Annotated in this window: 55 protein-coding genes (2 of these 55 running past the window's edge); 32 read left to right on the forward strand and 23 right to left on the reverse strand. The window is 66.2% G+C overall.

Annotated elements, in window-relative coordinates; all coding sequences use genetic code 11:
* Both M2282_RS05695 and M2282_RS05700 read right to left on the reverse strand, forming a co-directional pair.
* Positions 1–378: the 5' end (the start) of a helix-turn-helix transcriptional regulator gene (locus M2282_RS05695; RefSeq protein ID WP_280807816.1), read on the reverse strand. Its footprint begins 534 nt before the window's first position; only the first 378 of its 912 coding nucleotides appear in the window; it begins with the start codon at positions 376–378; its stop codon lies off the left edge, out of view.
* Between the two features lie 36 nt (positions 379–414).
* Entirely contained in the window at positions 415–2,745 is a 2,331-nt protein-coding gene (locus tag M2282_RS05700; RefSeq protein WP_280807817.1) for a xanthine dehydrogenase family protein molybdopterin-binding subunit, read from the reverse strand.
* A gap of 199 nt (positions 2,746–2,944) precedes the next feature.
* On the opposite strand from M2282_RS05700, the gene aat reads away from it, so the two are divergent.
* The 3 genes from aat to M2282_RS05715 are packed head-to-tail and all read left to right on the forward strand — an operon-like array spanning position 2,945 to position 5,310.
* Positions 2,945–3,700: a leucyl/phenylalanyl-tRNA--protein transferase gene (gene aat, locus M2282_RS05705; protein WP_280807818.1), complete on the forward strand. Its 756-nt coding sequence runs from the start codon at positions 2,945–2,947 to the stop codon at positions 3,698–3,700.
* Positions 3,697–4,446, forward strand: coding sequence for an arginyltransferase (locus tag M2282_RS05710; RefSeq protein WP_280807819.1), 750 nt, complete (start codon positions 3,697–3,699; stop codon positions 4,444–4,446). The genes aat and M2282_RS05710 overlap by 4 nt, the downstream gene beginning before the upstream one ends.
* A gap of 30 nt (positions 4,447–4,476) precedes the next feature.
* Positions 4,477–5,310 carry an IclR family transcriptional regulator gene (locus M2282_RS05715; protein ID WP_280807820.1) on the forward strand — a complete coding sequence of 278 codons (834 nt, stop codon included), beginning with the start codon at positions 4,477–4,479 and terminating at the stop codon, positions 5,308–5,310.
* 84 nt (positions 5,311–5,394) lie between these two features.
* Here M2282_RS05715 and M2282_RS05720 read toward each other — a convergent pair whose 3' ends face one another.
* The 8 genes from M2282_RS05720 to M2282_RS05755 form a co-directional block, all read right to left on the reverse strand.
* Entirely contained in the window at positions 5,395–6,600 is a 1,206-nt protein-coding gene (locus M2282_RS05720; RefSeq protein ID WP_280807821.1) for a serine hydrolase, read from the reverse strand.
* A 117-nt stretch (positions 6,601–6,717) separates the two neighbouring features.
* Positions 6,718–8,256: a 2-isopropylmalate synthase gene (locus M2282_RS05725; protein ID WP_280807822.1), complete on the reverse strand. Its 1,539-nt coding sequence runs from the start codon at positions 8,254–8,256 to the stop codon at positions 6,718–6,720.
* Positions 8,257–8,307: 51 nt separating this feature from the next.
* Entirely contained in the window at positions 8,308–10,011 is a 1,704-nt protein-coding gene (leuA, locus tag M2282_RS05730; RefSeq protein ID WP_280807823.1) for a 2-isopropylmalate synthase, read from the reverse strand.
* Positions 10,012–10,196: 185 nt separating this feature from the next.
* Positions 10,197–11,021, reverse strand: a complete 825-nt coding sequence (gene pssA, locus M2282_RS05735; protein ID WP_013540986.1) for a CDP-diacylglycerol--serine O-phosphatidyltransferase — start codon at positions 11,019–11,021, stop codon at positions 10,197–10,199.
* A 184-nt stretch (positions 11,022–11,205) separates the two neighbouring features.
* The gene (ilvC, locus tag M2282_RS05740) at positions 11,206–12,222 is read right to left on the reverse strand and encodes a ketol-acid reductoisomerase (RefSeq protein WP_280807824.1); all 1,017 of its coding nucleotides are present in this window, start codon (positions 12,220–12,222) and stop codon (positions 11,206–11,208) included.
* A gap of 53 nt (positions 12,223–12,275) precedes the next feature.
* On the reverse strand, positions 12,276–12,539 hold the full coding sequence (locus M2282_RS05745; RefSeq protein ID WP_280807825.1) for a DUF4282 domain-containing protein: 264 nt from the start codon (positions 12,537–12,539) through the stop codon (positions 12,276–12,278).
* A 53-nt stretch (positions 12,540–12,592) separates the two neighbouring features.
* Complete coding sequence (ilvN, locus tag M2282_RS05750; protein ID WP_124458099.1) at positions 12,593–13,084, reverse strand: acetolactate synthase small subunit; 492 nt, start codon at positions 13,082–13,084, stop codon at positions 12,593–12,595.
* 133 nt (positions 13,085–13,217) lie between these two features.
* Positions 13,218–15,002 carry an acetolactate synthase 3 catalytic subunit gene (locus M2282_RS05755; RefSeq protein WP_280807826.1) on the reverse strand — a complete coding sequence of 595 codons (1,785 nt, stop codon included), beginning with the start codon at positions 15,000–15,002 and terminating at the stop codon, positions 13,218–13,220.
* Between the two features lie 284 nt (positions 15,003–15,286).
* On the opposite strand from M2282_RS05755, the gene M2282_RS05760 reads away from it, so the two are divergent.
* Genes M2282_RS05760 through M2282_RS05785 form a run of 6 tightly spaced genes read left to right on the forward strand, consistent with a single transcriptional unit; the run spans position 15,287 to position 18,716 of the window.
* Positions 15,287–15,853 carry an RNA polymerase sigma factor gene (locus M2282_RS05760; RefSeq protein ID WP_280807827.1) on the forward strand — a complete coding sequence of 189 codons (567 nt, stop codon included), beginning with the start codon at positions 15,287–15,289 and terminating at the stop codon, positions 15,851–15,853.
* Positions 15,850–16,272: a DUF3619 family protein gene (locus M2282_RS05765; protein WP_280807828.1), complete on the forward strand. Its 423-nt coding sequence runs from the start codon at positions 15,850–15,852 to the stop codon at positions 16,270–16,272. The genes M2282_RS05760 and M2282_RS05765 overlap by 4 nt, the downstream gene beginning before the upstream one ends.
* Before the next feature lie 56 nt (positions 16,273–16,328).
* On the forward strand, positions 16,329–17,123 hold the full coding sequence (locus tag M2282_RS05770) for a DUF3106 domain-containing protein (RefSeq protein WP_280807829.1): 795 nt from the start codon (positions 16,329–16,331) through the stop codon (positions 17,121–17,123).
* 13 nt (positions 17,124–17,136) lie between these two features.
* Complete coding sequence (locus M2282_RS05775; protein WP_280807830.1) at positions 17,137–17,697, forward strand: RDD family protein; 561 nt, start codon at positions 17,137–17,139, stop codon at positions 17,695–17,697.
* Positions 17,694–18,101: a diacylglycerol kinase gene (locus M2282_RS05780; protein ID WP_280807831.1), complete on the forward strand. Its 408-nt coding sequence runs from the start codon at positions 17,694–17,696 to the stop codon at positions 18,099–18,101. Before M2282_RS05775 ends, M2282_RS05780 begins: the two co-directional genes overlap by 4 nt.
* 24 nt (positions 18,102–18,125) lie before the next feature.
* A complete protein-coding gene (locus tag M2282_RS05785) occupies positions 18,126–18,716 on the forward strand; it encodes a TIGR00730 family Rossman fold protein (protein WP_280807832.1) in 591 nt (196 codons plus the stop codon).
* A gap of 46 nt (positions 18,717–18,762) precedes the next feature.
* On the opposite strand, the gene M2282_RS05790 is transcribed toward M2282_RS05785, so the two are convergent.
* Positions 18,763–19,101 carry a P-II family nitrogen regulator gene (locus tag M2282_RS05790; RefSeq protein ID WP_013540975.1) on the reverse strand — a complete coding sequence of 113 codons (339 nt, stop codon included), beginning with the start codon at positions 19,099–19,101 and terminating at the stop codon, positions 18,763–18,765.
* Positions 19,098–20,795, reverse strand: coding sequence for an NAD+ synthase (locus tag M2282_RS05795; RefSeq protein WP_280807833.1), 1,698 nt, complete (start codon positions 20,793–20,795; stop codon positions 19,098–19,100). Before M2282_RS05795 ends, M2282_RS05790 begins: the two co-directional genes overlap by 4 nt.
* A gap of 18 nt (positions 20,796–20,813) precedes the next feature.
* Here M2282_RS05795 and M2282_RS05800 point away from each other — a divergent pair, with 18 nt between their 5' ends.
* Positions 20,814–21,968 (forward strand): GNAT family N-acetyltransferase, encoded by a 1,155-nt coding sequence (locus tag M2282_RS05800; RefSeq protein ID WP_280807834.1) that lies wholly within the window; start codon positions 20,814–20,816, stop codon positions 21,966–21,968.
* Positions 21,969–22,050: 82 nt separating this feature from the next.
* Here the strand turns inward: M2282_RS05800 and ppa are convergent, their stop codons facing one another.
* Positions 22,051–22,578 carry an inorganic diphosphatase gene (gene ppa / locus M2282_RS05805; RefSeq protein ID WP_280807835.1) on the reverse strand — a complete coding sequence of 176 codons (528 nt, stop codon included), beginning with the start codon at positions 22,576–22,578 and terminating at the stop codon, positions 22,051–22,053.
* 254 nt (positions 22,579–22,832) lie between these two features.
* On the opposite strand from ppa, the gene M2282_RS05810 reads away from it, so the two are divergent.
* From M2282_RS05810 to M2282_RS05875, 14 genes are all read left to right on the forward strand, one after another.
* Positions 22,833–25,346, forward strand: a complete 2,514-nt coding sequence (locus M2282_RS05810; protein WP_280807836.1) for a sodium-translocating pyrophosphatase — start codon at positions 22,833–22,835, stop codon at positions 25,344–25,346.
* Between the two features lies 1 nt (position 25,347).
* A complete protein-coding gene (locus tag M2282_RS05815) occupies positions 25,348–25,716 on the forward strand; it encodes a nuclear transport factor 2 family protein (RefSeq protein WP_280807837.1) in 369 nt (122 codons plus the stop codon).
* Positions 25,717–25,789: 73 nt separating this feature from the next.
* Positions 25,790–26,518, forward strand: coding sequence for a MerR family transcriptional regulator (locus M2282_RS05820; RefSeq protein ID WP_280807838.1), 729 nt, complete (start codon positions 25,790–25,792; stop codon positions 26,516–26,518).
* A 4-nt stretch (positions 26,519–26,522) separates the two neighbouring features.
* Entirely contained in the window at positions 26,523–27,944 is a 1,422-nt protein-coding gene (locus M2282_RS05825) for a TolC family protein (RefSeq protein ID WP_280807839.1), read from the forward strand.
* Positions 27,944–28,948 (forward strand): HlyD family secretion protein, encoded by a 1,005-nt coding sequence (locus M2282_RS05830; protein WP_432422868.1) that lies wholly within the window; start codon positions 27,944–27,946, stop codon positions 28,946–28,948. The genes M2282_RS05825 and M2282_RS05830 overlap by 1 nt, the downstream gene beginning before the upstream one ends.
* Positions 28,949–28,958: 10 nt before the next feature.
* Positions 28,959–30,143, forward strand: a complete 1,185-nt coding sequence (locus M2282_RS05835; RefSeq protein ID WP_280807841.1) for an ABC transporter permease — start codon at positions 28,959–28,961, stop codon at positions 30,141–30,143.
* Positions 30,143–31,303: an ABC transporter permease gene (locus M2282_RS05840; protein ID WP_280807842.1), complete on the forward strand. Its 1,161-nt coding sequence runs from the start codon at positions 30,143–30,145 to the stop codon at positions 31,301–31,303. Before M2282_RS05835 ends, M2282_RS05840 begins: the two co-directional genes overlap by 1 nt.
* Before the next feature lie 125 nt (positions 31,304–31,428).
* The gene (locus M2282_RS05845; protein ID WP_280807843.1) at positions 31,429–32,562 is read left to right on the forward strand and encodes a saccharopine dehydrogenase family protein; all 1,134 of its coding nucleotides are present in this window, start codon (positions 31,429–31,431) and stop codon (positions 32,560–32,562) included.
* Positions 32,563–32,641: 79 nt separating this feature from the next.
* Positions 32,642–33,895, forward strand: a complete 1,254-nt coding sequence (locus M2282_RS05850; RefSeq protein WP_280807844.1) for an NAD(P)/FAD-dependent oxidoreductase — start codon at positions 32,642–32,644, stop codon at positions 33,893–33,895.
* A gap of 228 nt (positions 33,896–34,123) precedes the next feature.
* Positions 34,124–34,957, forward strand: coding sequence for a transporter substrate-binding domain-containing protein (locus M2282_RS05855; protein WP_280807845.1), 834 nt, complete (start codon positions 34,124–34,126; stop codon positions 34,955–34,957).
* 12 nt (positions 34,958–34,969) lie between these two features.
* Complete coding sequence (locus M2282_RS05860) at positions 34,970–35,764, forward strand: amino acid ABC transporter permease (protein WP_280807846.1); 795 nt, start codon at positions 34,970–34,972, stop codon at positions 35,762–35,764.
* A 1-nt stretch (position 35,765) separates the two neighbouring features.
* Positions 35,766–36,548: an amino acid ABC transporter ATP-binding protein gene (locus tag M2282_RS05865; RefSeq protein ID WP_280807847.1), complete on the forward strand. Its 783-nt coding sequence runs from the start codon at positions 35,766–35,768 to the stop codon at positions 36,546–36,548.
* Between the two features lie 61 nt (positions 36,549–36,609).
* Positions 36,610–37,071 (forward strand): Lrp/AsnC family transcriptional regulator, encoded by a 462-nt coding sequence (locus M2282_RS05870; protein WP_280807848.1) that lies wholly within the window; start codon positions 36,610–36,612, stop codon positions 37,069–37,071.
* A 12-nt stretch (positions 37,072–37,083) separates the two neighbouring features.
* Positions 37,084–37,767, forward strand: coding sequence for an aspartate/glutamate racemase family protein (locus tag M2282_RS05875; RefSeq protein ID WP_280807849.1), 684 nt, complete (start codon positions 37,084–37,086; stop codon positions 37,765–37,767).
* Between the two features lie 10 nt (positions 37,768–37,777).
* Here M2282_RS05875 and M2282_RS05880 read toward each other — a convergent pair whose 3' ends face one another.
* Positions 37,778–38,407, reverse strand: coding sequence for a TetR/AcrR family transcriptional regulator (locus M2282_RS05880; protein WP_280807850.1), 630 nt, complete (start codon positions 38,405–38,407; stop codon positions 37,778–37,780).
* Between the two features lie 120 nt (positions 38,408–38,527).
* Between M2282_RS05880 and M2282_RS05885 the strand changes: the two genes are divergently transcribed.
* Positions 38,528–39,373 carry a metal-dependent hydrolase gene (locus M2282_RS05885; RefSeq protein ID WP_280807851.1) on the forward strand — a complete coding sequence of 282 codons (846 nt, stop codon included), beginning with the start codon at positions 38,528–38,530 and terminating at the stop codon, positions 39,371–39,373.
* Here the strand turns inward: M2282_RS05885 and M2282_RS05890 are convergent.
* The 8 genes from M2282_RS05890 to M2282_RS05925 form a co-directional block, all read right to left on the reverse strand.
* Positions 39,367–39,957 carry a hypothetical protein gene (locus tag M2282_RS05890; protein ID WP_280807852.1) on the reverse strand — a complete coding sequence of 197 codons (591 nt, stop codon included), beginning with the start codon at positions 39,955–39,957 and terminating at the stop codon, positions 39,367–39,369. The genes M2282_RS05885 and M2282_RS05890 overlap by 7 nt on opposite strands.
* A 226-nt stretch (positions 39,958–40,183) precedes the next feature.
* Positions 40,184–40,435 (reverse strand): hypothetical protein, encoded by a 252-nt coding sequence (locus M2282_RS05895; RefSeq protein WP_280807853.1) that lies wholly within the window; start codon positions 40,433–40,435, stop codon positions 40,184–40,186.
* Positions 40,422–40,781 carry a hypothetical protein gene (locus M2282_RS05900; RefSeq protein WP_432422869.1) on the reverse strand — a complete coding sequence of 120 codons (360 nt, stop codon included), beginning with the start codon at positions 40,779–40,781 and terminating at the stop codon, positions 40,422–40,424. Before M2282_RS05900 ends, M2282_RS05895 begins: the two co-directional genes overlap by 14 nt.
* 26 nt (positions 40,782–40,807) lie before the next feature.
* A complete protein-coding gene (locus M2282_RS05905; protein WP_280807855.1) occupies positions 40,808–41,719 on the reverse strand; it encodes a DUF6999 family protein in 912 nt (303 codons plus the stop codon).
* Entirely contained in the window at positions 41,716–43,674 is a 1,959-nt protein-coding gene (locus tag M2282_RS05910) for an iron-containing redox enzyme family protein (protein ID WP_280807856.1), read from the reverse strand. The genes M2282_RS05905 and M2282_RS05910 overlap by 4 nt, the downstream gene beginning before the upstream one ends.
* A gap of 3 nt (positions 43,675–43,677) precedes the next feature.
* The gene (locus tag M2282_RS05915) at positions 43,678–44,619 is read right to left on the reverse strand and encodes a fatty acid desaturase (protein ID WP_280807857.1); all 942 of its coding nucleotides are present in this window, start codon (positions 44,617–44,619) and stop codon (positions 43,678–43,680) included.
* Entirely contained in the window at positions 44,603–45,385 is a 783-nt protein-coding gene (locus M2282_RS05920) for a sterol desaturase family protein (protein ID WP_280807858.1), read from the reverse strand. The genes M2282_RS05915 and M2282_RS05920 overlap by 17 nt, the downstream gene beginning before the upstream one ends.
* Before the next feature lie 9 nt (positions 45,386–45,394).
* Complete coding sequence (locus tag M2282_RS05925) at positions 45,395–46,969, reverse strand: phospholipase D family protein (protein ID WP_280807859.1); 1,575 nt, start codon at positions 46,967–46,969, stop codon at positions 45,395–45,397.
* Positions 46,970–47,100: 131 nt separating this feature from the next.
* Here M2282_RS05925 and M2282_RS05930 point away from each other — a divergent pair, with 131 nt between their 5' ends.
* On the forward strand, positions 47,101–47,664 hold the full coding sequence (locus M2282_RS05930) for a peroxiredoxin (protein ID WP_280807860.1): 564 nt from the start codon (positions 47,101–47,103) through the stop codon (positions 47,662–47,664).
* A gap of 54 nt (positions 47,665–47,718) precedes the next feature.
* Positions 47,719–49,152, forward strand: a complete 1,434-nt coding sequence (locus M2282_RS05935; RefSeq protein ID WP_280807861.1) for an aldehyde dehydrogenase family protein — start codon at positions 47,719–47,721, stop codon at positions 49,150–49,152.
* A 123-nt stretch (positions 49,153–49,275) separates the two neighbouring features.
* Here M2282_RS05935 and M2282_RS05940 read toward each other — a convergent pair whose 3' ends face one another.
* Positions 49,276–50,175, reverse strand: coding sequence for a ZIP family metal transporter (locus M2282_RS05940; protein WP_280808227.1), 900 nt, complete (start codon positions 50,173–50,175; stop codon positions 49,276–49,278).
* A 288-nt stretch (positions 50,176–50,463) separates the two neighbouring features.
* Between M2282_RS05940 and M2282_RS05945 the strand changes: the two genes are divergently transcribed.
* From M2282_RS05945 to moeA, 5 genes are all read left to right on the forward strand, one after another.
* Complete coding sequence (locus M2282_RS05945; RefSeq protein WP_280807862.1) at positions 50,464–51,165, forward strand: hypothetical protein; 702 nt, start codon at positions 50,464–50,466, stop codon at positions 51,163–51,165.
* Positions 51,166–51,241: 76 nt separating this feature from the next.
* The gene (locus M2282_RS05950; protein WP_280807863.1) at positions 51,242–52,525 is read left to right on the forward strand and encodes a serine hydrolase domain-containing protein; all 1,284 of its coding nucleotides are present in this window, start codon (positions 51,242–51,244) and stop codon (positions 52,523–52,525) included.
* Between the two features lie 58 nt (positions 52,526–52,583).
* Positions 52,584–53,738 carry a GTP 3',8-cyclase MoaA gene (moaA, locus tag M2282_RS05955; protein WP_280807864.1) on the forward strand — a complete coding sequence of 385 codons (1,155 nt, stop codon included), beginning with the start codon at positions 52,584–52,586 and terminating at the stop codon, positions 53,736–53,738.
* Positions 53,735–54,391 (forward strand): molybdenum cofactor guanylyltransferase MobA, encoded by a 657-nt coding sequence (mobA, locus tag M2282_RS05960; protein WP_280807865.1) that lies wholly within the window; start codon positions 53,735–53,737, stop codon positions 54,389–54,391. Before moaA ends, mobA begins: the two co-directional genes overlap by 4 nt.
* Positions 54,388–55,701 carry the 5' portion of a molybdopterin molybdotransferase MoeA gene (gene moeA / locus M2282_RS05965; protein WP_280807866.1) on the forward strand. Its footprint extends 15 nt past the window's final position, so 1,314 of the gene's 1,329 nt are visible here — the first part of the coding sequence; it begins with the start codon at positions 54,388–54,390; its stop codon lies beyond the right edge, outside the window. Before mobA ends, moeA begins: the two co-directional genes overlap by 4 nt.

Here is a 55,701-nt window from a genome sequence, read left to right on the forward strand (position 1 = left end):
CTCGGCGGCGACCTGCGCAAGTTCGCCGAGCACCATGAGTTCGGGCAGCGGCGGGAGCCCTGCGGTGCGCCAGGTCTGCCTGTCGCCGCCGATCAGGTCGACGAAGCCGGGCGACAGGTGGAACGCCAGGCACTCGTCGCCGCAGATGTGGTGGTCATGTGTGCAGACGTACTCGTCGCCCGGGCAACCGACCAGCACCGAGCCGGCCACCAACTCATACGCGTTGCCGCGCGTGCGATAGCCGAAGCTGCCCTTGCGCACGTACGAGACCGAGTAGTCCTCGTGCATCTCGGTGAACGACGGCGCACCCGGTCCCGCGTCGCAGCGGTAGCTGGACACGCGGATCGGGTCGGTCTGCAGTTCGGTGGTGATGAGCATGCGAGATGTGCCCTTCGAACACCTGTTGGCGGATCTTCAGTCCACTGTGTGCATCGCTGCCCATACCCGCGATGGGCTCAGCGGCATGTGCAGGCGCGGCGCGGTCGCGGCGAGCCCGTTGCGCGCGAAGGCATCGGCCACCGCATTCACGATGGCCGGCGTGGCACCGATGGTGCCCAGCTCGCCCACGCCCTTCACGCCCAGCGGGTTGTTCGTGCAGGGCGTCGATTCGTCCATCTCCATGTGGAACATGGTGTCGACGATGTCGGCGCGCGGCGCGGCGTAGTCCATCAGGCTGCCGGTCACGGGCTGGCCGGTTTCCTGGTCGTACACCACCTGCTCGTACAGCGCCTGGCCGATGCCCTGCACCGCGCCGCCTTCGAGCTGGCCGCGCACGATCATCGGATTGATCACGCGGCCCACGTCGTTCACCGAGCTGTAGGCCACCACGCTGATTTCGCCGGTGGGCGGATCGAGTTCGATCTCGCAGATGTGGCAGCCGTTGGGCCACGTCGGGCCGGCCACGGTGCTGGTGGAGTCCACGAAGATCTCGCGCTCGGGCTGCTTGCCGGCGAGCGTGAACAGGTCGAGTTCGAGGTCGGTTCCGGCCACGGAGAAGGCGCCGCGGCTGTAGACGATGTCGTCGATGGCGGCTTCGAACTCCTGCGCAGCGAGTTCGCGCGCCTTGTCGATGGTGCGCTCCGCGCCGATGCGAACGGCGGAGCCGCCGGTGAAGAGCGAACGCGAACCGGCGCTGCCGAAGCCGTCGCCGCGGTCGGTGTCGCCGAGCACGACGCGGACCTTCTCGATGGGCACGCCGAAGGCGTCGACCGCCAGTTGCGCAAGCGAGGTGGCAATGCCCTGCCCCATGGCGTTGACGGCGGAGAACACCTCGATCACCCCATCGGCCTGCACCGAGACGGTGACGCGCTCCTCGAACACGTTGCCGCCGGTCCATTCGAGGAAAGTGGCGATACCGAGGCCCCGGTGCTTGCCGTTCTTCGCGGACTCGGCGGCACGCGACTCGAAGCCTTGCCAATCGGCCAATGTGAGTGCCTGGTCCATCACCGACTCGAACTGGCCGGTGTCGTAGGTCTGCGCCATCGGGTTCTTGTAGGGCATCTGCTCGGGGCGGATGAAGTTGCGGCGGCGCAGCGCGATGCGATCGATGCCGGTCTGGCGCGCGGCCTCGTCCATCAGGCGCTCGATGGTGAAGATGGCCTCGGGGCGGCCCGCACCGCGGTAGGCGCCGGTGGGCGCGGTGTTGGTGAGCACCGCCTTGAAATGGAAGTCGATGGTCTGGATGTCGTAGACGCTGGTCTGCACCCAGGGACCGATGAGCAGTTGGATCGCGACGCCGGTGCCCGTGGCATAGGCGCCCACGTTGGCCAGCGTCTTGATGCGCAGCGCGAGGATCTTGCCTTCGGCATCGAGCGCGAGTTCGGCACGCGCCTCGATGTCGCGGCCGTGCGCGCTCGAGAGGAATTCCTCGCTGCGGTCGGCGACCCATTTCACGGGGCGCTTCACTTGCAGTGCGGCAAAGGCGACCGCGATGTCTTCGGGGTAGGCGCCCGTCTTCATGCCGAAACCGCCGCCCACGTCGCCTACCACCACGCGCACCTTTTCCTTGGCCAGGCCAATGGCGGCACACACCGAATCGCGCACGCCCGACGGCATCTGGGTGCTCATGCGGATCGTGAGGCGGTCGGTCTTGGCGTCGTGCGCGGCGAGCACCGAGCGCGGCTCGATGGTGAGCGCGACCACGCGCTGGTTGATGACGTCGAGCGCCACCACGTGGCTGGCCTTGGCGAAGGCGGCGGTGGCGGCCTCGCTGCTGCCGTGGCGCATTTCGGCGGCGATGTTGCCGGTGGCCTCTTCACACAGCTGCGGCGCGCCTTCGGCGGTGGCGCTGGCGAGATCGACCACCATGGGGAGGTCTTCGTAGTCGACCATCAACGCCTCGGCAGCATCGCGCGCCTGCTGGACGGTTTCGGCGACCACGGCCGCCACCGCCTCCCCCACGAAGCGCGTGCGTTCGCTCGCCATGGCGTAGCGCGGCGGACTGGCGCTGTCGCTGCCGTCCGCGCGCTTGAACCCTGCTGCGCCCGGCATCGGCTTGACGCCCGCGGCCACCAGTTCGGCACCGGTGATGACGCGCAGCACGCCGGGCATGGCGGCGGCGGTGCCGGTGTCGATGGAAACGATGCGTGCGTGGGGATGCGGAGAGCGAAGAAAAACAAGATGCGCCTGGTCGGGGAGCGTGACGTCGTCCGTATAGCGTCCGGCACCTGCCAGCAGGCTTTCGTCCTCGAGGCGGCGTACCGCCTGGCCGCTGCCAAAGCGGGTGGGGTTGGGTTCAGTGATCAACGTGGTCCTCTTGTGCTGATCCCCGGCGGGCAACGCTGGCCCACTGGATCCGCTTATGGGGGGCAAATAGAAGCAGCACTATATGGGCTTCGGGGGTTCTTGTCCGCATCGACCGCAATCGTTTGCGACAACCGGCGGCCGGGCCGCCATTTTCCCCCATCCCGGAGGGGACGCGAGCGAAGCCGTGTATACCTATGGCATGCGACAACTCCCCTGGCTCGAACCCGGCGACACCCTGCCCGACCCCTCTTCGGCATGGGGCGCGGCCGACCCGGTTCCCGGACTTCTCGCAGCGGGCGGGTCCCTCGACGTCGATACCTTGGTGCAGGCCTACAGCCACTGCGTCTTCCCGTGGTTCAGCGACGACCAGCCGATCCTGTGGTGGAGCCCCGACCCGCGGATGGTGTTGCAGGTGGCCGAGTTCAAGCTGCACCGGTCCCTTCGCAAGACGCTGGCCCGATTCGCGGAAACGTCGGGCTGCGAGGTGCGCATCGACCACGATTTCGCGTCGGTCATCAAGGCCTGTTCGCTCTCGCCGCGGGTGGGCCAGTCGGGCACCTGGATCGTGCCGGACATGGTGGATGCCTATACGCAATTGCACGCGGCCGGTCATGCGCACAGCGTGGAAACCTGGATCGACGGCGAGCTCGCGGGCGGACTCTACTGCGTGGCGCTGGGCCGCGCGGTGTTCGGCGAGTCGATGTTCACCCGCCGGCCGGACGCCTCGAAGATCGCGCTGGCAGCGCTGGTGAGCCTGTGCCGGCGCGCCGGCGTCCAGATGATCGACTGCCAGCAGAACACGCCCCACCTCGCCAGCCTCGGCGCCCACGAGATGCCGCGCAAGCGCTTCGTCGCCCACGTGGCCAAGGCCCGGGAACAGGAGGGGCCACGGTGGCATTTCGAGCCCGTATACTGGGCCGAACTCCTTTCCGCGCGACCTCTTTCACCGACGTGACGCACCTCAAGGACCTCCCGCTTCACACGCTGCAGTTCTATGCGACGGCGCCCTATCCCTGCAGCTATCTGCCGGATCGCCAGGCCCGGTCGCAGGTGGCCACGCCCAGCCACCTGATCCACAACGACGCCTACTCCGACCTCGTGCTCAGCGGGTTCCGGCGCAGCGGGATGTTCACCTACCGGCCCTACTGCGACGGCTGCCGCGCCTGCATTCCGCTGCGCGTGCTGGCCAACAGCTTCCAGCCGACGCGCAGCCAGCGGCGCGCCGTGAAGCAGCACTCCGACCTGCAGGCCCGCGTGCTCAAGCTGTGCTTCGTGCCCGAGCACTACCAGCTCTACCTGCGCTACCAGAACGGCCGCCACGCCGGCGGCGGCATGGACCACGACAGCATCGACCAGTACACCCAGTTCCTGCTGCAGAGCCGGGTCAACTCGCGGCTGGTCGAATTCCGCGAGACGCTGCCCGACGGCAGCGCGGGCGCGCTCAAGATGGTGTCGATCCTCGATGTGCTGAACGACGGCATCTCGGCTGTCTATACGTTTTACGAGCCTGATACGAGCGCGGGCTATGGGACCTACAGCGTGTTGTGGCAGATCGAACAGGCGCGCAAGCTAGGCCTGCCGCACGTCTACCTCGGCTACTGGATCGAGCGCAGCCCCAAGATGCACTACAAGGCGCGCTTTTCCCCGCACGAAGTGTTGGTGGATGGACACTGGCAGCCGCCGGGCGATTTCACAAGATAAAATGGCGCTCGGTCATCACCGCACAGCGCCATGAGAAAAAACCAATCCGACGTTCCTGCCGTTCCCGTGATCCAGGTGATCGAGCGGATGTTTTCGCTCATCGACGTCCTGGCGTCGCGCGAAGAGGCCATTTCGCTGAAGGAAATCAGCGAGAAGACCGGCCTTCATCCTTCGACCACACACCGAATCCTGAACGACCTGGCGGTCGGTCGCTTCGTCGACAGGCCCGAGGCGGGCAGCTACCGGTTGGGCATGCGCTTACTGGAACTTGGCAATCTGGTGAAGGGCCGGCTCAACGTGCGCGATGCGGCGCTGGGTCCGATGCGCGAGCTGCACAAGCTCACGCAGCAGCCGGTGAACCTCAGCATGCGACAGGGCGACGAGATCGTCTACATCGAACGCTCCTACAGCGAGCGTTCGGGCATGCAGGTGGTGCGTGCCATCGGCGGCCGCGCGGCGCTGCACCTCACCTCGACCGGCAAGCTCTTCCTGGCGGCCGATGACCCGGCACGGGTGCGCAGCTACGCCACCCGCACGGGCCTGGCGGGCCACACCCGCAACAGCATCACCCAACTGCCTGCGCTCGAGCGCGAACTGTCGAAGGCGCGCCAGTACGGCATTGCGCGCGACAACGAAGAACTCGAACTGGGCGTGCGCTGCATGGCCGCGGGCATTTACGACGACCAGGGCAAGCTAGTAGCGGGGCTGTCGATCTCGGCACCGGCCGATCGGCTGGACGAAGGCTGGCTGCCCAAGCTTCAGGCCACGGCCAATGAAATTTCGAGCGCGCTGGGGTTCAAGGATGGTGTGGCCGTGGCACCACCCTCTGCACAGGCCGGCAACACGCCTCCAGCGAGCGCCTGACCCCTTCGCGGAACGCCAAAAGACAAAGCGGGCTCCAGGCCCGCTTTGTCTTTTTGTCGGCCGCTGTTGCGGCGCTGCTGCTGATCAGCCCGCGACCTGGTAGCTCACAGTGCGCGAAGCGGCCGGCGAGCCCGGCACGGCGTGCGTCGCCTCGACCCAGCGGCGGACCCGCTCGGCATCGGCGATACGGCTGAACTTGCCGGCCGAATCCAGGAACACCATGATCAGCTTGCGGCCGGCCACCTTGGCCTGCATCACGAGGCATTGACCGGCTTCGTTGATGAAGCCCGTCTTCTGCACGCCGATTTCCCAGTCAGGGCTCTTCACCAGGCGGTTGGTGGTGTTGAACTGCAGCACGCGGTTGCCGACTTCGACCTGATATTCAGGCGACGTGGAGAGCGAGCGCACGGTGGCGTCTGAATAGGCTGCGTTGACCAGCAGCGCCAGGTCTTGCGCGCTTGACTGGTTGCGGCTCGACAGGCCCGTGGGCTCCACGTAGCGCGTGTCCTTCATGCCGAGCATCTTGGCCTTGGCATTCATGATGCTCACGAAGGTCGTGAGGCCGCCCGGATAGGTGCGGCCCAGCGCGTGCGCCGCACGGTTCTCGCTCGACATCAGGGCCAGGTGCAGCAGTTCGCCGCGCGAGAGCGTGGTGCCGATGGTCAGGCGCGAGCGGCTGCCCTTTTCGGTGTCGACGTCGTCCTGGGTGATGGTGATCAGTTCGTCGTTCGGCAGATGGGCCTCGCTGATGAGCAGGCCCGTCATGAGCTTGGTGAGCGACGCGATCGGCAGCACGGCATGGTCGTTCTTGCTGAACAGCACTTCGTGCGTGTCCTGGTCGATCACGAGGGCAACGCTCGACTTCAGGTCGAGCGCGTCATCGGTGCTGTGCAGGCCGGCCATCTGGCCGAAGGACTGGCGCGCGGGCGCCTCGACGCGCACCACCGAGCGGCGCTGGACAGCCACCACGGTCTTGCCATTCTTCTTGCGGATGGTGGCCACCACATTGCGGCCACCGCGAACGACCTTGTCCGCCTTGTCGTCGCCGCGCTTGGCGGCAACACGCTGCCCCTTGCCGGAGGCGGCGCTGCGCTTGACTTCGACCGGCACCGGCCCCTTCGCCTTCTTGGAGGCGGCGGCATTGGCGGTCTTGGCGGCGGTGGGCTTTTCTTTCTTTGCGGCCTGGGCGCCAGGCAGCAAAAACGCCGTGGCGCAGAGCGCGACGGCGATGAATTTGAATGCGGGTAGGAACCGCTGGCTGGAAACTCGGCGGAGACGGGCTTCGGGCATTAATAAATCTCCAGCGGCGACAAACGAGGACCGCAGTGTATCGAATTCAAAAAAGACACGCAATATCAGTTACTTGCATCCTCTTCTTCATTCGAATACCAAGGAACGCCTGAAAACCTAACCTTGCGCTGCAACTCTCTCAGCTTGGCTCTGTAACTTATTGAGCGCACTCAAATAAGCCTTTGCCGAAGCAACCACGATGTCGGGGTCTGCACCCACGCCATTGACCACCCGCCCTGTGTTTTGTAACCGAACTGTAACTTCACCTTGGCTCTCTGTCGAGCCGCTGATGGCATTCACCGAGTAAAGAACCATCTCGGCGCCGCTCTTGACGTGCGACTCGATGGCTTTCAGTGAAGCATCAACCGGGCCATTGCCGTCGGATTCTCCGGTCACTTCCTTGCCCTGGACGGTGAAGACGACTTTCGCCTGGGGGCGCTCGCCGGTTTCGCTGTGCTGGGAGAGAGAGACAAATGCAAACTGTTCGTCAACGTTCGAGAGCTCTTCCGCGCTGACGAGCGCGAGGATGTCTTCGTCAAAAATTTCGGACTTGCGATCGGCCAGTTCCTTGAAGCGCATGAAGGCCGCGTTGATGTCGGCCTCGCCGGCCATCGTCACGCCCAGCTCCTGCAGCCGCTGCTTGAACGCGTTGCGGCCGCTGAGCTTGCCCAGCACGATCTTGTTGGCGGCCCAGCCCACGTCCTCAGCCCGCATGATTTCGTAGGTGTCGCGCGCCTTGAGCACGCCGTCCTGGTGGATGCCCGAGGCGTGCGCGAAGGCGTTGGCGCCCACCACGGCCTTGTTGGGCTGCACCACGAAGCCGGTGGTCTGGCTCACCATGCGGCTTGCGGCCACGATGTGCTGGGTGTCGATGTTTAGGTCGAGCCCGAAATAGTCTCGACGGGTCTTGACCGCCATCACCACTTCTTCGAGCGAGCAGTTGCCCGCGCGCTCGCCCAAGCCGTTGATGGTGCACTCCACCTGACGCGCGCCGCCGATCTTCACGCCGGCCAGCGAGTTGGCCACCGCCATGCCCAGGTCGTTGTGGCAATGAACCGACCAGATCGCCTTGTCGCTGTTGGGAACGCGCTCGCGCAGCATCTTGATGAAGTTGCCGTAGAGCTCGGGAATGGCATAGCCGACGGTGTCGGGCACGTTGATGGTGGTGGCGCCCTCGTTGATCACGGTTTCGAGCACACGGCACAGGAAGTCCGGGTCGCTGCGGTAGCCGTCTTCGGGGCTGAACTCCACGTCGCTCACGAGGTTGCGCGCGAAGCGCACGGCAAGCTTCGCCTGCTCGTGCACCTCGTCGGGCGACATACGCAGCTTCTTTTCCATGTGCAGCGGCGAGGTTGCGATGAAGGTGTGGATGCGACCGCGCACCGCACCCTTGAGGGCCTCTGCAGCGCGCGAGATGTCGCGGTCGTTGGCGCGCGAGAGGCCGCACACGGTCGAATCCTTGATCGCGTTGGCAATCGCCTTGACCGCCTCGAAGTCGCCGTTCGAGCTGGCGGGGAAACCGGCCTCGATCACATCGACCTTCAGCCGTTCGAGCTGCTTGGCGATGCGCATCTTCTCGTCGCGCGTCATGGAGGCGCCTGGCGATTGCTCGCCGTCGCGCAAGGTGGTGTCGAAAATTATGAGTTGGTCAGCCATCGTGAATCTCCTTTTGTTCGTTTCCCACCTCGCGCGTCCGGCAGGACAGCGTCAGGCGACTTCAACCGCCGATTGTGCGCTGTGCGCGCCCCGGGTCCGCGCACGCTGCACGCCCGAGACGATGGCCTTCAGCGATGCCGTGATCACGTTCGCGTCGATGCCGACGCCGAACAGCGTCTGGCTCTCGTCCACGCGCAGCTCGAGGTAGGCCACCGACTTCGCATCGGCACCGGCGCCGATCGCGTGCTGGTGGTAGTCCATCACGCGCACTGTGTGGCCGGTGGCCTTGCTCAGCGCCTGGGTGAAAGCGTCGATCGGGCCGTTGCCGCGGCCTTCGATGGCGCGGGTTTCACCGTCCCATGGCAGATCGCCGCGCAGGACGACGGAGGCGTTGACGCCCTCGCCTTCTTCCTCGATCACACGGTGCTGCAGCGACTGCGCAGTCTCGATGCCGTACTCGCTCACGAAGAGCTGCCAGAGGTCGGCCGCGGTGAGTTCCTTACCGGCAACGTCCATCACGCGCTGCACGCTCTGCATGAATTCCATCTGCAGACGGCGCGGCATCTCGAGGCCGTATTCGCTCTCGAGCAGATAGGCCATACCGCCCTTGCCCGACTGGCTGTTCACGCGAATCACCGCCTCGTAGCTGCGGCCCACGTCCTTCGGATCGATGGGGAGGTAGGGCATGTCCCAGATGTCGCCTTCCTTGCGCGCGGCGAAGGCCTTCTTGATCGCATCCTGGTGCGAGCCGGAGAACGAGGTGTAGACGAGATCACCGACGTACGGATGGCGCGGATGCACGGGGATCTGGTTGCAGTGCTCGACCGTGGCGCGGATCTCGTCGATGTTCGAGAAGTCCAGTTCGGGCGAGACGCCCTGCGTGTAGAGGTTGAGCGCGACATTCACGAGATCGAGGTTGCCGGTGCGCTCGCCATTGCCGAAGAGGCAGCCTTCGATGCGCTCGGCACCAGCCATCAAGGCCAGTTCACCGGCAGCGGTGCCGGTGCCGCGGTCGTTGTGCGGGTGCACGCACAGCACGATGGAATCGCGGCGCGCGAGGTTGCGGTGCATCCACTCAATCATGTCGGCAAAGATGTTCGGCGTGGAGTGCTCGACCGTCGTGGGCAGGTTCACGATGCACTTGTGCTCGGGCGTCGGCGCCCAGACTTCGGTGACCGCGTCGACCACGCGCTTGGAGAACACGACGTCGGTCCCCGAGAACATTTCGGGCGAGTACTGGAAGGTCCACTTCGTGGCCGGCTGCTTCGCGGCGAAGTCGTTGAACATGCGCGCGTGGCTGCTGGCGAGTTCGACGATCTGGTCCTCGTCCATGCCGAGCACCACGCGGCGCATCACCGGGGCGACGGCGTTGTAGAGGTGAACGATGGCACGCGGCGCGCCTTGAAGCGATTCGAAAGTGCGGGCGATGAGGTGATCGCGCGCCTGCGTCAGCACCTGGATCGTCACGTCGTCGGGAATGCGATCTTCCTCGATGAGCTTGCGCACGAAGTCGAATTCGATCTGCGATGCGGAAGGAAAGCCGACTTCGATTTCCTTGAAGCCGATCGCCACGAGGGTCTCGAACATGCGCATCTTGCGTGCGATGTCCATCGGCTCGACCAGGGCCTGGTTGCCATCGCGCAGGTCGGTCGACAGCCAGATCGGGGCCTTGGTCAGCACGGCATCGGGCCAGGTGCGGTCTTTGAGGCCGATCGGGGCGAATGCGCGGTATTTGGCTTGAGGTTGCTTGAGCATGTCGATTTCTCTGTGATGGTTGGGAATCAACCAGCAACCCCAAAAACAAACGGCCCGTTGCTGGTGCGAACGGGCCGTGGTGAGGGATTTGCGCGTGCGCTACCGTCTCCGCCCGTGAGGGAGGGCTAGTAGGGCCAGCAGCGAAATCTTGGTCATGAGGGTTGCGAATGTAGCACAGGCCACAGTCAGTTATGCAAGCCCCGCTCGTCGGGCTCCTCGGTCGAGGTGCTGATCACGCTGACCGGCTGGCCCTTGGCCTTGCGCCATGCGTAGACCACATAGCCGCTCAGACCGTAGGCCACGAAGAGGCCGAACAGCACCGTCGGCGGATGGATGTTGATGACCGCGATGCCCAGCGCAATGAGCACGATCACGACGAATGGCACGCTCTTTTTCATCTGCACGTCCTTGAAGCTGTAGAACGGCGCGTTCGTCACCATCGAGAGACCCGCATAGAGCGTGAACGCGAAGGTGACCCAGGTGATCTGCGTCCACGAGAGGTACAGCACCTCACCGCCGCGCTTGCCCCATTCGTTCACGAGCCAGATGAAGCCCGCCACGAGCGCAGCCGCCGCCGGCGATGGCAGCCCCTGGAACCAGCGCTTGTCGACCACACCGGTGTTCACGTTGAAACGCGCAAGCCGCAATGCAGCACAGGCGCAATAAACGAAGGCCGCGATCCAGCCCCAGCGCCCCAGGCCCTTGAGGGACCATTCGTAGGCGATGAGCGCTGGCGCCGCGCCGAACGACACCATGTCGGACAGCGAATCCATCTGCTCGCCGAACGCGCTTTGCGTGTTGGTCATGCGTGCGACGCGCCCGTCCAGGCTGTCGAGGATCATCGCGGCGAACACGCCGAGCGCAGCGAGGTCGAAGCGCGCGTTCATGGCCATCACGACCGAATAGAAGCCGCCGAACAACGCCGCCAGCGTGAACAGGTTCGGCAGGATGTAGATGCCCTTGCGACGTTTGCGCGGCTGCACATCGTCGGGGAGCGTGTCGTCATGCATTGAATTTGCCTCCATCCCTCATGGGCACTGCGCTGGCAGCTATCCATTCGATAGCATTTTGATCTGTGAGTCGCATGGTTCGCAGTGTAGTTCAGGGGGCGCTGCGCCCCCCGACAAACAAAAGGGCCACCGCAACGGGTGGCCCTTGGAAAAGAGTGCCGAAGCACCCTTCCTGTTTCGAAGATCAGTTGCGGGTCTGGTCGACCAGCTTGTTCTTCTTGATCCAGGGCATCATCGCGCGCAGCTTTTCGCCGACGACTTCGATCTGATGCTCTGCACCCAGGCGACGGCGGCTGATCAGCGTGGGCTGGCCGGCGGCGGCTTCGAGCACGAAGCTCTTTGCGTATTCGCCGGTCTGGATGTCCTTGAGCACCTGCTTCATGACCTTCTTGGTCTCGTCGGTCACGATGCGCGGGCCCGTGACGTACTCGCCGTATTCGGCGTTGTTCGAGATCGAGTAGTTCATGTTGGCGATGCCGCCTTCATAGATCAGGTCGACGATCAGCTTGAGCTCGTGCAGGCATTCGAAGTACGCCATTTCGGGCGCGTAGCCCGCTTCCACCAGCGTTTCGAAACCAGCCTTGATCAGCTCGACCGTGCCGCCGCACAGAACCGCTTGTTCGCCGAACAGGTCGGTCTCGGTTTCTTCGCGGAAGTTGGTCTCGATGATGCCGGCCTTGCCGCCGCCGTTGGCGGTGGCGTAGCTCAGCGCGAGGTCACGCGCCTTGCCGGTCTTGTCCTGGTGCACGGCCACGAGGTGGGGCACGCCGCCACCCTGGGTGTAGGTGCTGCGCACGGTGTGGCCCGGGGCCTTGGGAGCGACCATCCACACGTCGAGGTCGGCGCGCGGCTGCACGAAACCGTAGTGCACGTTGAAGCCGTGCGCGAAGACGAGCGAAGCGCCTTCCTTGATGTGCGGGGCCACGTCGTTCTTGTAGACGTTGGCGATCTGCTCGTCGGGCAGCAGGATCATGACCACGTCGGCAGCCTTCACGGCGTCGGCGACTTCTGCGACCTGCAGGCCGGCCTTGCCGACCTTGTCCCAAGAAGCGCCGCCCTTGCGCAGGCCCACCACGACCTTGACGCCGCTGTCGTTCAGGTTTTGCGCATGCGCGTGACCTTGCGAGCCGTAACCGATGATTGCGACCGTCTTGCCCTTGATGAGGCTGAGGTCGGCGTCCTTGTCGTAGTAAACCTTCATATGCGTCTTTCCTAATTAATCTCGAGCACCCCCTGAAGCGGGGGTGCGTTCACTCACAGTTGACCGGAGGAATTCCGGTCCTTCATTTGCTGGTTGATGGACACGAGGTTGTCGTGAATGCGGAACAGCAGGATCAGCAATTCGCTGTAGACGCGAACCATGATCGCGCCGAAAACAAGAATACCGATGGCAGCCAGGATGCGGCCTTGGAACAACGAGATGACCGTTGCCGCGAGCACACCCAGCAGTCCGAGGAAATACAGAATCCGAATGATGATCGGGGTCACCATCTTCTCGAAACCCAGCAAGTCTTGCATTACCTTCTCCTCATGTTGATTTGAAACAGTGAAACTGGAGGATCTTCGCCCCCCTACACGCGCAGGATGCGCTCGCCGCGCCCGATGCCGCTGGCGCCGGTGCGGACAGTCTCGAGGATAGCGCTACGGTCGATCGCTTCCAGAAAAGCGTCGTTTTTGCCGTGATCGCCGGTGAGTTCGATGGTGTAGCTCTTGTCGGTGACGTCGATGATGCGGCCGCGGAAGATCTCGGCCATGCGCATCATTTCTTCGCGCTCCTTGCCCACCGCGCGCACCTTCACCATCATGAGCTCGCGCTCGGTGTAGGCGCCTTCGGTGAGGTCGACGACCTTCACGACCTCGATCAGCCGGTTCAGATGCTTGGTGATCTGCTCGATCACGTCGTCCGAACCGGTGGTGACGATGGTCATGCGCGAGAGGCTCGGGTCCTCGGTCGGCGCGACGGTCAGCGATTCGATGTTGTAGCCACGGGCCGAGAACAGGCCCACCACGCGGGAAAGAGCACCCGGCTCGTTTTCCAGCAGCACTGCAATGATGTGTTTCATGTTTGCGCGACTCCTCTTTTCGCCAGCGCGGAAGCTTTCGCTTTCGCCGCCCTCCCCCGCGCACGGTAATGCGCGGGCTCGGCGGGCAATAGATTCGTCAGTAAAGAGTTAAGCGAATGCGCCGAAGATCGGGTTAAAGATCTTCGGAGCCCAACAGCATCTCGGTGATGCCCATGCCGGCCTTCACCATCGGGAACACGTTCTCGGTGGGGTCGGTACGGAAGTCCATGAACACCGTGCGGTCCTTGAGCTTGCGTGCTTCGCGCAGCGCGGGCTCCACGTCTTGTGGACGCTCGATCAGCATGCCGACGTGGCCATAGGCCTCGGCAAGCTTCACGAAGTTGGGCAGCGCGTCCATGTAGCTGTGGCTGTAGCGACCGGAGTATTCGATCTCCTGCCACTGGCGCACCATGCCCAGGTAGCGGTTGTTGAGCGAGCAGATCTTGATCGGCGTGTTGTATTGCAGGCAGGTGGAGAGTTCCTGGATGCACATCTGCACCGAGCCTTCGCCGGTGATGGTGAACACTTCCGAATCGGGCTTCGCGAGCTTGATGCCCATGGCGTAGGGAATGCCCACGCCCATGGTGCCCAGGCCACCCGAATTGATCCAGCGGCGCGGCTCGTCGAAACGGTAGTACTGGGCGGCCCACATCTGGTGCTGGCCGACGTCCGACGTGATGTACGCATCGGCGTCCTTGGTCATGTTCCAGAGGGTCTCGACCACGTACTGCGGCTTGATCACGTCCTTGTTGCCGCGGTCGTACTTGAGGCAGTCGCGCGAGCGCCAAGCCTCGATGGTCTTCCACCAGTCGGCCAGCGCGCCGGCGTCGGGCTTGGTGGTGCTCTCGCGGATCATCGAGATCAGCTCGGTGAGCACGTCCTTCACGTCGCCGACGATCGGGATGTCGACCTTCACGCGCTTGGAGATGCTCGACGGGTCGATGTCGACGTGGATGATCTTGCGTTCGTTCGTCGCGAAATGCTTGGGGTTGCCGATCACACGGTCGTCGAAGCGCGCGCCCACGGCCAGCAGCACGTCGCAGTTCTGCATCGCGTTGTTGGCTTCGATGGTGCCGTGCATGCCCAGCATGCCGAGGAACTTGCGGTCGCTCGCCGGATAGGCACCCAGGCCCATCAGCGTGTTGGTGACCGGGTAGCCGAGCATGTCGACCAGCGTGCGCAGTTCGTTGCAGGCATTGCCCAGCAGCACGCCGCCACCGGTGTAGATGTACGGGCGCTTGGCTGCCAGCAGCAGTTGCAGCGCCTTGCGGATCTGCCCGCCGTGGCCCTTGCGCACCGGGTTGTACGAGCGCATCTCGACCTTGTCGGGGTAGCCGGCATAGGGCGTCTTCTTGAAGGAAACGTCCTTGGGCACGTCCACCACCACCGGGCCCGGACGGCCGCTGCGTGCGATGTGGAAGGCCTTCTTCATCGTCATGGCCAGATCCTTCGGATCCTTGACGAGGAAGTTGTGCTTGACGATGGGGCGGGTGATGCCGACCGTGTCGCATTCCTGGAAGGCATCCAGGCCGATGGCCGCCGTCGGCACCTGGCCCGAGATGATCACCATCGGGATCGAGTCCATGTACGCCGTCGCGATGCCGGTGACCGCATTGGTCAGGCCGGGACCCGAGGTGACCAGCGCCACGCCGACTTCGCCAGTGGCGCGCGCATAGCCGTCGGCTGCGTGCACTGCGGCCTGCTCGTGGCGCACCAGCACGTGCTGGATGGTGTCCTGCTTGTAGAACGCGTCGTAGATGTACAGAACCGCGCCGCCGGGATAGCCCCAGACGTACTGGACGCCTTCGGCCTGCAGTGCCTTGATCAGCACTTCAGCGCCCATGAGTTCTTGAGTTGGGTTGCCAGCGCCAGAGGACGCGGCTGCCGCGGAGATGAGCTCCGCCTTCGAGATTTCCATGATCAACCTTTGTGTTTTTTCGGGAACGAAAAACCTTGGGTGCCCCTTGCCAACCCTTGTGGGGTCGCGCCAGGACTTGAGGCCATGGCCATGAGCGGACTGATGTTCCGCCGGACCTTGACCCGTTTGCCTTTTGACTTGCAGCGCGGATTATGACACTACCGGCCGTTCAGATTCGCTTCAGGTCGCCTGTAAAGACGACGGGGCATAATCCGCGGCAGAAAACATAAGCGTTCGCTAGACATCCCTTCCCACCCGGCGCACCTTCGCGCGCCCTCTCTCGCTTGGCCACTGAACAAGAACTCTCCGACTTCCTGAAAAGCGTCGAACGGCGCGCTTTCAAGCGCTCGGTCTACCACGTGCGGGACGAAGAAGCGGCGCTCGACATCGTGCAGGACAGCATGATGAAGCTGGCGCAGCACTATGGCGACAAGCCGGCCAACGAGTTGCCGATGCTGTTCCAGCGCATCCTGTCGAACTGCACGCTCGACTGGTTCCGCCGCCAGAAAACCCGGCGCGCACTGTTCTCGAATCTCAGCGATTTCGAATCGATCGACGACGACGGCGATTTCGATCTTCTGGAGAACTTCGTCTCGCCAACCGACTCCAGAGAGACGGAGAGCGCCGAAGACACCACCCGCCGAGCCCAGGTCTTCCACGAGATCGAGGAACAGATCGCCGCATTGCCGGGCCGTCAACGCGAGGCTTTCCTGATGCGTTACTGGGAGGAAATGGACGTCGCAGAGACGGCCGCTGCGATGGGCTGCTCCGAAGGCAGTGTCAAAACCCATTGTTCGCGCGCCGTTCACGCTCTGAGCAAGGCGCTCAAGGCCCAGGGAATATCGCTATGAACACTAAGGTTCCAACCTCTTCTATCACCGCCGAAGATCAGTTCGGTCGGCGTCTGGCTGCCCGGCTATCTGCCGGCAACCAGGATCTGTCGCACGACATCGGCGAGCGGCTGCGCGTGGCGCGCGCGCAGGCCGTGGCCGCGCGCAAGCAAGCGCCGCAGTTGCGGACCGCGCCCGAGGCGATGAAGTCCGGCAACACGCTCACGCTGGGCGGCGGCTGGTGGACCCGCATCGGATCGGTGGTGCCGCTGATCGCCCTCGTGGCCGGCCTCATCACGATCAGCGTGATGCAGGACGACGACCGCGCCAGCGAGCTGGCCGAGGTCGACTCCGCCCTCCTCACCGGCGATCTGCCCCCCGCCGCCTACACCGACCCGGGCTTCGCCCAATTCCTGAAGGCCGACGGCGCCTCCGACTGACCCTTACCGACCGAATGCGACGCCGCTCCAACTCCCGCGCGAAGACATCCCGTCCCTTGCGCCCGCTCACGGCGGGCGCATTCGTTTGGGCGGGCGCGCTGGCCGTCGCAGCCTTCGGCTTGACGCTCGCCAGCGCCCAGCCGCCGTCCGAAGCCAATAAGGCGACCGCCGGCCAAGCGGGAACCACGAACTCCGCCGCGGCCGGCGCCAAGGCAGTCCCGGCGACCAAGCCGCTCTGGAGCGAACTCACCGCGGAGCAGCAGCAGGCCTTGAAGCCGCTGGTCCAGCACTGGACCACGATGTACACGGGGCAAAAGCGGAAGTGGCTGGCACTGTCACGAAACTTCGCGAACATGTCGCCCGATGACCAAGTCACCCTGCACAGCCGCATGATCGAATGGGCCGCCCTGAGCAACCAGCAGCGGGCCCAGGCGCGCCTGAACTTCGCCGAGGTCAAGCGCGTGCCGGCCGACGAACGCAAGGCCAAGTGGGAGCAATACCTGGCCTTGAGCGAGGAAGAAAAGCGCAAGCTCGCCGAACGCGCCCCGGCCAAGCCGCGCGGCGCGGCCATTCCGGTGCGCCCCGTCTCATCGCAAAAGCTCGTGCCGGTCCCGACCGTCACGCCGCCCGGCCAGCACACGCCCCGCATCGTGCTTGCGCCGCTGCCAACGCCGCCGGCCGCTTCTGCAGCCGTCCTGGTGACAACGCCGCTGGAGCGCGCGCCCGCCGCAGCTCCCACGATGGCGCCCGCCCCCGTCAACGTTGCCTCGCCGCCAGTTCCCGCCGAGGCGCAAGTCCCGGCGCCCTCGCCGACGCCAGCGGCGAGCGAGCCGCCCCCTGCCGCCCCCTGACACCAAGGTTTCGATGGTTTCCAGCTCTCCCGAGGCCTCGGGGCCCGATCAGCCTGCCTCCTCGGCAACCAGCGTTTCGCCTTCGACTGTGCCCGGCCTCTGGCGCCGGATGGCCTGCTGGCTCTACGAGGGCATGCTCCTTTTCGCGGTCGCGATGACGGCCGGATGGCTCTTCAGCGCGCTGAGCCAGATGCGCAACGCCGTGGATGAGACACGCCGTCCGCTGCTGCTGGCCTATCTCTTCGTGGTGTTCGGCATGTATTTCGTCTGGTTCTGGTCCAAGGGCCAGACCCTGGGCATGAAAACCTGGAACATCCGCATCGTCGACCGTCAAGGCCGCCCCGTCACGCAAGCGCGCGCCTTCGTACGCTACCTGCTGAGCTGGATCTGGCTGCTCCCGCCACTGGCCCTCCACCCGCTGCTGGGCGTACCCGTCGTCGAGACGCTGGTTCTGCTGTTCGGCTGGATTGCCGTCTGGGCCGTTCTGGCACGTTTCCACCCCGAGCGCCAGTTCTGGCACGACGCCTGGGCCGGTACACGGCTCATCACCTCCAAGCCCATGAGCCGCCGATGAGTGCCCCGCACCAGCTTCCCGATTCCGCCGTCAATCCGCAGAAGGCCCGCAAGGGATTCGAGCGTGTCTTTCATGCCACCCTGATCTCCCTGCACGGGCTTCGTGCCGGCTGGAGCGAACCCGCTTTCCGGCAGGAAGCGATCCTCTCGATCGTGATGATCCCGGCGGCCTTTTGGCTCGGGCGCAACTGGGTCGAAGTGGCGCTGCTCGCCGGCAGCGCCATCCTGGTGATGATCGTGGAGCTGCTCAACACTGCCGTCGAGGCCGCCATCGACCGCATCGGCCCCGAATGGCACGACCTCTCCAAGCGCGCCAAGGACATGGGCAGCGCTGCCGTGCTGTTGTCGCTCACGTTGTGCGGTGGCATCTGGGCCGCGGCGTTGTGGGCGCGCTTCGTGTCATGAGCGGTCCCGAGGCATGATGGCGAGATGAATCCTGAATTTTCGATCTGTGTGTATTGCGGCTCGCGCCCCGGCGAGCGCCCCGAGTTTTCCGAGGCCGCCAGGGCGGTCGGCCAGTGGATCGGCCAGCACGGCGGCCAACTGGTCTACGGCGGTGGCCGCACCGGCCTGATGGGCACGGTGGCCGAAGCCACCCGCCTGGCCGGCGGCCGCGTCGTCGGCATCATTCCCAAGGCCCTGGTCGACAAGGAACTGGCCAACACGCTGTGCGACGAGCTGCACGTGGTGGACACCATGCACGAGCGCAAGGCCATGATGGGCGAGCGCGCCGACGCCTTCATCGCCTTGCCGGGCGGCATTGGCACCTTCGAGGAACTGTTCGAGATCTGGACCTGGCGCCAGCTCGGCTACCACGACAAGCCGACGGGCATTCTCAATACCGCCGGCTACTACGACAAGCTGCTCGACTTTCTCGCCCACAGCGTGCGCGAAGGCTTCATGGGCGACTGGCAGATGCAGCTGATCCGCACCGGCACCGATACGACCGAACTGCTCACGGCGCTGCGCGCCGAAGTGCCGCTCCATCCGCGCGAAGACAGGCTGTCGGAAAACCTCTGACGCCCGCCTCGAAAGAAAAAGCCCCGGTCGACGGGGCTTTTTTGATTCAGACGGCGTTTTCGTTCTCTTCGCCGGTCCGGATGCGCACGATGCGCTCCACGGCGGTGACGAAGATCTTGCCGTCGCCGATCTTCCCGGTGCGCGCCGAATTGACGATGGCCTCGATGCAGCGCTCCACGTCGCCCTCGTTGACGACGACTTCGACCTTCATCTTCGGCAAAAAGTCGACCACGTATTCCGCTCCGCGGTAGAGCTCGGTGTGGCCCTTCTGGCGGCCGAAGCCCTTGACCTCGGTCACGGTCAGGCCGGTGACACCCACTTCGGCCAAGGCCTCGCGCACGTCCTCGAGCTTGAAGGGTTTGACGATGGCGGTGATCTGCTTCATGGTTTTCGTGCTCCGGCGGTTTCGTTGAATTTGCTGGTGATAGGGTAACGCCAATCCTTGCCGAAGCTGCGGTGGGTCACCCGGATTCCTACCGGCGCCTGGCGCCGCTTGTATTCATTGATCTTGACGAGCCGCGCAACCCGCTCGACCACCGCGCGTTCGTAGCCCGCGGCAATGATCTCGTCGATGCCCTCGTCGTCCTGCATGTAGCGTGCCAGGATTCCATCGAGGATGTCGTAGGGCGGCAGGCTGTCCTGGTCGGTCTGGTCCGGCCGAAGCTCCGCGCTCGGGGGCCGCGTGATGATCCGCTCGGGAATTGGCTCGGTGCCGGTGCCGTACGGGTCGTGGGCGTTGCGCCAGCGCGCGAGCGCGAACACCGTCGTCTTGAGCAGGTCCTTGATGACCGCGAAACCGCCGGCCATATCGCCGTAGAGCGTGCAGTAGCCGGTGGCCATTTCGCTCTTGTTGCCCGTGGTGAGCACGATGGCGCCGAACTTGTTCGACAGCGCCATCAGCAGCGTGCCGCGGATGCGGGCCTGGATGTTCTCCTCGGCGGTGTCCTCGGGCAGGCCCGTGAATTCCCCGGCCAGGGCGCCCCTGAACGACTCGAAGGTGTGCTTGATCGAAATCTCGTCGTAGCGCACGCCGAGGCGGTCCGCCACCTCCCGTGCATCGATCCAACTGATGTCGGCGGTGTAAGGCGAAGGCATCATCACTGCGCGCACCTTGTCCCGACCGAGTGCATCGACCGCGATGGCGAGCACCAATGCGGAGTCGATGCCGCCCGAGAGCCCCAGGATGGCGCCCGGGAAGCCGTTCTTGCCGATGTAGTCGCGCACGCCGAGCACCAGGGCGTCCCAGAGCTGCGCTTCGGCGTCGCGCGGGGCGACCACCGCACCGGGCTCGGCCACGAAGCCGATGCCACCTTGGGGTGCGCGCTCCAGCTGCGCAAATACCAGTTTTTCCTGGAAGCTCTCGGCCTGTATCACGAGCGCACCGTCGGCCTGCAGCGCGAAGGAAGCGCCATCGAACACCACTTCGTCCTGCCCACCGACCAGGTGCGCATAGACCAGCGGCAGCTCCACGGCGCGTGCGCGGTCGGCCATGCGCGCAACGCGCTCACCCTCCTTGCCCACGTGATAGGGCGAGGCGTTGATCACGGCGAGCACCTCGGCGCCGGCCTCGCGGGCCAGATCGGCCGGCTGGTCGAACCACGCGTCCTCGCAGATCAGCAGCCCGACGGAAACCCCACCCACCTCGAACACACAGGTGCCCTGCCCCGGCGTGAAATACCGTCGCTCGTCGAACACCTGGTAGTTCGGCAACTCGCGCTTGGCATAGGTCTGGAGGATGCGGCCTTCCTTGATGGCGCTGGCCGCGTTATGGCGCATCTGCACTTCCACGGACCGGCTGCGCAGGCTCCCGCCAGTCGGATGCCCCACCACCACGACCATGTCTTTGAGGTCGGCCAGCGCAGCGGCAATGCCTTTCACGGCATCATCACAGGCTTCGGTGAAGGCGGGACGCAGGAACAGGTCCTCCGCTGCATAGCCGGCAATCGAGAGTTCGGGCGTCAGCAGCAGGCGCGCGCCTTGCGCATGGGCGTCGCGTGCGGCATCGACGATCTTTTTCGCGTTGCCGGCGAGGTCGCCCACCACAAAATTGAGTTGCGCGATGGCGAGCTTGAGCGTCATACAAAGGAAGAAAAAGGCTTGAACGATTATGTCATTCGGGTTCTGGCGTCACCGTCGGACGTGAGCGCCAAAGCCTGGAACGCGCTGCTCGCGGCTCAGGCCGAGCCCTCGCCTTTCATGCGCCACGAATACCTCGCGGCGCTGCACGAAAGCGAAAGCGCATCGCCCGCGAGCGGATGGACGGCGCGGTTCGTCACGCTCTGGCGCGGCAAGCAGCTCGAAGCCGCCTGCCCGGTGTACATCAAGGACCATTCGTACGGCGAGTACGTCTTCGACTGGGCCTGGGCCAATGCCTACGAGCAGCACGGGCTCGCGTACTACCCCAAGGCCGTGGTCGCGGTGCCCTTCACGCCGGTGCCGGGCACGCGTCTCCTGGCGCGCGATGCGCAGAGCCGCACACTGCTGGTGCAGGCGCTGGTCGCCTGGTGCAAGCAGGAAGAACTTTCGTCTCTGCACCTGCTGTTCGGGGCCGACGAAGACATTGCCGCATGCACCGATGCCGGGCTCATGCTGCGCAACACGGTGCAGTTCCACTGGACGAATGCCGCGTATTCGGATTTCGACACCTTCCTCGCCAGCCTCGCCCACGACAAACGCAAGAAGATCCGCCAGGAGCGCCGCAAGGTCGCCGACGCCGGCGTGAGCTTTCGCTGGTCGCGCGGCAAGGACATCGCGAAGGCCGACTGGGACTTCTTCTACCGCTGCTACGAGCGCACCTACCGCGAGCACGGCAACCCGCCCTACCTCACGCGCGACTTCTTCCAGCGCATGGCCGACACCTTGCCCGAGGCCTGGGTGCTGTTCGTCGCAGAGCGCGACGGCAAGCCCATGGCAGCCAGTCTGATCGCCCTCTCCACGCAGCCGGACGCACCGCTCGTCGCCTACGGCCGCTACTGGGGTGCGCTGGATCGCGTCGACTGCCTGCACTTCGAGGCCTGCTACTACCAGCCCCTGGCCTGGTGCATCGAGCACGGCGCCCAGCGCTTCGAAGGCGGCGCACAGGGCGAGCACAAGATGGCGCGCGCGCTGATGCCGGTCAAGACCACCAGCGCCCATTGGCTCGCGCACCCGGCGTTCTCGGATGCGGTCGAGCGTTTTCTGGAGCGCGAGGGCGCCGGCATCGAGAACTACATGGACCACCTGGGCGAGCGCAGTCCCTTCAAGACGGCCTGAAACGCACCTCTCAAAGGCGCCTGCGTGCGCGATCGGCGCCGCTCGCCCTTCGAGCTCGAGGGCGCGAAGTGAATGATCTGGATTACTTCTTGTAAGCGGCGATGCCGTCGACGACTTCCTTCTTGGCCGCGTCGATGCCTTCCCAGCCCAGCACCTTGACCCACTTGCCTTCTTCCAGGTCCTTGTAGTGCTCGAAGAAGTGGCTGATGGCCTTCAGGCGCATGGGGTTCACGTCGTCGACCGACTTCCAGTGGCTGTAGATCGGCAGCACCTTGTCGGTGGGCACGGCCAGCACCTTGCCGTCGACGCCTGCTTCGTCCTCCATCAGCAGGATGCCAAGGGGACGGCACGGCACCACCACGCCCGGGAGCAGCGGGTACGGCGCGATCACCAACACGTCGACCGGGTCGCCGTCGCCCGAGAGGGTCTGGGGCACGTAGCCGTAGTTGGCGGGGTAGTACATGGCCGTCGTCATGAAGCGGTCCACGAAGATCGCGCCCGATTCCTTGTCGACTTCGTACTTGATCGGGTCGGCGTTCATCGGGATTTCGATCACGACGTTGAAGGCATCGGGGACGTTCTTGCCGGGGGAGACTTTGTCGAAGGACATGACGTTTTTCGAGTAGTTGAAAAGTATTGGGAAGACCGGGACAAACCCTGAGTTTACTTTCCGTGTCACCGCACGGTCGCACACGCCCGCGTTTTTGCCTGTAAATTGCAACCGTTGGCCAATCGGCTCCGCACCTCGGTGCAGCGAGCTTCGAGGAAGCAACGCGACGGAAAACCTGGGTCCCGTACGCGTTGCGCGCAGGATCCATGCTGTCCGTCTCCACAAGTCACAACGAACGAATGGAGAAGCAAAGCATGATCGGCAACACCCCCCTGATACTCGCCATCGTCTGCGGCCTCGTGGCCGTCGGCTACGGTTTCTGGGCCCGAAGTTGGATTCTCGCCAAGGACCCGGGCAACGCCCGGATGCAGGAAATCGCCGCGGCCATCCAGGCCGGCGCCTCGGCCTACCTCGCCAAGCAGTACACGACCATCGCGGTGGTCGGCGTGATCCTGGCGGTCCTCATCGCCCTCTTCCTGGACCTGACCACGGCGGTCGGTTTCATCATCGGCGCGGTGCTCTCCGGCGCCTGCGGCTTCATCGGCATGAACGTGTCGGTGCGCGCCAACGTGCGCACGGCGCAGGCCGCCACCAAGGGCATCGGCCCGGCGCTGGACGTCGCATTCCGCGGCGGCGCCATCACCGGCATGCTGGTAGTCGGGCTGGGCCTGCTGGGCGTGACCGGCTTCTACTGGTTCCTCGCCGGCAGCGCGCCCAAGGCAGACCACACCCTCGCGGCGATCCTCAACCCGCTGATCGGTTTTGCCTTTGGCTCCTCGCTGATCTCCATCTTTGCGCGGCTGGGCGGCGGCATCTTCACCAAGGGCGCCGACGTCGGCGCCGACCTGGTGGGCAAGGTCGAGGCCGGCATTCCTGAAGACGATCCGCGCAACCCCGCGGTGATCGCCGACAACGTGGGCGACAACGTGGGCGACTGCGCCGGCATGGCGGCCGACCTGTTCGAGACCTACGCGGTGACGCTGATCGCCACCATGGTGCTCGGCGCGCTGATGGTCACCACGGCGCCCGGCAATGCGGTGCTGTACCCGCTCGCGCTGGGCGGCGTGTCGATCATCGCGTCGATCATCGGCTGCTTCTTCGTGAAGGCGTCGCCGGGCATGGTCAACGTGATGCCGGCGCTCTACAAGGGCCTGGCGGTCGCGGGCATCCTGTCGCTGATCGCGTTCTGGTTCGTCACGGCCTGGATCATTCCGGACAACGCCATCGCCGCGAGCGGCAGCCAGCTGAAGCTCTTCGGCGCCTGCTTCGTGGGCCTTGCACTCACCGCTGCGCTGGTGTGGGTCACCGAGTACTACACCGGCACGCAATACAAGCCTGTGCAGCACATCGCGCAGGCTTCGACCACGGGTCACGGCACGAACATCATTGCGGGCCTGGGCGTCTCGATGCGCTCGACCGCCTGGCCGGTGATCTTCGTGTGCATCGCGATCCTGGCTTCGTACTCGCTGGCCGGCCTGTTCGGCATCGCGGTCGCCGCGACGTCCATGCTGAGCATGGCGGGCATCGTCGTTGCGCTCGACGCCTACGGCCCCATCACCGACAACGCCGGCGGCATTGCCGAGATGAGCGACCTGCCTGCCAGCGTGCGCGCCGTGACCGACCCGCTCGACGCGGTCGGCAATACGACGAAAGCCGTGACCAAGGGCTACGCGATCGGCTCGGCCGGCCTTGCCTCGCTGGTGCTCTTTGCCGACTACACCCACAAACTGGAGAGCTTCGGGCTGAACATCAGCTTCAACCTGAGCGACCCGATGGTGATCGTGGGCCTCTTCATCGGCGGGCTGATTCCGTATCTCTTCGGCGCGATGGCGATGGAAGCCGTGGGCCGCGCAGCCGGTGCGGTGGTTGAAGAAGTGCGCCGCCAGTTCCGCGATATCCCCGGGATCATGGAAGGCACCGGCAAGCCCGAATACGGCAAGGCCGTGAGCATGCTGACCGGCGCGGCCATCAAGGAAATGATGATCCCGTCGCTGCTGCCGGTGGTGGTGCCGATCGTCGTGGGCCTCGTGCTCGGGCCGAAGGCACTGGGCGGCCTCCTGATGGGCACGATCGTCACGGGCCTGTTCGTCGCCATCTCGATGTGCACGGGCGGCGGCGCCTGGGACAACGCCAAGAAGTACATCGAGGACGGCCACCACGGCGGCAAGGGCTCCGAGGCGCACAAGGCGGCCGTCACCGGCGACACCGTCGGCGACCCCTACAAGGACACCGCCGGCCCGGCCGTGAATCCGCTGATCAAGATCATCAACATCGTGGCGCTGCTCATCGTGCCGCTGGTGGTGAAGTTCCACGCCGGCGATGCGGCGGCGGCGGTGCCCGCCAAGGTCGAGACGCCGACCGCCGTGACGGCGCCTGCAGCCACGGCACCGGCGACGCCGGCTGCGGCCGTTGCCTCGGGTGCGGTGGCTGCGGTCGAAGCCGCTGCGGTGAAGGTCGAGAACGGCGTGGTGAAGTTCTACTTCGCGAGCGCCAGTTCCGAAGTCGCGCCTAACGCCAAGGAGGCGCTGGCCGATGTCATCAAGGCGGTGCAGAGCGGCAGCACCGTGCTCGTGAGCGGCTACCACGATGCGAGCGGCGACCCGGCCAAGAATGCCGAGCTGGCCAAGCAGCGCGCCATGGCCGTGAGCGATGCGCTCAAGGCCGCGGGTGCGCCCGAAGACAAGATCGAGCTGGCCAAGCCCGAGCAGTCGCAAGCCGACGGACCGCCTTCGGAGGCGCGCCGCGTCGAAGTCAAGGTGAAGTCCTGAGATGCCCACGCCCGCACGGCTCGAAGCCTTCATCGCCGCTGTAGAAGGCGGCGCGCATGCGCAGGTCATCGAGGACTACTACACCGAAGACGCCACCATGCGCGAGAACCAGGCCGAGCCGCGGCGGGGGCGCAGCACGCTGGTCGCGCAGGAAAGCGCCGTGCTCGCCCGCACCGAATCGGTCACCTCCACCTGCGTGCGGCCCGTGCTGGTGAATGGCGACCATGTGGCGATTCACTGGATCTTCGAGTTCGCCTTCAAGGGCGGCAGCAAGATGCGCATGGAAGAGATCGCCTGGCAGCGCTGGGAAGGCGAGCGCATCGCCGAAGAGCAGTTCTTCTACGACCCGGCACAGAAGAAGCCGGGCTGAAGCATGCGCTGAGTTCCGCGCTACCGGCTACAGGAGTTATGCAACATTTTCGATGTAACATAAACTCTGTCACATGAATGTTTCCGCCGTGCCCCCTCCTGCCGCTGTCCAGGACCTCTCCATCGAGGTGGTGGCCACGCGCACGGAAGTCACGGTGCGCAACATCCGCGCATACACCACCGCCGGGCTGTTGCCGCCTCCCCGTCTCAAGGGACGCCTCGGCCTCTACGGCGACGAGCATGTGCAGCGCCTGACGCTCATCCGCGCACTGCGCGACCAGGGCTTCGGCATCGAGGCGATCCGCCGCATCTTCGGGCGCGCACCGGCCTCGGCATGGCCCGAACTCCTGGCCGTGGCGCGCTCGGTCTCGGGCAGCCTCTTCGCCGAGGAAACGCCGGTGGTCGTGCCCGCCCAGGCGCTCGCGGCCAAGTGGAAAGGCCAGATGACGCCCGCCCTGCTCGCCCGTGCCACCAAGGCCGGCCTCATGCGCGAACTGCCCGACGGCCAGGTGCAGATGCTCAGCCCCGCGCTCGGGCAGATCGCCGAAGAACTCGCCGCGCTCGGGCTGCCGCTCGAAGCGGTCATCGGCATGCAGGAGACCATGGCCCGCACGCTGCGCACGGTGGCGCGCCATTGGCTGCGCACGCTGGCCGACGGCCTGTTGTCGGGCGAGAGCGGCCATGCCGAACGCGCGGCGCAACTGCTCGAAAAGGCGCGGCCGCTGGCCACCGGTGCAGTGCAGGCCGCGTTTCCCGTGATCCTGCAGCAGGAACTCGACGCCCTGCTGCGCAAGACCACCTGAACCGATGAAAAGCTCCCGCCCCCTTCTGCACGCCTTGTTGCTGTCGCTGCCCGCCGTGGCTGCGCCCCACGCGTTCGCGCAAGCCCGCACGGACGCCCTGCCCCTGAGCTTCGAAGCAGCGCGCACCCGCATGCTCGAGCGCTCCGACAAGCTGGCCGCCGCGCGCTCGGCCGTCGAATCGAAGGAGCTGCAAAGCGAAGGCCTGAAGCGCCTGGGCGGCCCGGTCGTCAGCGTCTCGGGGCTGGCCTATGCGTACAACGCCAACCTGAACCTGGACCTCGATCCGCTCAACCAGAAGCTCGGGCAGATCGGCCAGTCGCTGCCGCCGTCGATCCAGAGCTTCATCTCGCGCGTGCCGATTCCGCAACTGCCCAACAGCTACACGCTCAACCGGCACGACACGGGCACCAACACCTCGATCTCGGCGGTCTGGCCGATCTACCTGGGCGGCGCGACCGATGCGGTGCGCGGCTTCGTCTCCGCGCAGGCGCGCGAGGCGCAGGCCGATGCCGAGCAGGCCGGCCACGAGGTCGACACGCTGCTGGTGCAGCGCTACTTCGGCGCCCAGCTCGCGCAGCGCGCGGCCACACTGCGCGCGCAGGCCGAGCGCACCATCGCCCAACATGACGTGGCGGCGCAGAAGATGCTCGCAGCCGGCGTGATCTCGCGCGTCGAGCGGCTGCAGGCGAGCGCCGCCTACGAAGAGGCCCGACGCAATGCGCGCAAGGCCGAGGACGACGCAGCCCTCGCCGCGGTCGCCCTCGCCCGCACGGTGCGCGCCGACGGCACCGTGACGCCGCAGACGCCGCTCTTCCTGATCAGCACGCCGATCGAGCCGCTCAACTACTTCATCGATTCGGCGCTCACGCGGCATCCGGGCCTCGGCAAGGTCGCGGCCAAGAAGTCGCAGGCCGAGCAGTTGCACGAAGGCGAAGAGGCGCTGCGCCGCCCGCAGGTCATCGCCTTCGGCACGCGGCAACTCAAGAGCGGCAACGCCGACTGGGTGGCCGGCCTGGGCGTGCGCTGGACGCTGTACGACTCGGTGGACCGCGATGCGCTCTCGGCCTCTTCGCTGAAACAGGTCGAGCAGGCCGAGCACTCCGATGCACAGGCGCGCAGCGACATCTCGCTTCTGGTCGAGCGCAACTGGCGCGCGCTGGAAAACGCCCGCCGTCAGTACCTCGACATGAAGGCCTCGGTCGAGCTCGCGGAAGAAGTGGTGAAGCTGCGCGTGGCGGGCCTGCGCGAAGGCACCAGCACCACGCTGGACCTGATCGATGCCGAGACCAACCGCGCCAAGGTGCTGACCGAGCGCGCTCAGGCCGCCAACGAATACGTGCAAGCGCTCGCGCAGCTGCTCGAGAGCGCGGGCCTGTCCGAGAAGTTTTCCGACTACATCGCACGTGCCGACGTGAAGGTGAATTGATGATGAGTGCCAAGACCCGAAAACTGATCGCCATCGCGGCGGCGCTGCTTGTGCTGGCGCTGCTCGTCTGGGGCTTCTGGCGCGCCTCGCAGCCTGCCCCCGAGGTATTCCAGGGCCAGATGGAAGCGCGCGAGACCGACGTGGCCGGCAAGGTCACCGCGCGCATCGCCGAAGTGGCGGTGAAGGAAGGCGACCGCATCCAGGCAGGCGCCCTCCTGGTTCGCATGGACAGCCCCGAAGTGCGCGCCAAGCTCGCGCAGGCCACCGCCGCCGAGCAGGCCGCGCAGGCCGTTGCCGACAAGGCGCAGAACGGCGCCCGCCCGCAGGAAGTGGAGATGGCGCGCATGCAATGGCAGCGCGCCGAAACCGCGGCGCAGCTCGCGCAGACATCGTTCCGCCGCGTCGATGGCCTCGCGCGCGAAGGCCTGGTCGCCGACCAGAAGCGCGATGAAGCCGAAGCCAACTGGAAAGCTTCGCGCGATGCGGCCATCGCGGCCAAGGCGCAGTACGACATGGCGCGCATCGGTGCCCGCCCCGAGGACCAGGCCGCTGCCAGCGCGCAGGCGCGCCAGGTCGCCGGTGTTGTGGCCGAAGCGGAAGCGGCCAAGGCCGAGACCGAGCTGCGCAGCCCCGTGGGCGGCGAAGTGGCCAAGGTGCTCGCCAAGGTCGGCGAGCTGTCGCCGCAGGGCGTGGCGGTGGTCACCGTGGTCGACCTGAACGACCAGTGGGTGGTGCTGAACGTGCGCGAAGACCGGCTGGCCCGCTTTGCGGTCGGCAGCGAATTCGATGCCCGACTGCCCGCGTTGGCGAATGACAAGGACAAGTCGGACGCACATCGCGTGGCCCGCTTCAAGGTCTACTACAGCGCCGCCCTGCCCGACTTCGCGACATGGCGCGCCACGCGCGGCGGCAACGGCTTCGACGTGCGCACCTTCGAGGTTCGCGCCCGGCCATTGAAACCCATCGAAGGCGCGCGGCCCGGCATGAGCGTGCTGGTCGACTGAAGACCCGGCGATGAGCCTGCGAGGCTTTTCCACGGCGAGCGCCCGGCGCGAATTCGCCTTGCTGCGCACCCGCCCCTGGGACCTTGCGATGGTCTCGTGGGTGCCGCTGCTCGCGGTGTTCCTGATCTGGTGGATCTTCTCGGCCGGCCTGCCCCAGCGCCTGCCGATCGGCGTGCTCGACCAGGACCATTCCGCCCTGTCGCGGCAGGTGGTGCGCTTTCTCGATGCCACGCCGGGCCTGCGCGTCGTGCAGTACTACGCCGACGAAGGGGCGATGGCGCGCGCGCTCACCAGCGGCGCGGTCGATGCGGCGGTGCAGCTGCCGCGCGATCTCAACCGCGACGTGAAGCGGGGGCGCGTCGGCCAGGTCGTGTTACTGCACAACGCGCAGCTGGGCACGCATTCGAGCCTGATCCAGCGCGACGTGCGCACGGCCGTCGCCACCGTCTCGGGCGGCGTCGAGCTCGCGGTGCGCAACAAGCGCGGCGAATCGATGACAGCCGCGCGCGTGAGCATGGAGCCGATCAAGGCGAGCATGGTGGCGCTGTTCAACACTTCGACGGACTACGAGCAATTCCTCGGTGCCGCGCTCATCCCGGCGCTGCTGCACATCCTGGCGATGACAGCGGGCGCATGGGCCGTGGGGCGAGAGCTTCGCGACCGCACCATCGGCGAATGGCTCGGCACCGCGCCGCGCTGGCATGAGGCGCTGGCCGCGCTGGCGGGCAAGCTCGCGCTGCCGTTCGCGAGCCTGTCGGCGGTCGGCATCGCGGCAATGCTGTGGATCACGGCGGGCCGCGGCTGGCACCCGGTCGGCTCGGTGGGCTGGACATTGTTCGCGCTGGCGGTGTTCATGGCGCTCTCCATCGCGCTGGGCGCATTCGTCTCGGCGCTCACGCGGTCGCTGCGCACCGCGCTGTCGGCCACGGGCTTCATCACCGCACCCGCCTTCGCATTCGGCGGCGTGGGCTTTCCGCTGGTGGCGATGCCGTTCTTCGCGCAGGCCTGGGCGAATCTTCTTCCCTACACGCACTACATCCGCGTGCAGATGGAGCAGTTGCAGATGGGCGCGCCGCTGGCCTATTCGGTAGCCACGCCGTTGTGGATGGTGCTGGGCACGGCCGTGCTGCTGGCCGCGTCGGCCGCTGCGCTGGTGCGCGCCGCGGCCGCACCCGACACCTGGGGAGGCCGCTGATGGACCTCGATCCAACGCGCACCCTCTTTCGCGCCGCCTGGCGCGACACCGCGCTGGCCGTGCTGCGCGACAAGGGTGTGCTGCTCATCATGCTGCTCGCGCCCATCATCTACGGCTTCTTCTACCCTTGGCCCTATGGCACGCAAGCGGTGACGCGGGTGCCGGTGGCGGTGGTCGACGAAGACCACAGCGGGCTGTCGCGGCAGATCGCGCGCTTTGCGATGGCCAATCCGCGGCTGGACGTGCGCATGGTCACCGCCGACGCGCAGGAAGCTCGCGATGCGCTCTGGCGCGGCGAGATCGAGGGCTACGCGCTGCTGCCGCACGACCTCAGGCGCAACGTGATCCGCGGGCTCCCGGCGGTGGTCACGATCGAGGGGAACGGCGCTTACGCGCTCCTGAACAAGGCGGTGCTGTACGGCTTCTCGGAGGCGGTGGGCACGGTGTCGGCGGGGGTCGAGATCCGCAAGCTGCAGGCCGGCGGGCAGAGCGCGGTGCAGGCGGCGCGAAGCCGCAGTCCGCTCAACACCCAGCTCGTGGCGCTGTTCAATCCGACCGAGGGCTACGGCAGCTATGTGGTGCCGGCAGTGGCGCTGCTGATCCTGCAGCAGACGCTTCTGATGGGCGCGGCGATGCTGGCCGGCACCTGGGCCGAGGCCGGGCACCTGCGCGCGGGCATGGGAGCATGGCTCGGGCGGCTCGGCGCGCTCTCGACCTTCGGCTTCCTGAGCGGCCTCTTCTACTTCGGCTGGGTGTTCTTCCTGCAGGACTATCCGCGGGGCGGCAACCCCTTCGGTGCGCTGGTGCTGCTGCTTTTCTACGTGCCTGCGATCTGCACGGTCGGCCTGCTGCTCGGGTGCTGGTTCCGCGACCGCGAACGGGCGCTGCAGGTGCTGCTGTTCACCGCCCTGCCGATGGCGTTTCTCTCGGGCTTCTCGTGGCCTGTCGAGGCGCTGCCCGGGCCGCTGCAGGCCCTGCGCTGGGTGTTCCCGAGCACGGCAGGCATCCAGGCATCGCTGCGGCTCAACCAGATGGGGGCACCGCTGCACGACGTGCTGCCGTATCTGGGCGTGCTGCTGTCGCTGGTGATCGCAGGGCTGCTGGCCCTGTGGCTCGCGGCGATGCCACGCAAGGGCGACGAAGGCTTCCAGCGCGAGTGAAACGTCACGGGTCTTCGTCGAAACGGCGAAACACCCGGCGATCTCGACGATCTGGTCTCTGGCACCTGCCAGCCGCCGCTTTTACAGTTTCTTTACAGGGTCGGTTGCCCTTCTGGAGAAACGAAATGTCGAAGCTGCATGTGAAGAGTGTTCTGGTTCTGGGCGGGGGCAAGGTCGGCAGCACGGTGGCCGACATGATTGCCCAGTACCACCGCATTCCGGTGACGCTGGCCGACCAGCGCACGGCCAGGCCTTCCAGCGATCCACTGGTCCGGCAGATCACGCTGGACGTGGAAGACGACGCTGCGCTCGCCAGCGAGTTGGCCTTGCACACCGTGGTCATCAACGCGCTGCCGTTCTTCCTTGCGGCGCGCGTGGCCACGCAGGCCGCACGGTTGGGTGTGCATTACTTCGACCTCACGGAAGACGTGGCGGCGACGAACGCCATCCGGCAGCTTTCCAGGGAGGCCACGTCGCTGCTGATGCCGCAGAGCGGCCTGGCACCCGGCGTGATCGGGATGCTCGGCGGCCACCTGGCGGGGCACTTCGACGCGCTGTACGACCTGCGCCTTCGGGTCGGCGCGCTGACGCGCAACGCCACGAACAGTCTGCGCTACAACTTCACCTGGAGCATCGATGGCGTCATCAACGAGTACTGCAATCCCTGCGATGCGATCGTGAATGGCCAGGTCGTGTCGGTGCAGGCACTCGAAGGCCACGAGACCTTCACGCTCGATGCCGAAGCCTTCGAGGCCTTCAACACCTCGGGCGGCCTCGGCACGCTGTGCGAGACGCTCCATGGCAAGGTGCGCAACCTCGACTACAAGACCATCCGCTATCCGGGCCACCGCGATGCGATGAACTTCCTGCTGCACGACCTGCGCCTGATCGAGCGCCGCGACCTGCTGCGCCAGGTGCTCGAGCATGCCGTGCCGCACAGCCGCGAAGACGTCGTGATCCTGTTCGCTTCGGCCTCGGGCCTGCGCGGCGGCCGCTTCGAGCAGGAGACGCGCGTGAGCCGCGTGTTCGGCGCCCCCTTGCGCGGCAAGGAGCGCACCGCGATCGAACTCACCACCGCCGCCGGCGTGGTCGGCGTGTTCGAACTGCTGCTGCAGGGCAAGCTGCCCTCGCGCGGCTTTGTCGGGCAAGAGCAGGCGCCGCTGGAGGAATTTCTGGCAACGCGCGTGGGCCATTACTACAACGGGCTCGGCGTGGCCGCAGCTGCCAGCCCCTCTGGCCAGGAACTCGCCGAAGCCTGAACGCTTCGTGCAGCTCTCGCGAAGCACACCAGGCCCGCCGTTCACAATCGACTTTTCGGTGAAGGAACTGATGGGCGAGATGAAGAACACTGTTGCCGTGCTGGGCGCCGGAATCGTCGGGGTGTCGTGCGCGCTCGAACTCCAGCGTCGGGGCTTCGACGTGACGGTCTTCGACAGGCTCGCGCCAGGCCGCGAAACGTCTTACGGCAACGCTGGGGTGATTGCCCGCAGCTCGCTGATGCCGTTCAACCATCCCGGGTTGTGGTCTTCGCTGCCCAGGCTGCTGAAGAACCAGTCCGCGAGCTTTCGCTACAACCCGCGTTTCGTCGCGAAGAACCTGCCGTGGGCGTTGAAGTTTCTGTCGAACACGCGCACGGCCGTCTTTCACGAGACCACCGCGGCGCTCGATGCGCTGATCCGTCTTTCGACGCAGGAGCATCGACGGCTCCTCTGCGAAGCTGGCGCGGCGCATCGCTTGCGCACGAGCGGTTGGCTCTTTCTCTACCGCAGCGAGGAAAGTTTTCTCGGCAGCCAGCTCTCCCGCGACACCTTCGCGAAGTTCGGCATTGCGACGCAAGCGCTCGATGCGCGAGAGCTTGCGCAGCTCGAGCCGCATCTGAAGCCTCTGTTCCCCCGCGCGCTGTGGATCCAGGACTCCTTGTCGGTGGACAGCCCGGGCCAGGTGGTCGAAGCGTATGCCAGGCTTTTCGTCGCCCGCGGAGGGCGCATCCGGCAGGCTTCGATCGGCGGACTTCACCGCCAAGGCACCGATGCCTGGCGAGTGACCGAAGACGCCGGCACGGTCCACGAGGCTTCACGTGTCGTGCTCGCACTCGGGCCATGGACCAAGGAGTTCGCGAAGAAGTCGCTGGGGCTTTCGGTGCCGATGGCTTTCGAGCGCGGCTACCACATGCACTACCGCGCGGCCGGTGGGGCCTCGCTCGGGCGCCCGGTCTACGACACCGGCGGCGGCTACGTGCTGTCGCCGATGGAACAGGGCCTGCGCCTGTCGACCGGCGTGCAGCTGACCGATCTCGAAGCACCGAAGAACCTCGCCCAGCTGGACCTGGCCGAACAGGCGGCGCGCGAGGCCTTTCCGATCGAAGACCGGCTTGAAAAAGAACCCTGGCTCGGAAGCCGGCCGACGCTGCCGGACAGCCGCCCCATCATCGGCGAATGCCCCGGCCATGCAGGGCTGTGGCTTGCGTTCGGCCATCAGCACATCGGCTTCAACACGGGCCCGGGCTCGGCCGCGCTGCTGGCATCGATGATGGCCGGGGAAGCCTGTGCGTTCGACCCCGCACCGTTTCGTCCCTCCAGGTTCATCGGCTGAGGATGTTTTGCTAGCGCCCCATCCTTACGAGCACCTGAGCAAGCCGCGCCGGCGCGCAAACCGCATGGCGTTTCGCCGGTTCGACGCGACGGTACGACGAGAACTTCGCGCCGGTCTGTCGAACTGTCGCGTTGCTTGTGACAATCGCGGCTCCTGGACTTTCGTCACCGGATGGGAAGTGCTTCTTTCCAATTTATTCAGATGGCGAGCTTTTTGCTTGGAGACACCGTGACTACAAAACGAACTTTCATCCGCACGCTCATCGCATTGACGAGCGCATTCACCTTGACCCTCGGCGCGGCGCAGGAGCCCGAAAGCTCGATGGCCCGCGTTCAACGGACCAAGGTGCTTCGCGTCGGCGCGATTGCCGGCGCCATCCCCTACTTCAACAAGGACCTGGTTTCCAGCAAGTGGGAGGGCTTCGGCCCCGACTTTTCCGAAAGCCTCGCCAGGAAGCTCGGCGCCAAGGTGGAGTACGTCGAGACGACCTGGGGCAATGCGGTGCTGGACCTGCAGTCGAACAAGATCGATGCGATGTTCGGCATGGCACCGACGCCGGCGCGCAAGGAGGTCGTGAACTTCTCCGACACCCTGTTCGACAACACCTACACCGCCGTGTGCAAGAAAGGCTTCCCGACCAAGACCTGGGAACAGCTGAATGCGCCGGAAAACAAGATCGTGGTCGACGTGGGCTCGAGCCATGACCAATTGGCCACGCGCGTTCTCCCGAAGGCACAGGTGCAGCGCCTGGAGAACTCGGGCTCCGCAACGCTCGCCCTGCAGGCGGGCCGCGCCGACTGCCAGATCCTGGTGATCCTGCTGGCGCAGCCGCTCCTCGCCAAGCGCGCCAGCATCGGCACGATGCAGATCCCGACACCGGTCTACACCGCCCCCGTCAGCATCGGCCTGCGCAAGGAAGCCGACCCCGCCATGCAGGCGGCGGTCAACGCCTGGCTGAACGAAGTCCGCGCGAAGGGCGAGGTCCGCAGCGTGATCCTGAAAAACATGGAGAAGCTCGCAGGCGTTCCCGCCAGCGCGTTCCCGCCCGAAATCAAGTTCTGACGCAAGCCTCCCATGGAATACGCTGAATCGCAGGAGGCGCCGAAGTCGCGGTCTCGCCTGGGCGTCGCCCTGATGGTGGTCCTGGGGGTGGCCGGTGCCTGGGCCCTGGTCAGGCATTTCGCAGGCGGGAGCGCTGCGTCGGCTGGCTACGAATGGGATTTCACCGTGCTGTGGAAGTATCGTTCGCTGCTCATCGCCGGATTGCTCTACACGCTGCTCTTCACGGTGATCTGCGTGGTGCTGGGGCTGCTGGTGGGCCTGCTCACGGGGCTGGGGCGCCTGTCGACCAACCCGTACATCACGGCGCCGCTGCGGGCCTACATCGAGGTGTTCCGGTGCACACCGGTGTTGGTGCAGCTCGTGTGGTTCTACTACGCGCTGCCCGTGCTCACCGGCCTCGAGCTGTCGGCAACTGCGGCCGCCACCCTGTGCCTGACGCTGTACGGCGGTGCGTTCTATTCCGAGATCGTCCGCGGCGGGATCATCGCCGTCGATTCGGGACAGACGGAAGCGGGCAAGGCGCTGGGCATGACACGCCTGCAGCTGCTTCGCCGCGTGGTGCTGCCGCAGGCATTCAAGAAGATGGTGCCGCCCCTGATGAACCAATCCATCATGCAGCTGAAGAACACCTCGCTGCTCTCGGTTCTGGCCGTGCCGGACCTGCTCTACCAGGGCCAGGTCATCGCGCACGACACCTACCGCCCCCTGGAGCTCTACACCTTCATTGCGGTCGCCTATTTCGTCGTGCTCCTGCCCGTCACGATCTGGGCCAAGCGCATGGAGTACGGCGCGGCGAAGGAGGCCTGAGATGACCCAGGCCGTGATCGAAATTACCGGGCTGCGAAAGTCCTTCGGCGCCCACGTCGTCCTCAAGGACATCTCGCTGAAGATCGAGCGCGGCCAGGTGGTCGCCATGATCGGGCCTTCGGGCTCCGGCAAGTCCACGCTGCTTCGCTGCATCAACCTGCTGACCATTCCGGACGGCGGGCGCATCGCCGTCGGCGACCAGACGATCCAGTTCAGCGGCAAGCAGACAGCGCTGCCCAGCGAGCGAAAGCTTGCGAAGTTCCGCGCTTCCACGGGCATGGTGTTCCAGCACTTCAACCTGTTCCCGCACATGACGGCGCTGCAGAACGTCATGGAAGGGCCGCTCACCGTGCTCAAGACCCCGAAGGCAGAAGCGGCCGCCGCAGCCCGGGCGCTGCTGCAGAAGGTGGGGCTGCTCGAGCGCGCCGACTACTACCCCGACAAGCTCTCGGGCGGCCAGAAGCAGCGCGTGGCGATCGCGCGCGCGCTGGCGATGAAGCCGAACGTCATGCTCTTCGACGAAGCCACCTCGGCGCTGGACCCCGAACTCGTCGGCGAAGTGCTGACCGTGATCAAGGAACTGGCCAAGGAAGGCATGACCATGATCCTCGTCACCCACGAGATCGGCTTCGCCCGCGAGGTGGCCGACCAGGTGATCTTCATGCGCGACGGGGTGGTGGCGGAAGCCGGCCCGCCCAGCATCGTGATCGACAACCCGCAGCAGGAATCGACGCGCGCTTTCCTGGGCCGCTTCAAGGGATCGGCTGCAGCAGCCATTGCCTAATGGCTGGCGTGCACTGTCGTAGCATGCCGCTCAGGTCCCGACAACTTCAGAAGGCAGTGCGATGAATGCAGGACTCGACGATCTGGACCGCCACCTGTTGAGCCTGCTCCAGGCCAACGCCAGGGACCCCGCCGCGAATCTGGGGCGCAAGCTCAAGATCGCGCGCACCACCGTCGTGGCGCGCATTGCCCGCCTCGAACGCGAAGGCGTTGTCGCGGGTTACGGCGTGCGCCTCGGCCAGAAGCTGGAGCATGCCGCCGTCCGGGCGATCTGCGGCATCAGCGTCGATGCGAAGCGCGCGCCCGCCGTGATCCGGGCGCTCGAGCGCGTGCCGGAGGTGGAGGAGCTCTCGGCCGTGAGCGGCCAATTCGACTACATGGTTTTCCTGCGGTGCGAAACCCCCGAAAAGCTGGACATGCTGCTCGACCAGCTGGGCCAGCTCGACGGCATCAAACAGACGCAGACATCGATCGTGCTGAGCCGAAAAATAGATCGCCGAAGCGCCCTTCCCGCGGTTGCCTGAGATTCTTCTCGCATGAATGCTGCCGCTCCCGGTTTTCTCGGCGTGTTGATGCTCGACACGCGCTTTCCACGGCCCCCAGGCGATGTCGGCAATCCCGAGACCTACGCGCGGGCAGGCATCCCGGTGCGATTTTTCACCGTGGAAGGTGCTTCGCCCAGACGCATCGTCGAGGAAGCGGACCCTCGCCTGATCCAGCCATTCGTCGATGCCGCGGTGCGGCTGGTCGCGGAGGGCGCGTCGATGATCACCACGAGTTGCGGCTTTTTGGCCGTCTACCAGGACGTGATCGCGAGGGCTGTCCCGGTGCCGGTGCTGACGTCGAGCCTTCTGCAGGTGCCGCGTCATGCGCGCCCGGGCATCGTCACTTTCGATGCGCAATCCCTGACCCCGCAGATTCTCCAGGCTGCCGGGGTGCCGGCGGAAACACCTATCACGGGTGTGCGGCCGGGCTGCGAATTCCATCGCCGCATCCTGAACAACGACACGGTGCTCGATCTCGCCGAGGCGCAGCGCAACGTCGTCGACGCGGCCATGCGGCTGGTGGAAGCGTCACCCTCGGTGGAGAACATCGTGCTCGAGTGCACGAACATGCCGCCCTACAGGGAGGCGGTGGCAGCAGCCACGGGCCGCGAAGTGCACGACATCGAAACGCTGATCCTGGACGCTTGGCGCACTGCGCGCAGCGCGTCTTCCTGACTCCGAACTCCTAGCGCTGGCTCTCGGCGGCCACGGCGCGCACCAGCCGCGTGGCGGGCGCCACAAGCTCGCGCAGGTCGCCGGCGCGGCCCTGCTCGATGGCCTGCAGCACCAGCTCGTTGATGCCTCCCACCACCGTCATCGCCATCTGGCTCGTGAGATGTGCGGTCCTGTCGCCTTCCGCGCCGCTGCTGTTGATCGCCACCTGGATGAAGTTGGCGATCTCGTCGTTGACGCGGCGGCGTGCCGCAAGGCCCGGCATGCCGAGCCCGAGGATCTCGACGAAGAGCGTGCGCAAGAGGACCGGGTCCTGCGCGAGGTAGTCGAAGTACGCGGCCATCGCCTGCTCGACCTGCGCATGCCAAGGCTGCACGGGGTCGAAGGCCTCGCTCACCGCCTGCAGGGCGAGGCGGCTGGCGGTTTCGTACAGCGCGATCAGGCACTCGGTCTTGGTGCTGAAGTGCTCGTAGAACGTGCGGCGCGATACGGAGGCCTCGCGCACGATGTCCGCAATGGTCGTATCGGCGTAACCCTTGGCCGCCACGGCCTGCGCCATGCCCTGCAGGAGGCGCGCACGGTGTTCGCTCTCCGTGCCCTCGGCGGACTTGGCAGTCGCGATTTTTTCAATGGTGTCGCTCATGGATGGCACATTTTCCTACGTCTCGGTACTTGACAGTACCAGCATCGACTCGCACCATGAAGGCATGCGGTACGAAGCTGTACCAGTCTTCTTCCAACGCCTGTCCCGAGGATTGTTTTCATGACCGAACTCGTTGTCCGCCGCCTTCTGATCGACCTGCAATCGCCTTTTGCCCGCAACTGGTGCGGCGGCGATGCATTCTCGACCGCCTTCTTCAACGCCCTGTCGATGAGTTTCCCTTTTGGCGAGCAATTCTTCATCGACGCCGTGCGCGACGCGGTGGTGACCCTGCCGCCCGAAGTGCAGGAAAAGTACCGCGACGACGTGCGCGGTTTCATCGGGCAGGAAGCCACGCACCGGCGCATCCACACGCTTTTCAACAACCACCTCGAGAGCCAGGGCCTGGTCGATGGCTGGACGGCGCGCGCCAACAAGCGGTTGGCACTGATGGAGGAAGCCGATCCGCGGCACGCGCTGGCCGTCACGGCCGCCACCGAGCACTTCACCGCGATGTTCGCCGAATGGCTGCTGGCCCGCCCGGAGATCCTCGACGGCGCGGAGCCGCGCTTGCGCACCATGTGGCTGTGGCACAGCGCCGAGGAACTGGAGCACAAGTCGGTCGCCTTCGACGTCTACAAGGCCACGGGCGGCTCGGAGGAATGGCGCAAGCGCTGGTTCCGCCGCGTGACCGTCATGTTCCTTGGCGACCTGATGCACCAGACCATCGACAACCTGCGCCACGAAAAGCAGTTGTGGAAATGGGCGACCTGGAAGAGCGCGGCGCGCATTCTCCTGAGCAAGGACGGCCTGCTGCGCGGCAACCTGCGCGGCTGGCGCGCCTACCTGCGCGCCGACTTCCATCCGGCGCAGCAGGACAGCAGCCTGTCGACGCGATGGCTGGCCGACAACCGGGCGCAATACATGCCCGTGGGCGGCGCACCCGAGGCCGCTGCCGCGGCTCAGTAAAGGCCGGCGCGCTGCGACAGGGCGCCGTGGCCCGTCTGCTGCTGCTCGGAGCGCAGCGTCAGATCGTGCAGGGTGTCGAAATCAGAGGGCGCGTCGGGCACGCGCATCACCATCTCGAGCTCGTGCATCGAAGCGATCCACCGGCCGGCGGCCGAATCGGCCGGCTCGTCGTTGGCGAAGGTGCCGTCGCGGATGTAGAGGGTCTCGCCCTCAGGACGCTCGGCATGGAGCTCGACCAGGCGGGCGATCGAGAAGTTGTACGTCACGAGCTTCTCGCGCGTCTTGCGGTCCTTGCCGCCACAGTTGAAGGAGCCTTCCGCCGCGATGACGATGCAGGAGCCCTCGACGCCGCCGTCCATGTCGATCTCGTTGCCGGAACGCCAGATGGCGTTGGGCAGGCGCACCCGCACCTTGTCGATCACCAGGTCGCGCTGCTTGTTGAGGCTGCTGAGGGGCGGCACCAGGGAACGCAACTGCCGCAAGCGCTCCGCGAAGTTGTCGTCCATGAGGAATTCGACGTGGTGCGTGGCGCTGCCCGACGAGCGCTTGACCACCTGCATGACGACATGGCGCGGCTTGCTCATGGAAGAACCCTTTGGCACGCGTCAACGTCCACGCCCAATGCCGGGCAGCCATGGCCTTGCTGGAATTGATTTGTCATCGGCTACAGATTAGAACTTTTGAATGAATGCAATCACATGCATCATTTGTGTCCAACTGTATATCGATTAAGTCCGTTTTGAAAGGAAATCTGCGACATGCCCGCGCGGACATGTCGCCAAAACGTCGCCGCTTCGTGCTAGCAGGAAGCTAGCTCGACGACGTTTCCGACTGCTCCAGCGCTTCGTCGAGTGCCTTGCACGAAGGCGCGCAGACAGTTTGCGACTTGCCCAGCACCTGGCGCGTGCGCAATTGCGAACGCACGCGGTGCTTGCCGCACATGAAGCAGGACATGGTCGCCCCGCTGAAAGACGCCGAAGCGCGGAACGGGGAACCCGGTGTCTTGGTCTTGTAGCGCAGGCCGTCCGCCACCACTGCCGTCTTCACTTCACCCTTCGCCATGCGTCTTGTCCTTGTTCGTTTTGGCAGCGCCCATGGCGCGTGCAATGGTTTCCCTGGCGCTTATTTCAGCCGCAAGAGAAGCGTCCAATGCCGAGCGGCAAAGCCCGGCGTGCTGATAGTTGAGGTTCTCATAAACCTCGGATGCGGCCGGATAGGCATCGAGCAGGCGGCCCAGATCGGCGCCTGGCGCGACATCCTCGAACTCATGTACCAGGTGCTCGACCACCGAGCGGTACTGCTCGGCACCGACGGGCACGGCGCTGTGTTCGAGCCGTTCCAGCAGTTGAGCCAGCACCTGGGTCACTGCCAGATCGGTCTTGGGGGACGGATTATGGGTCGTGTTCATGGGTTGCATCTGGGGGCAGCATACGCCTATGCAAGTGGCTGGTCGTGCAGGGCGGTCTCCGGCTCCCCCGCTTTCTGGGCCGCCTGCATGCGCTGGAGCAGGCTGTGGAGCATTTCCGTGGAGAGCCCGTGGATCACCAGCCGGTGCCCAGCCCGCAGGGTCGACAGGGGTACCAGCGGGTGCTTGTTGTTGACCAGGATCAGGTGCTCGGGCGCATTCAGGATGGTCGCGGTGTAAATACCGATGGTTTCGTCCAGTTGCAATGAATTGGCCGCGCGCCAGAAATCGTTGTCGGTCAGCATCAGCTGGTAGAGCGGCGTGAACAGCTCGATGGCGCTCTGCAGGTCGAGGAAATTGAGCTTCCCATCCGGCATGTCCTCCAGCCGCAACCCCGGCTCCTTGATCATCGAGAAATCGACCTCCTCCGCCTTGCACAGCGCCGTGCCCTTCTCGCGCAGCGCGGTGTTCAGGCGGATCACGAAGTTGAAGAGGTTCAGGTCGTGCTTCAGGAACATTTCGTCCTTCAGCGCGTCGATGTCCGCCGGTTCCAGCGGGTTGGTGGGCACGGGCGCGGGCGAATTGCGCCCGATGAAGGCCAGCACCTGCGATCCCAGGTGAAAGTGGCGAAGGATCAGCCAGTTCGCCTCCGGCGACACGAAGCGCTTGAGCCCCCAGGCCAGAAAGCGGTGCAGCAGCATCGAATGCGACCAGTTGCGCGGCACGAACACCTTCACGATCTGGATCAGGATGATCGTGAGCCGCGCAATCGGCCGCAAAAAAGGCAGCAGGTACTGGCGCGAGCCCGAGCTCGAATCGGCAAGCCACGCCGACTTGACGTTGTCCGGCAGCGGCGTGCTCTGGTCGAGGTAGAGCGCGAGCCACGGGCTCGGGTCGCGATCGTCGTGCGTTTGCGTCAGGAATTCAGGCGTTCGGCTCATTGGAAACCTCCGCCTGCGGCTGCGGTATTCGCCTTGGGGCGGCCCGGCGGCTCATGGGGCATCCGCTCCGTGATGTGCTGGAACTGCATCAGGTACAGCGCGGCCGTGTGGCGCGCCGTGTCGATGATCTGGCGGGCCGCGCGGGCTTGCCCTTCCACGGCCATGACCATCTCGACCGCGGCGAGCCAGCGGTTCAGGTGGTTCTCGTCGTTGTGGCCGTGGTACTCGAGAAAGCGGAAGGCATCGGGCGGCAGCTTCACGCTCGCCTTGATGAGCGGCAGCAGCGCCGGCACGATGCGCTGGCCCGTGCCTTCGATGATGTAGATCGCGCCCAGCAGGCCGATCGGGTCGCGCGTGGCGGCCAGGCCGTGCAGGTAGGCGTTGAGCGCCTCGCCGCCGGGGTTGCGGCGCAGGTCGTCGATCTGCGCGACCGTGCCGCCGGCCTTCTGGTAGTCGCTGAAGAGGATGTTGAAGTCGTTCTGCTCCTCGCCCGCGTGCACGTCGATCAGCGAGGCCAGCATCTTGTACGGCCCGCTCAGCGAAGCAGCGCCTTCGCGCATCCACTTGCTGCCTTCGCGCACCTGCGGCACCCATTGCTCCATCCAGTTCAGGTAGTCGGGCAAGGCGAAGCGGCGCTCGCGGATCTGGCGGATCAGCGGCGTGCGCCAGACGCGGGAGCGGTAGTCGTGCCAGATGGCGGCCAGTTCCGTGAGCAGGGCGCCCAAGCCTTCAGGCGCGGCGGCTGGATCGTGCGGGGGCGCGATGACCAGATCGTCGTCCGGCACGGCGGCGCGGGGCGCCACCATTGCCACAGGCGCCGCATCGGTCGCCTCGACCTCGAGCAGCATGTACGCCGCCATGAAGCGCCCCGACTCGGGCACGTAGCAGAAGATCTGCTCGCCAGGCTTCAACGTCTTCGTATGAAGGAATTCGGCCAGCATGATGAGGATCGACGCCGCGCCCGTGTTGCCACGCCACGCGAGGTTGCTCCACCAGCGCTCGCGCGGAATCGAGAGGTCGGCCTTGTTCATCAGGTCTTCGACGACCGGAATGAATTTTTCCGACGAGTAGTGGCACAGGAAGTGATCGACCCGCTTCGGATCGACCCAGCCGTCGCGCACCAGCCCCGCGTATTCGTGGATGCCGATGTCGAACAGGTGCGGCAGCAGGCGGATGTCCTGCCGCAGCGAGAGCGCGCCGGCGGCTTCGGCCTCGGCCCATGAGCCGAAGTCGAGGTGGCCGCGCGCGCGATCCTCGGTCAGGCCGAGCTGCATGCAGACGGGGTAGTCGCCCGAGAAAGCCCGCTGGTGCACCCACTTCAGTTTCAGACGTAGCCCGGGCGCACCGGCCAGCGCAGGTGAACCATCGGACAGCAGCAGCGCCCCTGCGCCATCGGACAGCATCCAGCGCAGGAAGTGCGAGTCGAAGTCGGTTTCATAGCCACGCGCCGCGAAGCGCGAGCGCTTGAAAAGACGCGACGGCATCTCGCTCGCCACCGCCATCGCCGAGCGATGTGCGCCCAGCTCGATGCCCTGCGCGGCCGTCTGGATTGCCGACACGCCGGCCGCGCAAATGCCATGCACCGAATGCGTCTCCATCGGCTGCGCGGCGAGCTCGCCCTGGATCATGTTCGCGAACCCCGGCATCAGCGTGTCGCCGCCCGAGGAGCCGCTGGCCAGCAGCGACACGCGCGAGAGTTCCGCGCCCCCGCGCTGCAGGCAATCGCGAATCGCACCGGCAGCAAGCTGCGCATTGGTGTGCTGCGTCACGCCTTCGGAATCGATGGCGTAGTGCCGCGTGAGGATGCCGTTCTCCGCGAGGATGCGCCGCTTGATGCGCTCGGACATGCGGTTGAGCGGCGCGATGTACGCGTCCATGCGGTCGTTGGGAATCGGCTCGCCCGGCATGAAATAGCCGGCGCTCTCGAGGTACACGCGTTGGAATGAAACAGGCATGGTTCAGTGAGTGAAGGAATCGGGAGGCATCAGCGAGCGGCTGCGAAAACGCGGCCACACGGCCCCCAGCACGAAGACCCGCAGCATGTAGGGAACCAGCCCGCCCTCGTTGAGCACGGGATCGACCTGCGCGCGGTAGCGCGTGCGGTGCAGGTGCGTGAGCTCGGACCAATGGGCATGCGGGTTCTCGTGATGTGCGGTGTGCAGGCCGATGTTGAACAACAACGGGTTCACCAACCCTTCGAAATTGCGTGCGTAGTTCAGCCTGCCACCGGGGGTATCGCGCAGCGCCTCTTCGCGATAGGGCTTGCGGCCGTCGGCATGCGCGTGCTGCAGGTAGTTGGTCGCCAGCAGCCAGTGCAGGCCGTGCAGCTGCGGCACGATCACGAAGAGCAGGGCCTTCTGCCAATCGACGGCCAGCAGCACGGCCCAGCTTGCCAACCACAACACGTACTGCGCGATGCAATAACGCCAGGCGCCGCGCCGGTGCGTCCGCAGCCGCGCGAGCCAGCCGACGAACACCGGCACCAGCACCCACACCGCCTGGAACGGATGCAGCAGATAGCCCCAGAGGTGGTTGGTATCGCCACCGAAGCGGTAGGTGCGCGCCACGTCATTCGGCCCGTGCCGGTGGCGATGGTGATTGGCCACATGCGCGGGCCAGAACACGAAGGTCGGGTGGCCCTGCAGCAGCGTGATCCAGAAGTCCGTCAGCCGGTTCATGCGCCGCCCGCGCCACATGCGCAGGTGCACGTGGTTGTGGTGGATCACGCCGACGCCGAGCGTGAGGAACAGCATCAGCGCGTAGAGCAGCACGTCGAAGCCGTTCACCCACTGCCATGCGGCCAGGACCGGCAGCGCCATGAGGTACGCGAGGCTTTGCCAGTCGCGCCAATGACGAAGGCGCAGCAGGCCGCGCGACGACGCCTCAGGCGGGAGTGCCATGCCGCCGCGCCTCTTTGTCCCGGAAGGCCTGGAAGTGCGGCTCGGCCGCGTCCGCCGCGATGCGCGTCCTGAACAGCCGGTCCATGAAGGTGAACTGGAAGCCGTAGTTGCCGCTGTGGCAGGCGTGGTGCAAATGGTGCCGGCGGCTCGCCGCGAACCAGTGGCTGTACGACACGCCGGTGAAGAAGTCGTAGTTCGAGTGCCCCACGCAGTTGAAGAACAGGCTGAACACCGGCACCGCCGCCAGCGACCAGAAGCTGAAGTCGTGCACCACCATCGGCAGCAGGATCACGTTGCCGAGCATCAGTGCCTCGATCGGATGAAAGCTGTAGGTGGCCCACGGCGTGGTCACGAACGAGCGGTGATGCGGCCCGTGAAAACGGCGCAGCAGGCGCGTGTGCAGCAGGCGATGGTTGATCCAGAAATGCACGTCGTTCCACACGGCGAGCACCAGGATCTCCACGGCAATCTGCCGCCATCCCGCATCCGCATCGAGCCGCGCCCAGCCCAGTTGCAGCAAGCCCCACGGAAACACCATGCCCAGCCCGAAGATCAGTACCGAGATGCCCGACTGCGAGAGCTCCCGCCGCAGTTGCCCCGGCTGCAGCGGCCGCGGATCGAGCACCCGCCCGATGCCCAGCGCCGGCAGCACCCGCTTCGTGAGAAGCCAGCTGATGGCACCGAAGCCGAGATAGATACCGCCAAAAAAAAGCACGCCCCACAGCATGACCTGCAGGGCGGGCAGTGAGGTGAAGGTCTGCGCCATCCCCCGAGGCTACAGCAGCATTTCGGGAACGATGGGCGCGATGAGCATGTTGTAGAAGCGCTGGAAGAAGCCCGACTCGGGCTCGGAGGTCAGGATCACCTCCTTCTCGCCGTCGTTGGTAAGCCACTGCAGCGTGCCGGTGTCCTTGGCCAGCCGCAGCCGGTAGGAGTTCTGCAGCTTGCTGATGTTGATGATGCGCAGCATCTCGCGCGCCAGCTGCGGGCTGTCGACCACCAACCCCATCTCGGTGTTCTGGCTGGCCGAGCGCGGGTCGAGGTTCATCGAGCCGATGAAGATGCGCGTCTTGTCGATGGCGGCGGTCTTGGCGTGCAACCGGCCGAGCGACTTGCCGAACATGCCGAAGCGCTCGCCCTTGCTGGTGCGCTGCGGGCTCAGCTCGTACAGGTCGGCGCCGCTTTGCAGCAGCCGCTCGCGGTAGCGCGCATAGCCGGTGTGCACCAGCGGCTCGTCGTTGGCCGCCAGCGAATTGGTCAGCAGCGTGAGCTTGACCTTGCGCTTGGCCAGGTCGTCGAAGGCCGCCATGCCGCGCTCGCCCGGCACGAGGTAGGGCGAGGTCAGGTCGACCTCGGTCTTGGCGTCCATCAGGAGGCCCCAGACCTTCATCGTCACGCTGGTGGAGATAGCCTCTTCGGCCGTCATGGTCGCGGGCTTGGTCGGCGGGTCGGCGATGGCGCGCGCCTCGCCCCACAGCAGGCCCATGCGGCCGCCGTCGAGCTCTTCGGCGATCGGGCCATAGCCCAGGATGTCGGACGGCGGCAGCACAATCTTCGGCGGCGGCGCGGCCATGCCGATCCAGTCGTCGAACTCGGCGCTGCCGGGCATGCGGCCGCCCTCGCCCTTCACGATGTCGGCAATGGGCCAGACCTGCACGCTGTTCCAGTAGGCGTCGAAGATCGATTCGAGCTGCGGCACCACCTTGCCGACTACCAGCGCATCCATGTCGATGAAGTTCTGCGCCTCGCTCAGCACGAAATACTCGTCGGCGATGTTGCGCCCGCCGACCACCGCCATCACGCCGTCGGCGATGAAAAGCTTGTTGTGCATGCGGTGGTTGAGCCGCACGATCTCGAAGGGCGAGGCCGCGAAGCGCGAGAGAAAACCGTCGCGGCCGCAGCAGAAGGGGTTGTAGAGCCGCACCTGCACGTTCGGCGTTTCCGACAGCGCCAGCAGCAACTGCTGGCTCTTGACGGTGTAGAGGTCGTCCACCAGCACCCGCACCTTCACGCCGCGCGCCGCAGCTTCTCGCAGGGTGCGCAGCAGCAGTCGGCCGACCGCGTCGTTCTCGAGCTGGTAGTACTGCACCACCAGCGACTGCTGGGCGCGCTGCGCGAGCTGGATGCGTGCGTCCAGCGAATACACGCCCAGCGGCATCAACCGGAAGCCCGAATGCTCGCCCGGCGGCGTGGAGGCGGCGGCAATCTTCGCGAGCTTGGTGGACGGATCGGCGGAGGCCGCGTGCTCGGCGGGCCTTTCCTGCGCCGGCGGCAGCGAGCTGCAGGCAGCGAGCGCCGCCAGCAGGAAGCCCGCGAGCGCGATGCGCAGAAATCGATCCCAGCCGTTCATGTCGTCGTTCCCTCTTTCTTTCTTCGTGTCACTGCAGCAGGTACGCTGGCCGGGGCCTGCCGGTTTCATCCGGCCCCTGCGGCGGGTGGTCCGCCCTAGAATTTCGCTCCACACCTGTCCGGAGTTACATCATGGCCCGCCCGATCCTCTCACGCATCGCCCTGATGACGGCCGCCTTTGCGGCCCTTGCCCTCGCCCACCCTGCCTGGGCGGCCCTGGACATCGGCGACCCCGCGCCCAGGTTCACCGCCAACGCCGCGCTGGGCGGCAAGACCTTCCGCTATTCGCTGGCCGAGGCGCTGGCCAAGGGGCCGGTGGTGTTGTACTTCTTTCCCGCGGCCGATTCCAACGATTGCTCGATCGAAGCCCACGCCTTCGCCGAGGCGGTCGACCAGTTCGCGGCATTGGGCGCCACGGTGATCGGCGTCTCTGCCGACGACATCGACACCCTGGCGAAGTTCTCGGTCAAGTCCTGCCAGAGCCGCTTTCCGGTGGCATCGGACGAAGCCAAGACCGTGATCAACGGCTTCGACGCGCTGATGCAGACCCGGCCGGACTTCGCCAACCGGCTGTCGTACGTGATTTCGCCGGACGGCAAGGTGGCCTACTACTACCAGAACCTGAATCCGGACAAGCATGTAGAGCGCATGCTGAATGCCGTGAAGGCGCTGCCAAAAGCCACGGCAGCGAAGTAAGGCGAACCCGCCCCGGGCCACGGGTTGGGCGTGCATCGCGCAAAATCCCGCCCCATGCAGCTCAACTACATCGCCAACGCCGACGTCCCGTCCGCCTCCGGCCGCACCCTCCCCGTCATCGACCCCTCCGACGGCCAGCCCTTCGACGAAATCCAGCGCAGCAACGCCGCCGACATCGACTCGGCCGTGCGCGCAGCGCGCGACTGCTTCGAGGGCGTGTGGCACAAGGTCAGCGCCGCCGATCGCAGCCGCCTGCTCTACAAGCTCTCGCTGAAGATCGCCGAGCACGTCGACGAGCTCGCGCTGATCGAGCAGCGCGACTGCGGCAAGCCGGTGAAGCAGGCGCGCGCCGATGCGGTGGCGCTGGTGCGCTACTTCGAGTTCTACGCCGGCGCCTGCGACAAGCTGCACGGCGAGACCATCCCCTACCAGGACGGCTACAGCGTCTTCACCTGGCGCGAGCCGCACGGCGTCACCGGGCACATCATTCCGTGGAACTACCCGATGCAGATTTTCGGGCGCAGCGTGGGCGGTGCGCTGGCGGCGGGCAACGTGTGCGTGGTGAAGCCGGCCGAGGATGCGTGCCTCTCGCTGATCCGCGTGGCGCAGCTGGCGGCCGAAGTCGGCTTTCCGGCCGGCGCGCTCAACATCGTGACAGGCTACGGCCATGAAGTGGGCGACGCGCTCGCGCGGCACGAAGGCATCGACCACATCAGCTTCACCGGCAGCCCAAAGATCGGCACGCTGATCCAGCAGGTGGCGGCCGAGCGGCATTGCCCGGTCACGCTCGAGCTGGGCGGCAAGAGCCCGCAGATCATCTTTGCCGACGCCGATCTCGATGCGGCCATTCCAGTGGTCATCAACGCCATCGTGCAGAACGCCGGCCAGACCTGCTCGGCCGGCTCGCGCGTGCTGATCCAGCGCGCCATCTACGAGCCGTTGCTCGAGCGCCTCGGCCATGCTTTCGAAGCCCTGCGCGTGGGCCCGGCGGCCATGGACCTGGACGTGGGTCCGCTGATCCGCCAGACGCAGCAACAGCGCGTGTGGGACTTCCTGAGCGATGCGCAGCATGCCGGCATCCCGATGGTGGCGCAGGGCGTCGTCGTCGAGGAAGCGCCCGAGACGGGCTTCTACCAGGCGCCCACGCTGCTGCGCGACGTGCCAGTCGGCCACCGCCTGGCGCAGGAAGAGGTGTTCGGTCCGGTGCTCGCCGCGATGCAGTTCGCCGACGAAGACGAAGCGGTCGCCCTGGCCAACGCCACGCAGTTCGGCTTGGTTGCCGGTGTGTGGACCGCCGACGGTTCGCGCCAGTTCCGCATGGCCCGGCGCGTGCGCAGCGGGCAGGTGTTCATCAACAACTATGGCGCGGGCGGTGGGGTCGAATTGCCTTTCGGCGGTGTGAAGTCCTCGGGCTACGGACGTGAAAAGGGCTTCGAGGCGCTGTACGGCTTCACGACGCTGAAGACCGTCGCCGTCAAGCACGGCTAGCAATAGGCTCTCCCCCAGGCTACGCGCACTTCGTGTCGCTTCGCCAACCCCCTCGCCGGGGGCGACACCAGCGGCCCGGCAAAGCCGGTTCCACGGTGTCCCACGAAGGAGACAGGGAAAGTCTTACCCCAACGCTGTGTCCAACAGCATCATCAGGACGAAGCCGAGCATCAGCCCGCTGGTCGCAAAGGCTTCGTGCCCCTTGCGGTGCGACTCGGGAATGATCTCGTGGCTGATGACGAACAGCATCGCGCCCGCGGCAAAACCCAGCCCCCAGGGCAGCAGCAGCGCCGAATGGCCAACCACCGCCGCGCCCAGCACCGCGCCCAGCGGCTCGACCAGCCCCGACGCCATGCCGATCAGCACCGCGAACCAACGCTTGTAGCCAGCTGCCAGCAACGCCACCGCGACGACCAGGCCCTCGGGCACGTCCTGGATCGCGATGCCGGTGGCCAGCGCATCGGCGCGCAGGCCGTTGTTGCCCGCATAGCCCACGCCGATGGCCAAGCCCTCCGGCACGTTGTGCAGCGCGATCGCGAACACGAAGAGCCACGTCCGCCGCAGTTGCCTGGCCGACTGCCCTTCGCGCCCCTTGATGAAGTGCTCGTGCGGCAGCACGCGGTCCATCACCATGAGCACGAGGCCGCCCAGCAGGATGGCCGCGCCGATCACGCCGCCGGCCGCCCAATTGCCGCCGCCGAAGACGCCGATGTTCTTCGCCGCATCGAGCCCGGGAATGATCAGCGAGAACGCACAAGCGGCCAGCATCACGCCGGCGCCGAAACCGAACAACGTGTCCTGCAGCCGCTCGGGCAGCTTCTGCGAGAACACCACCGGCAGGGTGCCCAGCGCCGTGGCCAGCGCGGCCACCGAGCCGCCGAGCAAGGCGTTCCAGACCACCGGGTCGGCCCGCACGAACTCCCAGAACTGCGACACCAGCGCCAGCGCGCCGGACGCGACGATGGCCAGCCCGATCCATTCGCGCACGGAGGGCGTGGGCCGTGAGCGCGCCGATGCGCCCATGCCCTGAGGGTATTGCGGCTCGTCGTTCATGGCATGGCCGTCAGGCGCCGACGAGGGTCGAAGGCACGGGACAAGGCTGGCAGGGTGTATGGCACGGATGAAAAGCTCCTTGGTTGAAGAGCCCTTTGCGTCGTCGACGTGCTGCGTATTCAGGCGTACAGATGATAGTAATTCTCATTGTCCATGACAAGACAACGCCGCCGAAGATGGCGCAAACAAGCCACTTCAGGCCCGGATACGCAACGGGCCGATACACTGCCCCGCGTCCCCCTGAAAGGCTTTGCACCGATGAAATTGCACCGCTTCCTGCCCCGCGTGGCGACGTTCCTGCTGCTGTCCGGCGCCGGCATCGCCAGCGCCCAGCTCGCCACACCGCCGGCCGGCGATTACATCTATGAAGGCGGCGGCGGCTCGCTGCGGGTCAAGCCCAACGGGCACTTCGACATCACCACCGTCGGCTCCAACGCCCACATGTGCACGCTGGACGGCACCATCGTCCGCGGCAAGGCCAAGATCGACGACACCGGCTGCGTGGTGAGCTTCACCCTCAAGGGCGGCAACGTCGAGGTCGGCACCAACGGCTCCGACGACTGCCGCCAGAGCTGCGGCATGCGCGCCTCGTTTGAGGGCACCTTCATCAAGCCGACGCCGGCCTGCGCCGACAAGGCCGTGGCGGCAACGCGCAAGACCTTCAAGCGCCAGTACGACGCCAGGGACTACACAGCCGCCCTGGGCACCCTCGCCCCCGTGCTCGGCGACTGCGGCAAGACGCTCGACTGGATCACCACGGGCCGCATCCGCAACGACCTGGCGCTCACGCAGTTCAAGCTCGGCGACCGCGCGGCCTGCCTCAAGACGCTCGAGCCGCTGGCCGAAGACGCCGCGCGAACCGACCAGGGCGTGAAGGACCAGTACCCGCCCGCCGATGCCGACAGCATCCTGCCCGTGGTCCGCGCAGCCCGCACGAACCTGAAGCTCTGCCGGGGATAGCCCCGCCCCGAGTGCTCCCCAGCGGCGACAAGACCGTCATGCCGCTTTCCATCAACGTGAGGACGGAGACAACACCATGAAGTTCTTCAAGCGCACCCTGCGCACGGCCGTGCTCGGCCTGAGCCTTGTCGCACCGCTGCTGGCCGCGGCGCAATCGCTGCCGACCGCCACCCCGGAGCGGGTCGGGCTTTCGACCGAGCGCCTGCAGATGCTCACCGACGTGCTCAAGGCCGACGTGGCCAGCGGCAAGATCCCGGGCGCGGTGCTGCTGGTGGCCCGGCAAGGCAAGGTGGCGTGGTTCGAGCCAGTCGGCAAGCTCGACCCCGTGGCCGGCACGCCGATGCAGCGCGACGGCATCTTCCGCATCTATTCGATGAGCAAGCCCATCACCACGGTGGCCGCGATGATGCTGGTGGAAGACGGGCGCCTGAAGCTCGACGACCCGATTTCCACCTACCTGCCCGAATACGCCAGCATGACCGTCGGCATCGAGAAGCCCGGCGCCGACGGCAAGCCGGTGCTCGAAACCGTGCCCGCCCGCAAGCCGATCACTGTGCAGGACCTGATGCGCCACACCTCGGGCCTGACCTACGGCTTCTTCGGGCCGGGCCTGGTGAAGCAGGCCTACAACGCGGCCGGCCTGGGCGCCAACGACCCGACCAACGCCGAGTTCTCGCAGCGCCTGGCCAGGCTGCCGCTGGCCTACCAGCCGGGCACGACCTGGGACTACAGCCAGTCGACCGACATCCTCGGGCGCGTGATCGAGGTGGTCTCGGGCCAGTCGCTCTATCAGTTCGAGAAAGCGCGCCTCTTCGACCCGCTGGGCATGAAGGACACCACGTACTACGTGCTCGAGCCGGCCCGTCAGCCGCGCATTGCCGAGCCGCTGCCCACCGACCGCAGCTTCGGCGTGGGCGCCGACCTGAACGACCCGCGCATCGTGCGCAAGCTCGAGTCGGGCGGCGGCGGGCTGGTGTCCACTGCCGGCGACTACGCGCGCTTCCTGCAGATGCTGCTGAACGGCGGCTCGCTCGACGGCAAGCGCTATCTCGGCCCGCGCACCATCGCGCTGATGACCGCCGATCATTCCAACGCGGGCGCCGGCATCGTGCCCGGCCCGCTCTACCTGCCGGGCCCGGGCTACGGCTTCGGGCTGGGCTTTGCGGTGCGCCGCAACGACGGCGAGGCGCCCTACCCCTCGGCCGGCGGCGAATACAACTGGGGCGGCGCGGGCGGCACCTACATGTGGGTAGACCCCAAGAACGAGATGTTCGTCGTGCTGATGCTGCAATCGCCGAAATACCGGACACATTACAGATCCTTGACCCGGGACATGATTTATGCGGCGGTGATCAAGTAGCCTGCTGTTCACAGGCTCTTGAGGCCTGGCGCAAAATCGGGCCCATCCCCTCGAAGCCATGAAGAACAGCAGCAGCACCGTCATCCCGATCTCGCAGATCGGCCGCACGCCCCCCGCCGTGGCCGTGCCGGACATCGCCGTGCCCGCCACCGGCCTGCTGCTCGACCGCCTGGGCCGCCCGCTGACCGACCTGCGCATCAGCGTGACCGACCGCTGCAACTTCCGCTGCAGCTACTGCATGCCCAAGGACGTGTTCGACAAGGACTACAAGTACCTGCCGCACAGCGCGCTCCTGAGCTTCGAGGAAATGACGCGCCTGGCACGCCTGTTCGCGGCGCACGGCGTGCGCAAGATCCGGCTCACCGGCGGGGAGCCGCTGCTGCGCAAGAACATCGAGGGGCTGATCGAGCAACTGGCCGAAATCCGCACGCCCGACGGCGCACCACTTGAACTCACGCTCACCACCAACGGCTCCCTGCTTGCACGCAAGGCCGCTGCGCTCAGGGCCGCCGGCCTGCGGCGCGTGACGGTGAGCCTGGACAGCCTGGACGACGCGGTCTTCCGCCACATGAACGACGTCGACTTCCCGGTGGCCGACGTGCTGGCCGGCATCGACGCGGCGCGTGCCGCGGGCCTCGGGCCCATCAAGGTCAACATGGTGGTCAAGCGCGGCACCAACGAGCAGGAGATCCTGCCGATGGCGCGCTACTTCCGCGAGCACCATGGCGCCAGCGTGGTGCTGCGCTTCATCGAATACATGGACGTGGGCGCCACCAATGGCTGGCGCATGGACGAGGTGCTGCCCTCGGCCGATGTCATCGCGCGCATCGCCGAAGAATTTCCGCTCGTGCCGCTTAAAGCCACCACGCCGGGCGAAACGGCCCAGCGCTGGGGCTATGCGGATGGCCGCGGCGAGATCGGCGTGATCAGCAGCGTGACCCAGGCCTTCTGCCACGACTGCAGCCGTGCGCGCCTGTCGACAGAGGGCAAGCTGTACCTCTGCCTCTTCGCCAGCGCCGGCCACGACCTGCGGCCGCTGCTGCGCGGCATGGCCAGCGACGACGACATTTCCTCGGCCATCGGCCACATCTGGCAGGGCCGGGCCGACCGCTACTCCGAGCTGCGCGCCCTGCGCGGCCCCGACGACACCGCGCACGGCGATGCCGGCGACAATGCCCCGCGCCGCGTCGAGATGAGCTACATCGGCGGATGACGCAGGCTGCCGGCATGCCTGCGCACCCCGCCATTGCGCCCGACGACATCACCGGCCTGCTGCTGGCCGGCGGACGCGGCTCCCGCATGGGCGGCGTCGACAAGGGCCTGCAGAACTTCAACGGCGTGCCGCTCGCCCTGCATGCGGTGTTGCGCCTGGGCGCGCAGGTCGGCCAGATGATGATCAATGCCAACCGGAACCTTGCCGCCTATGAAGCCTTCGGCGTCCCGGTGCTGACCGACAGCCTTGCGGACTACCCGGGGCCGCTCGCGGGTTTCCTCACGGGGCTGGAGAACTGCGACACGCCCTTCCTGCTCACCGTGCCCTGCGACACGCCGCGCTTCCCGACCGACCTGGCAGCCCGCCTGGCCGAGGCCCTGGAAGCCGGCAACGCCGAGATCGCGATGGTCACCGCGCCCGATACCGAAGAGGGCGCGGAGCCCGTGCTGCGCCCGCAACCCGTGTTCTGCCTGCTGCGCACCGACCTGTACGAAAGCCTGCTGCGCTTCACCGAAGGCGGCGGCCGCAAGGTCCAGGCGTGGACCGCGCAACACCGCACCGTGTTCGTTCCCTTCGACCGCCCCGGCGATGCGCCCGACGCCTTCTTCAACGCCAACACGCTCGCCGAATTGCACGCGCTCGAAAAACGATGAGCAGTCTTGCCGACATCGCGGCTGCCCTTCCAGGCCATGACACCGACGCGCTGAGCGTCGATGCCGTCCAGGCCTTCCTGGCCCGGTTGGTCGCGCCGCTTGCCGTCACCGAGCGCGAGAACGTGCCGCTGCGCGACGCGCTCGGCCGCGTGCTGGCCGAAGACATCGTCTCGCCCGTGAGCGTTCCGCCGCACGACAACTCGGCGATGGACGGCTACGCGTTCGACGGCGCCATCCTCCCGACCGACGCCCCCGCCGACCATTCCATCCAGCTGCGCGTGGTGGGCACGGCGCTCGCCGGCGCGGCCTGGCGAGGCGCGCTGGCCGCGGGAGATGCGGTGCGCATCATGACCGGCGCGATGATGCCGCCCGGCCTCGACACCGTGATCCCGCAGGAGTTCTGCCAGGTCGAGGGCGAGGTCGTGCGCTTTCCCGACCGGGTGCTGCGCCGCGGCGACAACCGCCGTTTCGCCGGCGAAGACCTGATGAAGGGCCAGCCCGCGCTGCGGCGCGGCGAACGGCTCTCGCCCGCCGCGCTCGGCATGATCGCGAGCCTGGGCCTGCCCGCCGTGCCGGTGCTGCGGACATTGCGCGTCGCGTACTTCTCCACCGGCGACGAGATCCTGTGCATCGGCCAACCGCCGCGCGAAGGCGCGGTGTACGACTCGAACCGCTACACCGTGTTCGGCCTGCTCGCGCGGCTGGGCTGCGAGGTGATCGACCTCGGCCTCGTGCACGACGACCCCGCCACGCTGGCCGCGACGCTGCAACGCGCCGCGCGCGAGGCCGACGCCATCGTCACCAGCGGCGGCGTGAGCGTCGGTGCGGCCGACCACACGCGCGACGTGATGCAGCAGATAGGCGAGATGGCCTTCTGGCACGTCGCCATGCGCCCTGGCCGGCCGCTGGCCGTGGGCCTGATTCCGCGCGACGGCGACGACGACGGCAAGGGGCACGCGGACCCGGCCGTGCTGTTCGGCCTGCCCGGCAACCCGGTGGCCGTGATGGTCACCTTCCTGGCCTTCGTGCGGCCCGCGCTGCTGCGCATGATGGGTTGCCACGATGCGGCCTCGGCGCCGCCGCCTTTGCTGCGGGCACGCAGCGCCGGCCCCATCCGCAAGAAGCCGGGCCGCACCGAGTACCAGCGCGGTTTCGTGAAGGCCGTGGCAGGTTCATTGCCCGAGGTCTGCGTGGCGGGCAACCAGGGCTCGGGCGTGCTGAGTTCGATGGTCGAGGCCAACGGGCTCGTGGTGCTGCATCACGACCAGGGCGCCGTCGCCGCCGGCGAAGAGGTCGACGTGATGATGTTC

The organism is Variovorax boronicumulans, from assembly GCF_029892485.1.
GTDB lineage: Bacteria > Pseudomonadota > Gammaproteobacteria > Burkholderiales > Burkholderiaceae_C > Variovorax > Variovorax boronicumulans_B.

Excerpts from the sequence above, each read along its gene's own strand:
- aat (WP_280807818.1), top strand. The coding sequence starts at position 2,945 with ATGCGACAACTCCCCTGGCTCGAACCCGGCGACACCCTGCCCGACCCC.
- M2282_RS05715 (WP_280807820.1), top strand. The coding sequence starts at position 4,477 with ATGAGAAAAAACCAATCCGACGTTCCTGCCGTTCCCGTGATCCAGGTG.
- M2282_RS05720 (WP_280807821.1), bottom strand. The coding sequence starts at position 6,600 with ATGCCCGAAGCCCGTCTCCGCCGAGTTTCCAGCCAGCGGTTCCTACCC.
- M2282_RS05725 (WP_280807822.1), bottom strand. The coding sequence starts at position 8,256 with ATGGCTGACCAACTCATAATTTTCGACACCACCTTGCGCGACGGCGAG.
- leuA (WP_280807823.1), bottom strand. The coding sequence starts at position 10,011 with ATGCTCAAGCAACCTCAAGCCAAATACCGCGCATTCGCCCCGATCGGC.
- pssA (WP_013540986.1), bottom strand. The coding sequence starts at position 11,021 with ATGCATGACGACACGCTCCCCGACGATGTGCAGCCGCGCAAACGTCGC.
- ilvC (WP_280807824.1), bottom strand. The coding sequence starts at position 12,222 with ATGAAGGTTTACTACGACAAGGACGCCGACCTCAGCCTCATCAAGGGC.
- M2282_RS05745 (WP_280807825.1), bottom strand. The coding sequence starts at position 12,539 with ATGCAAGACTTGCTGGGTTTCGAGAAGATGGTGACCCCGATCATCATT.
- ilvN (WP_124458099.1), bottom strand. The coding sequence starts at position 13,084 with ATGAAACACATCATTGCAGTGCTGCTGGAAAACGAGCCGGGTGCTCTT.
- M2282_RS05755 (WP_280807826.1), bottom strand. The coding sequence starts at position 15,002 with ATGGAAATCTCGAAGGCGGAGCTCATCTCCGCGGCAGCCGCGTCCTCT.
- M2282_RS05765 (WP_280807828.1), top strand. The coding sequence starts at position 15,850 with ATGAACACTAAGGTTCCAACCTCTTCTATCACCGCCGAAGATCAGTTC.
- M2282_RS05775 (WP_280807830.1), top strand. The coding sequence starts at position 17,137 with ATGGTTTCCAGCTCTCCCGAGGCCTCGGGGCCCGATCAGCCTGCCTCC.
- M2282_RS05780 (WP_280807831.1), top strand. The coding sequence starts at position 17,694 with ATGAGTGCCCCGCACCAGCTTCCCGATTCCGCCGTCAATCCGCAGAAG.
- M2282_RS05785 (WP_280807832.1), top strand. The coding sequence starts at position 18,126 with ATGAATCCTGAATTTTCGATCTGTGTGTATTGCGGCTCGCGCCCCGGC.
- M2282_RS05790 (WP_013540975.1), bottom strand. The coding sequence starts at position 19,101 with ATGAAGCAGATCACCGCCATCGTCAAACCCTTCAAGCTCGAGGACGTG.
- M2282_RS05795 (WP_280807833.1), bottom strand. The coding sequence starts at position 20,795 with ATGACGCTCAAGCTCGCCATCGCGCAACTCAATTTTGTGGTGGGCGAC.
- ppa (WP_280807835.1), bottom strand. The coding sequence starts at position 22,578 with ATGTCCTTCGACAAAGTCTCCCCCGGCAAGAACGTCCCCGATGCCTTC.
- M2282_RS05810 (WP_280807836.1), top strand. The coding sequence starts at position 22,833 with ATGATCGGCAACACCCCCCTGATACTCGCCATCGTCTGCGGCCTCGTG.
- M2282_RS05815 (WP_280807837.1), top strand. The coding sequence starts at position 25,348 with ATGCCCACGCCCGCACGGCTCGAAGCCTTCATCGCCGCTGTAGAAGGC.
- M2282_RS05820 (WP_280807838.1), top strand. The coding sequence starts at position 25,790 with ATGAATGTTTCCGCCGTGCCCCCTCCTGCCGCTGTCCAGGACCTCTCC.
- M2282_RS05825 (WP_280807839.1), top strand. The coding sequence starts at position 26,523 with ATGAAAAGCTCCCGCCCCCTTCTGCACGCCTTGTTGCTGTCGCTGCCC.
- M2282_RS05830 (WP_432422868.1), top strand. The coding sequence starts at position 27,944 with ATGATGAGTGCCAAGACCCGAAAACTGATCGCCATCGCGGCGGCGCTG.
- M2282_RS05835 (WP_280807841.1), top strand. The coding sequence starts at position 28,959 with ATGAGCCTGCGAGGCTTTTCCACGGCGAGCGCCCGGCGCGAATTCGCC.
- M2282_RS05840 (WP_280807842.1), top strand. The coding sequence starts at position 30,143 with ATGGACCTCGATCCAACGCGCACCCTCTTTCGCGCCGCCTGGCGCGAC.
- M2282_RS05845 (WP_280807843.1), top strand. The coding sequence starts at position 31,429 with ATGTCGAAGCTGCATGTGAAGAGTGTTCTGGTTCTGGGCGGGGGCAAG.
- M2282_RS05850 (WP_280807844.1), top strand. The coding sequence starts at position 32,642 with ATGAAGAACACTGTTGCCGTGCTGGGCGCCGGAATCGTCGGGGTGTCG.
- M2282_RS05860 (WP_280807846.1), top strand. The coding sequence starts at position 34,970 with ATGGAATACGCTGAATCGCAGGAGGCGCCGAAGTCGCGGTCTCGCCTG.
- M2282_RS05865 (WP_280807847.1), top strand. The coding sequence starts at position 35,766 with ATGACCCAGGCCGTGATCGAAATTACCGGGCTGCGAAAGTCCTTCGGC.
- M2282_RS05870 (WP_280807848.1), top strand. The coding sequence starts at position 36,610 with ATGAATGCAGGACTCGACGATCTGGACCGCCACCTGTTGAGCCTGCTC.
- M2282_RS05875 (WP_280807849.1), top strand. The coding sequence starts at position 37,084 with ATGAATGCTGCCGCTCCCGGTTTTCTCGGCGTGTTGATGCTCGACACG.
- M2282_RS05880 (WP_280807850.1), bottom strand. The coding sequence starts at position 38,407 with ATGAGCGACACCATTGAAAAAATCGCGACTGCCAAGTCCGCCGAGGGC.
- M2282_RS05885 (WP_280807851.1), top strand. The coding sequence starts at position 38,528 with ATGACCGAACTCGTTGTCCGCCGCCTTCTGATCGACCTGCAATCGCCT.
- M2282_RS05890 (WP_280807852.1), bottom strand. The coding sequence starts at position 39,957 with ATGAGCAAGCCGCGCCATGTCGTCATGCAGGTGGTCAAGCGCTCGTCG.
- M2282_RS05895 (WP_280807853.1), bottom strand. The coding sequence starts at position 40,435 with ATGGCGAAGGGTGAAGTGAAGACGGCAGTGGTGGCGGACGGCCTGCGC.
- M2282_RS05900 (WP_432422869.1), bottom strand. The coding sequence starts at position 40,781 with ATGAACACGACCCATAATCCGTCCCCCAAGACCGATCTGGCAGTGACC.
- M2282_RS05905 (WP_280807855.1), bottom strand. The coding sequence starts at position 41,719 with ATGAGCCGAACGCCTGAATTCCTGACGCAAACGCACGACGATCGCGAC.
- M2282_RS05910 (WP_280807856.1), bottom strand. The coding sequence starts at position 43,674 with ATGCCTGTTTCATTCCAACGCGTGTACCTCGAGAGCGCCGGCTATTTC.
- M2282_RS05915 (WP_280807857.1), bottom strand. The coding sequence starts at position 44,619 with ATGGCACTCCCGCCTGAGGCGTCGTCGCGCGGCCTGCTGCGCCTTCGT.
- M2282_RS05920 (WP_280807858.1), bottom strand. The coding sequence starts at position 45,385 with ATGGCGCAGACCTTCACCTCACTGCCCGCCCTGCAGGTCATGCTGTGG.
- M2282_RS05925 (WP_280807859.1), bottom strand. The coding sequence starts at position 46,969 with ATGAACGGCTGGGATCGATTTCTGCGCATCGCGCTCGCGGGCTTCCTG.
- M2282_RS05930 (WP_280807860.1), top strand. The coding sequence starts at position 47,101 with ATGGCCCGCCCGATCCTCTCACGCATCGCCCTGATGACGGCCGCCTTT.
- M2282_RS05935 (WP_280807861.1), top strand. The coding sequence starts at position 47,719 with ATGCAGCTCAACTACATCGCCAACGCCGACGTCCCGTCCGCCTCCGGC.
- M2282_RS05940 (WP_280808227.1), bottom strand. The coding sequence starts at position 50,175 with ATGGGCGCATCGGCGCGCTCACGGCCCACGCCCTCCGTGCGCGAATGG.
- M2282_RS05945 (WP_280807862.1), top strand. The coding sequence starts at position 50,464 with ATGAAATTGCACCGCTTCCTGCCCCGCGTGGCGACGTTCCTGCTGCTG.
- M2282_RS05950 (WP_280807863.1), top strand. The coding sequence starts at position 51,242 with ATGAAGTTCTTCAAGCGCACCCTGCGCACGGCCGTGCTCGGCCTGAGC.
- moaA (WP_280807864.1), top strand. The coding sequence starts at position 52,584 with ATGAAGAACAGCAGCAGCACCGTCATCCCGATCTCGCAGATCGGCCGC.
- mobA (WP_280807865.1), top strand. The coding sequence starts at position 53,735 with ATGACGCAGGCTGCCGGCATGCCTGCGCACCCCGCCATTGCGCCCGAC.